This window comes from Buchnera aphidicola (Aphis craccivora) (genome assembly GCF_005082145.1).
Lineage (GTDB): Bacteria > Pseudomonadota > Gammaproteobacteria > Enterobacterales > Enterobacteriaceae > Buchnera > Buchnera aphidicola_U.
In genome coordinates this window covers 576,715-632,742 of record NZ_CP034897.1, presented here as the reverse complement: position 1 = coordinate 632,742, position 56,028 = coordinate 576,715, and the positions used below count along the sequence as shown (strand labels likewise).

General features: G+C 23.2%; 52 protein-coding genes, 7 tRNA genes and 1 pseudogene. 33 read left to right on the top strand and 27 right to left on the bottom strand.

Going from position 1 to position 56,028, the window contains the following annotated elements; genetic code table 11:
• Window positions 1-266: 266 nt before the first annotated feature.
• Window positions 267-863, top strand: a complete 597-nt coding sequence (locus D9V60_RS03085) for a YfgM family protein (RefSeq protein WP_158360885.1) — start codon at window positions 267-269, stop codon at window positions 861-863.
• A gap of 32 nt (window positions 864-895) precedes the next feature.
• Window positions 896-2,260: a ribosome biogenesis GTPase Der gene (gene der, locus D9V60_RS03080; RefSeq protein WP_158360861.1), complete on the top strand. Its 1,365-nt coding sequence runs from the start codon at window positions 896-898 to the stop codon at window positions 2,258-2,260.
• A 10-nt stretch (window positions 2,261-2,270) separates the two neighbouring features.
• Here der and fdx read toward each other — a convergent pair whose 3' ends face one another.
• The 5 genes from fdx to D9V60_RS03055 all read right to left on the bottom strand — a co-directional run bounded on the left by fdx (window position 2,271) and on the right by D9V60_RS03055 (window position 6,700).
• Complete coding sequence (gene fdx / locus D9V60_RS03075; protein ID WP_158360860.1) at window positions 2,271-2,606, bottom strand: ISC system 2Fe-2S type ferredoxin; 336 nt, start codon at window positions 2,604-2,606, stop codon at window positions 2,271-2,273.
• The gene (hscA, locus tag D9V60_RS03070; RefSeq protein ID WP_158360859.1) at window positions 2,606-4,435 is read right to left on the bottom strand and encodes a Fe-S protein assembly chaperone HscA; all 1,830 of its coding nucleotides are present in this window, start codon (window positions 4,433-4,435) and stop codon (window positions 2,606-2,608) included. The genes fdx and hscA overlap by 1 nt, the downstream gene beginning before the upstream one ends.
• A gap of 40 nt (window positions 4,436-4,475) precedes the next feature.
• On the bottom strand, window positions 4,476-4,973 hold the full coding sequence (hscB, locus tag D9V60_RS03065) for a Fe-S protein assembly co-chaperone HscB (protein WP_158360858.1): 498 nt from the start codon (window positions 4,971-4,973) through the stop codon (window positions 4,476-4,478).
• 92 nt (window positions 4,974-5,065) lie between these two features.
• Entirely contained in the window at window positions 5,066-5,452 is a 387-nt protein-coding gene (gene iscU, locus D9V60_RS03060) for a Fe-S cluster assembly scaffold IscU (protein ID WP_158360857.1), read from the bottom strand.
• A 33-nt stretch (window positions 5,453-5,485) separates the two neighbouring features.
• A complete protein-coding gene (locus D9V60_RS03055; protein ID WP_158360856.1) occupies window positions 5,486-6,700 on the bottom strand; it encodes an IscS subfamily cysteine desulfurase in 1,215 nt (404 codons plus the stop codon).
• 167 nt (window positions 6,701-6,867) lie between these two features.
• Between D9V60_RS03055 and D9V60_RS03050 the strand changes: the two genes are divergently transcribed.
• From D9V60_RS03050 to D9V60_RS03010, 9 genes are all read left to right on the top strand, one after another.
• Window positions 6,868-6,943 (top strand) — tRNA-Trp (locus D9V60_RS03050).
• 181 nt (window positions 6,944-7,124) lie between these two features.
• A complete protein-coding gene (gene ilvD / locus D9V60_RS03045) occupies window positions 7,125-8,978 on the top strand; it encodes a dihydroxy-acid dehydratase (protein ID WP_158360855.1) in 1,854 nt (617 codons plus the stop codon).
• Window positions 8,979-9,021: 43 nt separating this feature from the next.
• Complete coding sequence (ilvC, locus tag D9V60_RS03040) at window positions 9,022-10,497, top strand: ketol-acid reductoisomerase (RefSeq protein ID WP_158360854.1); 1,476 nt, start codon at window positions 9,022-9,024, stop codon at window positions 10,495-10,497.
• 65 nt (window positions 10,498-10,562) lie between these two features.
• Window positions 10,563-12,575: a UvrD-helicase domain-containing protein gene (locus D9V60_RS03035; RefSeq protein WP_158360853.1), complete on the top strand. Its 2,013-nt coding sequence runs from the start codon at window positions 10,563-10,565 to the stop codon at window positions 12,573-12,575.
• Window positions 12,576-12,714: 139 nt separating this feature from the next.
• Window positions 12,715-13,041, top strand: coding sequence for a thioredoxin TrxA (gene trxA, locus D9V60_RS03030; protein WP_158360852.1), 327 nt, complete (start codon window positions 12,715-12,717; stop codon window positions 13,039-13,041).
• A 119-nt stretch (window positions 13,042-13,160) separates the two neighbouring features.
• Window positions 13,161-14,420: a transcription termination factor Rho gene (rho, locus tag D9V60_RS03025; protein ID WP_053940503.1), complete on the top strand. Its 1,260-nt coding sequence runs from the start codon at window positions 13,161-13,163 to the stop codon at window positions 14,418-14,420.
• Between the two features lie 122 nt (window positions 14,421-14,542).
• Window positions 14,543-14,616 (top strand) — tRNA-Arg (locus D9V60_RS03020).
• 29 nt (window positions 14,617-14,645) lie between these two features.
• A tRNA-His gene (locus D9V60_RS03015) sits at window positions 14,646-14,721 on the top strand.
• Between the two features lie 11 nt (window positions 14,722-14,732).
• A tRNA-Pro gene (locus tag D9V60_RS03010) sits at window positions 14,733-14,806 on the top strand.
• 7 nt (window positions 14,807-14,813) lie between these two features.
• Here D9V60_RS03010 and D9V60_RS03005 read toward each other — a convergent pair.
• From D9V60_RS03005 to cyaY, 4 genes are all read right to left on the bottom strand, one after another.
• Complete coding sequence (locus tag D9V60_RS03005; RefSeq protein ID WP_158360884.1) at window positions 14,814-15,257, bottom strand: uroporphyrinogen-III synthase; 444 nt, start codon at window positions 15,255-15,257, stop codon at window positions 14,814-14,816.
• Complete coding sequence (locus D9V60_RS03000; protein ID WP_158360851.1) at window positions 15,215-15,562, bottom strand: uroporphyrinogen-III synthase; 348 nt, start codon at window positions 15,560-15,562, stop codon at window positions 15,215-15,217. Before D9V60_RS03000 ends, D9V60_RS03005 begins: the two co-directional genes overlap by 43 nt.
• A gap of 11 nt (window positions 15,563-15,573) precedes the next feature.
• Complete coding sequence (gene hemC, locus D9V60_RS02995) at window positions 15,574-16,503, bottom strand: hydroxymethylbilane synthase (protein WP_158360850.1); 930 nt, start codon at window positions 16,501-16,503, stop codon at window positions 15,574-15,576.
• A 93-nt stretch (window positions 16,504-16,596) separates the two neighbouring features.
• A complete protein-coding gene (gene cyaY / locus D9V60_RS02990; protein WP_158360849.1) occupies window positions 16,597-16,944 on the bottom strand; it encodes an iron donor protein CyaY in 348 nt (115 codons plus the stop codon).
• A 110-nt stretch (window positions 16,945-17,054) separates the two neighbouring features.
• Between cyaY and dapF the strand changes: the two genes are divergently transcribed.
• The 3 genes from dapF (at window position 17,055) to D9V60_RS02975 (ending at window position 20,704) form a co-directional block, all read left to right on the top strand.
• Window positions 17,055-17,909 carry a diaminopimelate epimerase gene (gene dapF, locus D9V60_RS02985; RefSeq protein WP_158360848.1) on the top strand — a complete coding sequence of 285 codons (855 nt, stop codon included), beginning with the start codon at window positions 17,055-17,057 and terminating at the stop codon, window positions 17,907-17,909.
• Between the two features lie 29 nt (window positions 17,910-17,938).
• Window positions 17,939-19,144, top strand: a complete 1,206-nt coding sequence (locus D9V60_RS02980; protein ID WP_158360847.1) for an MFS transporter — start codon at window positions 17,939-17,941, stop codon at window positions 19,142-19,144.
• A gap of 102 nt (window positions 19,145-19,246) precedes the next feature.
• Window positions 19,247-20,704 carry an inorganic phosphate transporter gene (locus D9V60_RS02975; RefSeq protein ID WP_158360846.1) on the top strand — a complete coding sequence of 486 codons (1,458 nt, stop codon included), beginning with the start codon at window positions 19,247-19,249 and terminating at the stop codon, window positions 20,702-20,704.
• 54 nt (window positions 20,705-20,758) lie between these two features.
• Here D9V60_RS02975 and D9V60_RS02970 read toward each other — a convergent pair whose 3' ends face one another.
• Entirely contained in the window at window positions 20,759-21,508 is a 750-nt protein-coding gene (locus tag D9V60_RS02970; RefSeq protein ID WP_158360845.1) for a class I SAM-dependent methyltransferase, read from the bottom strand.
• 226 nt (window positions 21,509-21,734) lie between these two features.
• Between D9V60_RS02970 and D9V60_RS02965 the strand changes: the two genes are divergently transcribed.
• Together D9V60_RS02965 and D9V60_RS02960 are read left to right on the top strand one after the other, a co-directional pair.
• Window positions 21,735-22,151 (top strand): hypothetical protein, encoded by a 417-nt coding sequence (locus tag D9V60_RS02965; RefSeq protein WP_158360844.1) that lies wholly within the window; start codon window positions 21,735-21,737, stop codon window positions 22,149-22,151.
• A 128-nt stretch (window positions 22,152-22,279) separates the two neighbouring features.
• Complete coding sequence (locus tag D9V60_RS02960) at window positions 22,280-23,260, top strand: hypothetical protein (RefSeq protein ID WP_158360843.1); 981 nt, start codon at window positions 22,280-22,282, stop codon at window positions 23,258-23,260.
• Between the two features lie 89 nt (window positions 23,261-23,349).
• Here D9V60_RS02960 and coaD read toward each other — a convergent pair whose 3' ends face one another.
• The 5 genes from coaD to hslV form a co-directional block, all read right to left on the bottom strand.
• Window positions 23,350-23,850 carry a pantetheine-phosphate adenylyltransferase gene (gene coaD / locus D9V60_RS02955; RefSeq protein ID WP_158360842.1) on the bottom strand — a complete coding sequence of 167 codons (501 nt, stop codon included), beginning with the start codon at window positions 23,848-23,850 and terminating at the stop codon, window positions 23,350-23,352.
• 976 nt (window positions 23,851-24,826) lie between these two features.
• The gene (locus tag D9V60_RS02950) at window positions 24,827-25,582 is read right to left on the bottom strand and encodes an FAD-binding oxidoreductase (protein ID WP_158360841.1); all 756 of its coding nucleotides are present in this window, start codon (window positions 25,580-25,582) and stop codon (window positions 24,827-24,829) included.
• 112 nt (window positions 25,583-25,694) lie between these two features.
• Window positions 25,695-26,171 (bottom strand): Hsp20 family protein, encoded by a 477-nt coding sequence (locus D9V60_RS02945; RefSeq protein ID WP_158360840.1) that lies wholly within the window; start codon window positions 26,169-26,171, stop codon window positions 25,695-25,697.
• A gap of 181 nt (window positions 26,172-26,352) precedes the next feature.
• Window positions 26,353-27,684, bottom strand: coding sequence for an HslU--HslV peptidase ATPase subunit (gene hslU, locus D9V60_RS02940; protein ID WP_158360839.1), 1,332 nt, complete (start codon window positions 27,682-27,684; stop codon window positions 26,353-26,355).
• A gap of 11 nt (window positions 27,685-27,695) precedes the next feature.
• The gene (gene hslV / locus D9V60_RS02935) at window positions 27,696-28,226 is read right to left on the bottom strand and encodes an ATP-dependent protease subunit HslV (protein ID WP_158360838.1); all 531 of its coding nucleotides are present in this window, start codon (window positions 28,224-28,226) and stop codon (window positions 27,696-27,698) included.
• 475 nt (window positions 28,227-28,701) lie between these two features.
• On the opposite strand from hslV, the gene rpmE reads away from it, so the two are divergent.
• Window positions 28,702-28,908 carry a 50S ribosomal protein L31 gene (rpmE, locus tag D9V60_RS02930; protein WP_158360837.1) on the top strand — a complete coding sequence of 69 codons (207 nt, stop codon included), beginning with the start codon at window positions 28,702-28,704 and terminating at the stop codon, window positions 28,906-28,908.
• Window positions 28,909-29,045: 137 nt separating this feature from the next.
• On the opposite strand, the gene D9V60_RS02925 is transcribed toward rpmE, so the two are convergent.
• The 3 genes from D9V60_RS02925 to orn all read right to left on the bottom strand — a co-directional run bounded on the left by D9V60_RS02925 (window position 29,046) and on the right by orn (window position 30,723).
• Window positions 29,046-29,765 carry an N-acetylmuramoyl-L-alanine amidase gene (locus D9V60_RS02925; RefSeq protein ID WP_258013347.1) on the bottom strand — a complete coding sequence of 240 codons (720 nt, stop codon included), beginning with the start codon at window positions 29,763-29,765 and terminating at the stop codon, window positions 29,046-29,048.
• Between the two features lie 222 nt (window positions 29,766-29,987).
• Window positions 29,988-30,063 (bottom strand) — tRNA-Gly (locus D9V60_RS02920).
• Window positions 30,064-30,180: 117 nt separating this feature from the next.
• Complete coding sequence (orn, locus tag D9V60_RS02915; RefSeq protein ID WP_158360835.1) at window positions 30,181-30,723, bottom strand: oligoribonuclease; 543 nt, start codon at window positions 30,721-30,723, stop codon at window positions 30,181-30,183.
• Window positions 30,724-30,892: 169 nt separating this feature from the next.
• Between orn and pgi the strand changes: the two genes are divergently transcribed.
• The 13 genes from pgi to dut all read left to right on the top strand — a co-directional run bounded on the left by pgi (window position 30,893) and on the right by dut (window position 46,956).
• Window positions 30,893-32,551: a glucose-6-phosphate isomerase gene (gene pgi, locus D9V60_RS02910; protein WP_158360834.1), complete on the top strand. Its 1,659-nt coding sequence runs from the start codon at window positions 30,893-30,895 to the stop codon at window positions 32,549-32,551.
• Between the two features lie 134 nt (window positions 32,552-32,685).
• The gene (locus tag D9V60_RS02905; RefSeq protein ID WP_158360883.1) at window positions 32,686-34,572 is read left to right on the top strand and encodes a PTS mannitol transporter subunit IICBA; all 1,887 of its coding nucleotides are present in this window, start codon (window positions 32,686-32,688) and stop codon (window positions 34,570-34,572) included.
• A 21-nt stretch (window positions 34,573-34,593) separates the two neighbouring features.
• Window positions 34,594-35,775: a mannitol-1-phosphate 5-dehydrogenase gene (locus D9V60_RS02900; RefSeq protein WP_158360833.1), complete on the top strand. Its 1,182-nt coding sequence runs from the start codon at window positions 34,594-34,596 to the stop codon at window positions 35,773-35,775.
• 1,673 nt (window positions 35,776-37,448) lie between these two features.
• Window positions 37,449-38,360 (top strand): tRNA (adenosine(37)-N6)-dimethylallyltransferase MiaA, encoded by a 912-nt coding sequence (gene miaA, locus D9V60_RS02895; protein ID WP_258013346.1) that lies wholly within the window; start codon window positions 37,449-37,451, stop codon window positions 38,358-38,360.
• A 198-nt stretch (window positions 38,361-38,558) separates the two neighbouring features.
• Window positions 38,559-39,788: an FtsH protease activity modulator HflK gene (hflK, locus tag D9V60_RS02890; RefSeq protein WP_158360831.1), complete on the top strand. Its 1,230-nt coding sequence runs from the start codon at window positions 38,559-38,561 to the stop codon at window positions 39,786-39,788.
• A gap of 4 nt (window positions 39,789-39,792) precedes the next feature.
• On the top strand, window positions 39,793-40,722 hold the full coding sequence (gene hflC, locus D9V60_RS02885; protein ID WP_158360830.1) for a protease modulator HflC: 930 nt from the start codon (window positions 39,793-39,795) through the stop codon (window positions 40,720-40,722).
• Window positions 40,723-40,742: 20 nt separating this feature from the next.
• Window positions 40,743-42,035 carry an adenylosuccinate synthase gene (locus D9V60_RS02880; RefSeq protein ID WP_158360829.1) on the top strand — a complete coding sequence of 431 codons (1,293 nt, stop codon included), beginning with the start codon at window positions 40,743-40,745 and terminating at the stop codon, window positions 42,033-42,035.
• 77 nt (window positions 42,036-42,112) lie between these two features.
• Window positions 42,113-44,314 (top strand): ribonuclease R, encoded by a 2,202-nt coding sequence (rnr, locus tag D9V60_RS02875; RefSeq protein WP_158360828.1) that lies wholly within the window; start codon window positions 42,113-42,115, stop codon window positions 44,312-44,314.
• Between the two features lie 194 nt (window positions 44,315-44,508).
• Window positions 44,509-44,850 carry a 30S ribosomal protein S6 gene (gene rpsF, locus D9V60_RS02870; protein ID WP_158360827.1) on the top strand — a complete coding sequence of 114 codons (342 nt, stop codon included), beginning with the start codon at window positions 44,509-44,511 and terminating at the stop codon, window positions 44,848-44,850.
• Between the two features lie 103 nt (window positions 44,851-44,953).
• Complete coding sequence (gene rpsR / locus D9V60_RS02865; RefSeq protein ID WP_158360826.1) at window positions 44,954-45,181, top strand: 30S ribosomal protein S18; 228 nt, start codon at window positions 44,954-44,956, stop codon at window positions 45,179-45,181.
• Window positions 45,182-45,229: 48 nt separating this feature from the next.
• The gene (rplI, locus tag D9V60_RS02860; protein WP_158360825.1) at window positions 45,230-45,682 is read left to right on the top strand and encodes a 50S ribosomal protein L9; all 453 of its coding nucleotides are present in this window, start codon (window positions 45,230-45,232) and stop codon (window positions 45,680-45,682) included.
• Between the two features lie 21 nt (window positions 45,683-45,703).
• Window positions 45,704-46,456 carry a 3'(2'),5'-bisphosphate nucleotidase CysQ gene (gene cysQ / locus D9V60_RS02855; protein ID WP_158360824.1) on the top strand — a complete coding sequence of 251 codons (753 nt, stop codon included), beginning with the start codon at window positions 45,704-45,706 and terminating at the stop codon, window positions 46,454-46,456.
• 35 nt (window positions 46,457-46,491) lie between these two features.
• Window positions 46,492-46,956 (top strand): dUTP diphosphatase, encoded by a 465-nt coding sequence (gene dut, locus D9V60_RS02850; protein WP_158360823.1) that lies wholly within the window; start codon window positions 46,492-46,494, stop codon window positions 46,954-46,956.
• 11 nt (window positions 46,957-46,967) lie between these two features.
• Here the strand turns inward: dut and pyrE are convergent.
• Both pyrE and D9V60_RS02840 read right to left on the bottom strand, forming a co-directional pair.
• Window positions 46,968-47,611: pseudogene (gene pyrE, locus D9V60_RS02845) on the bottom strand (orotate phosphoribosyltransferase).
• Between the two features lie 90 nt (window positions 47,612-47,701).
• Window positions 47,702-47,774, bottom strand: a tRNA-Ile gene (locus D9V60_RS02840).
• A gap of 135 nt (window positions 47,775-47,909) precedes the next feature.
• Here D9V60_RS02840 and D9V60_RS02835 point away from each other — a divergent pair.
• Window positions 47,910-47,982: transfer RNA gene (locus tag D9V60_RS02835), tRNA-Asn, on the top strand.
• A gap of 329 nt (window positions 47,983-48,311) precedes the next feature.
• The gene (gene sbcB / locus D9V60_RS02830; protein ID WP_158360822.1) at window positions 48,312-49,772 is read left to right on the top strand and encodes an exodeoxyribonuclease I; all 1,461 of its coding nucleotides are present in this window, start codon (window positions 48,312-48,314) and stop codon (window positions 49,770-49,772) included.
• On the opposite strand, the gene murI is transcribed toward sbcB, so the two are convergent.
• The 3 genes from murI to mutY form a co-directional block, all read right to left on the bottom strand.
• Entirely contained in the window at window positions 49,759-50,541 is a 783-nt protein-coding gene (gene murI / locus D9V60_RS02825) for a glutamate racemase (RefSeq protein ID WP_158360821.1), read from the bottom strand. The two genes, sbcB and murI, sit on opposite strands and share 14 nt — an antisense overlap.
• Window positions 50,542-50,602: 61 nt before the next feature.
• A complete protein-coding gene (locus D9V60_RS02820) occupies window positions 50,603-50,842 on the bottom strand; it encodes an oxidative damage protection protein (RefSeq protein WP_158360820.1) in 240 nt (79 codons plus the stop codon).
• 29 nt (window positions 50,843-50,871) lie between these two features.
• Window positions 50,872-51,912, bottom strand: coding sequence for an A/G-specific adenine glycosylase (gene mutY, locus D9V60_RS02815; RefSeq protein ID WP_158360819.1), 1,041 nt, complete (start codon window positions 51,910-51,912; stop codon window positions 50,872-50,874).
• A 117-nt stretch (window positions 51,913-52,029) separates the two neighbouring features.
• Between mutY and trmB the strand changes: the two genes are divergently transcribed.
• Entirely contained in the window at window positions 52,030-52,746 is a 717-nt protein-coding gene (gene trmB, locus D9V60_RS02810; protein WP_158360818.1) for a tRNA (guanosine(46)-N7)-methyltransferase TrmB, read from the top strand.
• Between the two features lie 7 nt (window positions 52,747-52,753).
• On the opposite strand, the gene hemW is transcribed toward trmB, so the two are convergent.
• From hemW to gshB, 4 genes are read right to left on the bottom strand one after another with little or no spacing between them, the layout of a single operon-like run.
• Window positions 52,754-53,884: a radical SAM family heme chaperone HemW gene (gene hemW, locus D9V60_RS02805; RefSeq protein ID WP_158360817.1), complete on the bottom strand. Its 1,131-nt coding sequence runs from the start codon at window positions 53,882-53,884 to the stop codon at window positions 52,754-52,756.
• Window positions 53,885-53,928: 44 nt separating this feature from the next.
• Entirely contained in the window at window positions 53,929-54,606 is a 678-nt protein-coding gene (locus tag D9V60_RS02800) for a YggS family pyridoxal phosphate-dependent enzyme (protein ID WP_158360816.1), read from the bottom strand.
• 26 nt (window positions 54,607-54,632) lie between these two features.
• Entirely contained in the window at window positions 54,633-55,043 is a 411-nt protein-coding gene (gene ruvX / locus D9V60_RS02795; protein ID WP_158360815.1) for a Holliday junction resolvase RuvX, read from the bottom strand.
• A 14-nt stretch (window positions 55,044-55,057) separates the two neighbouring features.
• The gene (gene gshB / locus D9V60_RS02790; RefSeq protein WP_158360814.1) at window positions 55,058-56,017 is read right to left on the bottom strand and encodes a glutathione synthase; all 960 of its coding nucleotides are present in this window, start codon (window positions 56,015-56,017) and stop codon (window positions 55,058-55,060) included.
• Window positions 56,018-56,028 lie beyond the last annotated feature (11 nt).

Below are 56,028 nucleotides of genomic sequence, written 5' to 3'. Positions count from 1 at the left end.
TCTGTGGATAAGTCATGTGCAGCATTGATAATAAAAGAACTTCTTATATTAATTAACTGTGTACAATCAGTGTTTTTTATAAGAATAACTTTTTAAAAAGTTGTTTATTTTAATAAAAATAGAAAAAAAAATATTTTTTCAAGAATTAGTATTGCATTCATTATAAAAATTTTTTAAAAAATATCTTTTTAATCATAAAAAGATTAATATTATAAATATTTATTTAAAAAAATTTATATTTAATAAAGGGATAAAAAATGTATTTAATGCAAAACAATCAAGTTAAAAAACAAAGTATTTCTAGAAAAAAAGTTTTTTTAATTACTTTTTTTTTCATTATGATTTTTTTTATATTGTTTTTGATCATCAAACCAAAAAACAAGATAAAAAAATTTGAAAAAGCTAAATATGAAGAAATAATAAGAGAGATAAATGCAAAAAAGAATGGGAATTTTTTAAATATAGAAAAATTTATAATAGAAAATGAAAATATTTATGGCACTTTAGCATCTTTATCGTTAGCTAAACAATATGTTTTAAAAAACAATTTGGAAAAAGCATTTATACAATTAGAAACTAGTTTAAAATATACAAAAGAAGAAAATTTAAAAAACATTTTAAGAATAAGAATGGCAAAAATAAGAATACAACAAAATAAATACAAAGATGCAATGCAAATTATTCAGGAAATTAAAGATGATTCTTGGAGAAACATAGCAGAAAACATAAAAGGAGATATTTTTATAAAAACTGGAAATATAAAGTTAGCTATTCAAGCTTGGGAAAAAAGTAAATATTTTGAAGAATCTAAAACATCTAAAGAAATAATTAACATGAAAATAAACGAAGTTCAAACAAAATAAAAAATTTATTTATAAAAAGAGTTAACATAAACATGCTACCTATCATCGTATTAATTGGTCGTACTAATGTAGGAAAATCTACTTTATTTAATATTTTAACTAAAAAAAGAAATGCATTAGTTTCTAGTTTATCAGGGCTTACTAGAGATAGAAATTATGAATTTTGTTATTTAGAAAAAAATAAAAAATTTATTTTAACAGATACTGCTGGCTTTGATTTCGAATCAAAGATCATAAAAACACAAGCTCATAAACAAACATTAATAGCTATGAAGGAAGCTGATTTAATTTTATTTGTAGTTAATGCTCGCGAAGGAATACTTCCAGGAGAATATGAAATATTAAAAAAAATAAGAAAATACCAAAAAGAATCATTTCTTATTATAAATAAAATAGATGGAATAAAAGAGGTTGAAAAAATACATGAATTTTATTCTTTAGGATTTAAAAAAAATATAAAAATTTCTGCAAGTCATAACCAAGGAATTAATCATTTTATTAACAAATATTTAACTCCTTGGATAGAATTTGAATTTAAAAAGATAAAACCAAAAAAAACAATAGAAAAAAAAGAAAAAATAGAAAATTTACCAATAAAAATTGCGTTCATAGGTAAACCTAATGTTGGAAAATCAACATTAATTAATTCACTTATAATGCAAAATAGAATTATCACTTCCAATATACCAGGTACAACATTAGATACTATATCTGTACCTATTAAATATCATAATAAGAATTATATTTTAATAGATACTGCTGGAGCGTCAAAAAAGAAAAGAAAAAAAAATAAAATAGAACAAATATCTATAATTAAAACTTTTAAAACTATTGAAAAGACAGATATAACATTATTAATTATAGATGCAAAAAATGAGCAAAACAAAATTTGTAATCAAAACTTATTATTAATCAATATGATTGAAAAATTTGGAAAACCATTAATCATTATAATTAATAAATGGGATTTATTAAATTTTTCAGAACAAAAAAAATTTAAAGAATTAATAAATTATAAATTAAAAAACGCTTTTTTTTCAAAAATACATTTTATATCAGCACTTACAAAACAAGGAATTTTTGAAATATTTCAATTAGTTAAAAATATTTATCATCAATTTACTAACAAAAAGATAAATACTTCAAAACTCATGCAAATTATGAAAAATGCAATAAAAAAGCATCAGCCCCCAATGATAAATGGACGTCGAATAAAATTAAAATATATACATTTAGGAAGTACGAATCCATTTAAAATTATTATACATGGGAATCAAACAAGATACTTATCATTAGCTTACAAAAAATATTTAAAAAATTTTTTTCATGAAGCCCTAAAAATAAATGGGATACCAATGAAAATGAAATTTAAGGAAACAAAAAACCCATATGTTTAAGTTGAATAAATTAATTATCAGAAACATGATTAGCATTATATAATGGAATTTCTACCTCTATATCGACATCTCCAATAATTGCTTGGCAACTTAGTCGACTGGTGGATTCAAGACCCCATGCTTTATCTAAAACATCTTCTTCTTTTTCAGTCCATCCTGAAAGAGAAAGAAAACCTTTTCGTATGATACAGTGACAAGTGCTACAAGCACATGATTTTTCACACGCATGTTCTAACTTAATGTTGTTAAATAATGCAACATTTAAGATAGTCTCACCTTTTTTGCATTCACAAATAGCACCTTTTGGTAATATAAATTTATGAGGTAGAAAAAAAATTTTAGGCATTATTTAGTCTCATCTGTTTTATTATTTAAAGAGTAATTAATTGCATTTTTTAAACGCAATGAAAAAAAATTCTTAGTCACTTTATCCAGTTTTTTTAGATTTAATTTCATAGAATAAAAATCATCTTGATCAATTGATTTTTCTAATGCCATTGCATGTAATTTTATTTTTTTTAGTTCTTCTATACTAATTAAATGTTTATCTTGTTTTAAAGCATTTGTTAATAAATCTAAAATGTTTTTAGATTCAATTTTTTTTTCTTCTTTAACTCTTAAATAATAATCATTTTTAACATGATTACAATGATCTTTAATAATTTCAGAAGAATTTGTATACTCTAATAATGAATTATCAATTTTAATTGTTTTTTTTCTATCACTATTTTTTTCAAATGCTGTTATGCTAATTAAACCATCAGTATCAATTTGAAACGTAACTAAAATTCTAACTGTACCTGCTTTTCCAGAAGAAATATTTTTTAAGACAAAACGAGAAAGCGAAATACAATGCTTTACAAGCTCTCTTTCTCCTTGAACTACATGAATAACAATACCTGTTTGATTGTCTTTTGAAGTTGTAAATTCTTTTGTTTTTGAAATAGGTATATGACTATTACGAAAAATAATTTTTTCTACAAAACCACCCATAACCTCAATTCCTAACGAAAGAGGAACAACATCTAATAATATTGTTCGTTTTTTACTATGAGAGTCACATGAAAGCATCTTACATTGTAAAGCCGCGCCCATAGCTACTACTTGATCTGGATTAATTGAAATTAATGGATTAATTGTAAAAAATTTTTTAACTTCATGATATACTAATGGAACTCTTGTAGAACCACCTACCATAACAATTTCTTTAATATCCTTTATATTTAAATCTATTTCTTTAAACATTTTTAAACAAATTGACAAAGTTTTTTTAACTAAATGATTAATAATTATATTAAATTCATTACGAGTGATTAATCCCTGCCAATCTAAAATATTAACTTCTGCTGATTGATAATTAGTCAATTTTATTTTTGTTTGTTTTGCTGTTTTTAATAACAAAGCATGAAAAGAATCATCATATTTATGATGTAATAAATTTGCTTTCTTATAGATATAATTTGCTAATAAAACATCAAAATCATCACCACCTAAATTAGAATCACCACTTGTAGCTAATACCTCAAATAATCCTTTGTTTAATTTTAGTATAGAAACATCAAAAGTACCACCTCCAAGATCGTATACAACAATAATGCCTTGTTTATTTTTTTCTAAACCATACGCCATAGCAGCAGATGTCGGTTCATTTAATAACCTCACCAAGTTAATTCCTGATTTAATAGCAGCTTTTTTTATTAAAGAACGTTGAATATTATTAAAATATGCGGGTACAGTTATAACTGTTGTATCCATTTCATTTTTATATAAAAAACAAGCTCTTTTTTTTAAATATTTTAATATTTGACTAATAACATCAGTAGAAGAAATTTTTCCTAACTTAGTATAAAACAAAATATCGTTATTTTGATTTTGTTCTATAAAATATGGTAAAATTGGAAACTCTTTTTTAATAAAACTAATAGACCGACCAATTAAACGTTTTACTGAAACAATTGTATTAGCTGGATCACAAAGTATTTTTTTTTCAGCTTCCCAACCAACTGTAAAACCATCTTTTTTATAATGTACAATAGAAGGTAATAAATAACGTTTTTCATTATCAGATAATAATATAGGACGATTTTTTTCTATAGTAGATACAAGAGAATATGTAGTCCCAAAATCAATTCCTAAAATTAATTTTTTATTAAATTTTTCTTTTAAAAAAATCATATAAAAACATCCTAATTTATTTAATTTAAGTAAAAAATTGTTATGTTTTTAAGTTTTTTTTTATTTTTGTTAAAAACAATAATTGAGATATTGCATTAATAATTTTATTCCAATTCTTATTATAAAATTCAGAATTAATTATATTTTCACAATCTTTAATTTCGTTTTCTATTTTTTTTAAAAAATTATTAAAATGAATTATATCTAAACTTTTTTTTGTTTTTAAAATTTCTAATTCTTCATGTAAAAAAAAATATTTTTTTAAAAAATATTGATTTTCAGATGATAATTTTTCTTGGTTTACTTTAATGTTATTTAATGAAAGTAAATAAATTGATCTATTTAATGAACTTTTTAAAGTTTTATATCCTTTATTAATTTGAATAGATTTTTCTAAGACCCATTTTCTTTTAGATTCGGAATTATTCATAAATAAATCAGGATGAAATTTTAATTGCAATTTATAAAAATTTTTATCTAATAATTCTTTATTTATTTGAAATTTTATTGGTAACGCAAATAACGTAAAATAATTCATAAAGTATCCAAATTATAATGATTTTAAAATACTAAATTAAAAATTAATGTTGAAAAGAAAGTCTTTTCAACATTAAATTATAAAAAAGAATATTATTCTCTATTTTTTTTATTTTTATAATCTGAAATAGCTGCTTTAATAGCATCTTCTGCTAAAATTGAGCAATGAATTTTAACTGGAGGCAACTCTAATTCTTCTACTATGCTGGTATTTTTAATAGATTCTGCTTCCTTTATCGATTTTCCTTTTATCCATTCTGTCACAAGTGAGCTAGATGCAATAGCAGAACCACATCCATATGTTTTAAAACAAGCATCTTCAATAATTCCTTTTTTATTAACTTTAATTTGTAATTTCATTACATCACCACAAGCAGGTGCTCCTACTAAACCACTCCCAACATTAATATCTTCATTAGAAAAAGAACCGACATTACGAGGATTTTCATAATGATCCATAACTTTTTTACTATATGCCATTTTAACTACCTTTCTATGTTAAATTTTATTGCTTTAACTATGATCCCATTCTATACTATTTAAATCAACTCCTGATTTAAACATTTCCCATAATGGTGAAAGTTCTCGGAGTTTAGAAATCGATTTATGAATTAATTGTATTGTATGTTGAATTTCTTCTTTTGTTGTAAATCTACCAATAGAGAAACGAATAGAACTATGTGCTAATTCATCTTTTATTCCTAAAGCTCTTAGTACATAAGAAGGTTCTAAACTAGATGAAGTACAAGCTGAACCTGAAGAAATAGCTAAATCTTTAAGTGACATAATTAACGATTCACCTTCAACATAATTAAAACTAACATTTAAAATATGAGGCGCTCCTTGTTTTAAATCACTATTTAAATATACTTCTTCAATATTTTTGATTCCATTCCATAAATCATTTCTTAAATTATTTAAGTGAATAAAATCATCTTTAATTTTTTTTCTTGCTAATTCAAAAGCTTCCCCCATACCAACAATTTGATGAACTGGTAAAGTTCCAGCTCTCATGCCTCTTTCATGTCCACCTCCATGTAGAGATGCTAATAAACGCACGCGAGGTTTTCGACGAACATACAATGCACCAATACCTTTTGGTCCATATAATTTATGTGCTGAAAAAGACATTAAATCTATAAATGAACTTTTTATATTAACATCAATTTTACCTATACTTTGTGTTGCATCTACATGAAAAAAAATATCACGAGATTTGCAAATTTCAGAAATACTATTAATATCTTGTATAATCCCAGTTTCATTGTTTACATGCATTATAGAAACAAGTATAGTATTTTTTCTTATGTGTTTTTTAAAATCATTTAAATCAATAACTCCATTGTTTTTAGGAGTTAAGTAGGTGACAGAAAAACCTTCTCCTTCTAAATATCTACAAGCATCTAAGACTGATTTATGTTCCGTCTTACTTGTAATAATATGATTTCCTTTTTTTTTATGAAATAAGGCAATACCTTTGATAGCTAAATTATTTGCTTCGGTTGCTCCAGAAGTAAATATAATTTCACGTGAATCAGCTCCAATTAAATCAGATATTTGATTGCGAGCGATATCAACTATTTCTTCTGCTTCCCAACCAAATTTATGCGACCGAGAAGCTGGATTTCCAAACATTCCGTCTATTGTTAAATAATTCATCATTTTCTTAGCAACTTGAAAATCTACTGGAGTAGTAGCTGCGTAATCTAAATAAATTGGAGTTTTCATAAAATTACTTACCTTGCTTATTTTTAATAAAACTAACATTCTATCATTTTCAAAAAAATTTAGATCTAAAAATTAATATACTTTTATAATTAGATTTTTATAAAATCCAAACTAGACTTTTTTAATAATTAAGAATATAATTAATTTTTAAAGATTTAAATATCATTAGGGGTGTAGTTCAATTGGTAGAGCATCGGTCTCCAAAACCGAAAGTTGTAGGTTCAAATCCTTCCACCCCTGCCAAAATTTCACTCGTCATATTTATAAAATAATTTTTAAAATCAATCGATTATATAAAATTATCATTCCTAATAAAAAAATAAAAAATTTAAAAAATCTATATAATAAAAATAAAACATTTATATAGTTTATAAATTTTAAAATTATTTCAAATAAAAATAATATTCTCACGAGGTTATGCAAAATGCCTAAATATCGTTCTTTTACAACGACACAAGGAAGAAACATGTCTGGAGCCAGATCTTTGTGGCGTGCAACAGGAATGAATGATGAAGATTTTAAAAAACCAATTATTGCAATAGTTAATTCATTTTCTCAATTTGTGCCAGGTCATATTCATTTACAAGAAGTAGCTAAAATCATTTCTAAAGAAATTTGGAACTCTGGAGGTGTACCTAAAGAATTTAATACAATTGCAATTGATGATGGAATAGCAATGGGTCATTCAGGAATGTTATATTCTTTACCTTCTCGTGAATTAATCGCAGACTCTATAGAATATGTGATTAATGCACACTGTGTAGATGCAATGATATGTGTGTCTAATTGTGATAAAATTACACCTGCAATGTTTATGGCTGCAATGCGTCTAAATATACCTTCAATTTTTGTTTCAGGAGGGCCGATGGAAGCAGGAAAAATAAAAATTAAAAAAATAACAGAAAAAATTGATTTAGTTGATGCAATTATTCATTCAGGAAATCCTAATAATTCAGATGATTTTATAAAAAAAATCGAATTATCATCATGCCCTACATGTGGATCTTGCTCTGGTATGTTTACTGCTAATTCTATGAATTGTTTAATGGAAGCAATAGGTTTAGCTTTACCTGGAAATGGTACATTATTAGCTACTCATGTTGATCGAAAAAAATTATTTAGACAATCTGCTAAAATAATAGTAAAAATTACAAAAAATTATTATGAAAATAATAACGAGCAGTTTTTACCTAGGAATATTGCAAATAAAAAATCTTTTGAAAATGCCATGATGTTAGATATTGCGATGGGTGGATCAACAAATACTATATTGCATTTATTAGCCGCTTCAAATGAAGGAAATATTGATTTTAAAATGTCTAATATTGATAATCTTTCAAAAAAGACTCCACATATTTGCAAAGTTGCTCCAAGCACTAAGTTATATCATGTAGAAGATGTACACCGAGCAGGTGGTGTTATGGGTATATTAGGGGAATTAAATCGTTGTAACTTACTCAATAATAAAACTAAAAATATATTAGGATTAACTTTAAAAGAAACATTAAATAACTATGATATTTTATCTACGAAAAAAAGCAGTATAATAAAAATGTTTCATGCAGGTCCTGGAGGTGTACGAACAGTTAAACCATTTTCGCAAAATTTTAGATGGAATAAATTAGATACGAATCGTATTACAGGATGTATTCGGTCTTGTCAAAATGCTTATAGTAAAGAAGGTGGTTTATCTGTTTTATATGGTAATTTAGCAAAAAATGGTTGTATAATAAAAACTGCTAGTATAAGTCAAGAAAATTATATTTTTTCTGGAACAGCAAAAGTATTTGAAAGTCAAGAAGACGCAGTTAAATCAATATTAAATGGGGAAATTATTGCTGGAGATGTTGTAGTTATTCGATATGAAGGTCCAAAAGGCGGTCCAGGAATGCAAGAAATGTTATATCCAACAACATATTTAAAATCTATGAATTTAGATAAAAAATGTGCATTAATCACTGATGGCCGGTTTTCTGGAGGTACATCAGGATTATCCATAGGACATATTTCACCAGAAGCAGCAAATAAAGGAATAATAGCATTAGTTGAAAATGGAGATAATATTCAAATTGATATTTATCAAAAAAAAATTCATTTAAATATTACTGAAAAAGAACTAAATAATCGAATAATAAAAGAAAAATTAAAAGGTGATAAAGCATATAAACCATTAAATCGAAAAAGAAAAATTTCCTTAGCATTGCAATTTTACGCTTCTTGTGCAACTAGTGCAGATACTGGTGCTATAAGAGATAAAAACAAATTATTTAATCTTTAAAGTATTTAATAATAAATTAATTTTTATACTTGGAAAAACTAAAATGAACTATTTTAATAAATTATCTTTTCGTCAAAAAATCAAAGAAATCAATAAATGTCGTTTTATGAAAAAAAAAGAGTTTAAAAATGAAAATAATATTTTAAAAAATAAAAAAATTGTTATTATAGGTTGTGGATCTCAAGGTTTAAATCAAGGTTTAAATATGAGAGATTCAGGACTAAACGTAGCCTTTGCACTTAAAAATGATAGTATTTTAAAAAAAAATAAATCTTGGTTAAATGCTGTAAATAATAATTTCCAAGTAAATAATTATGAAAATTTAATTCCATTTGCTGATTTAATTATTAATTTGACACCTGATAAACAGCATACAAATGTAATTCAAGAAATTCAAAAATTAATGAAACCTAATTCATGGTTAGGTTATTCACATGGTTTTCATATTGTAGAATGCGGTGAAAAAATAAGAAAAGATATTACAGTTGTCATGGTAGCACCAAAATGCCCTGGAACAGAAGTGCGTGAAGAATTTAAGAGAGGATTCGGAGTTCCAACGTTAATTGCTGTTCATCCAGATAATGATCCTCAAAAAATTGGATTAGATGTTGCTAAAGCATGGGCTTTTTCAACAGGTGGTCACCGTGCTGGAGTGCTAGAGTCATCATTTGTAGCTGAAGTAAAATCAGACTTAATGGGTGAACAAACAATTTTATGTGGAGTATTACAAACAGCATCATTAATATGTTATGAAAAATTAATTAAAAACCAAATCGAACCTAGCTATGCAGGGAAATTAATACAATATGGATGGGAAACAATCACTGAATCATTAAAACATGGAGGTATTACGCTAATGATGGACAGACTTTCTAATCAATCTAAAATAAGAGCTTTTAAATTATCTCAGAAAATAAAAATAATATTAAAACCATTGTTTCAAAAACATATGGATAATATTATTTCAGGTGAATTTTCTAGTGAAATGATAAAAGATTGGAATAATAATGATTCAAAATTATTAAATTGGCGTAATAATATAAAAGAAAAAGCTTTTGAAAAAGCCCCTTTTTGCTCAAAAAAAATATGTGAACAAGAATATTATGATCATGGAACATTAATGGTTGCAATATTAAAAGCAGGAATTGAGTTAGCTTTTGAAACAATGTTACAATCAGGTATTAAAAGTGAATCAGCTTATTATGAATCTTTACATGAGCTACCATTAATAGCCAATACAATTGCACGAAAAAAATTATACGAAATGAATGTGGTTATTTCAGATACAGCTGAATATGGTAGTTATCTTTTTACTGAATCAGCTTATCCTATATTAAAAAATTTTGTAATGACCCTTGATAAATCTGATTTGGGATCATCATCGTCTAATACATTTATAGATAATATCGAGTTATATAAAATTAACGAAAATATACGAAATCATCCTATTGAAATTATTGGATCTAAATTAAGAAATTATATGAAAGAAATGAAAGCAATTTCAGTAGCTGTTCAATAATAAATAATTTATCATTTTTTAAAAAACCTTTATTTAACTAATTTAATTATCATCTTATTATATATATGTCTCTTAATTATGTTCAAAAACATGCTGTAGAACTTATTAATGGTCCCTGTTTGATATTAGCAGGGGCTGGTTCTGGAAAAACAAAAGTAATTATTAATAAAATTATTTATTTAATTAAAAATTGTCAATATCAACCTAATAATATTATTGCTTTAACTTTTACTAATAAAGCAGCTTATGAAATAAAAACGCGTCTTTTAGAACATTTAAATATATTTGAAATACAGCGAATCATTATTTCAACGTTTCATTCGTTTGGATTACAAATTATTAAAAAAGAAATCAATTTCTTAGGATTAAATTCTAATTTTTCTTTATTTGATGAAAAAGATCAAATATCATTATTAAAAAAAATAACTAATAAAAAAATTAAAAATGATACAAAATTATTAAAAAATTTAATTTTTACGATTTCCTATTGGAAAAATAAATTTTATACACCTTTAGATGTTGAATTATTATCAAAATCCAGTCAAGAAAAAGATTTTGCATATTATTATAAAAAATACACTATTCATTTACGTGAATCAAATATATTAGATTTTGATGATTTAATTTGTATACCAATATTATTATTTAAAAAAAATAAAATTATAAAACATCGTTGGCAAGAAAAAATAACTTATTTACTAGTAGATGAATACCAAGATACTAGTAACAGTCAATATGAATTAATTAAAATGTTAACAAATAAACGCTCTAATTTCACTTTAGTTGGAGATGATGATCAATCAATATATTCATGGAGAGGCGCTACAACTCAAAATATTTTTTTATTGAAAAAAGATTTTCCTACTTTAAAAATTATAAAAATGGAACAAAATTATCGTTCTTATGGAAGAATATTAAAAGTTGCAAATAAACTAATTTCATATAATCCAAATTATTTTCAAAAAAAATTATTTTCTAAATTAAAATATGGAAATAAAATAAATATTATAATTGCTAAAAATGAAGAAATTGAAGCAGAAAAAATAGCGCAAAAAATAATTTGTCAATGTTCTCAAAATAAATTAGAATATAGAGATTATGCTATACTATATCGGGGCAATTATCAATCTCAAATTCTTGAGAAAATATTCTTAAAACGAAATATTCCTTATAATATTTCTAATAATTCATCATTTTTTTCTCGTCCTGAAATCAAAGACTTATTAAGTTATCTTAGATTAATTATTAACCATAATGATAATTATGCTTTTTCAAAAGTGTTAAACACTCCATGTCGTCGAATAGGAATAACTACACTTAATAAAATAGAAGAATTTGCTATTAAAAAAAAAATAAGTTTTTTTCAAGTAATCGATGATCCAGAAATAAAAAATTTTTTACGAATATCAACAGTAAATAAAATAAAAAAATTTATTTCTTGGATAAAAAAAGTTACTTTATTATCTATTTCGCAACCTTCTAATATTTTAGATATTATTATTCATGACACTGCATATGAATCATGGTTATCAAAAAATTTAAAAGAATCTGACAAAATTAAAAATAGTACAAATAATATTTATATGTTATCTAATTGGATAAAAAGTTTAATTAAAGGAAATAATTTTGAAAAACCTATGAGTCTATTAGAAATTATTACAAAAATGACGCTTCGTGATATAATTAATAATGAAAAACCTAAAGATTCTAATCAAGTACAACTAATGACACTACATTCATCTAAGGGATTAGAATTTTCTTCTGTTTTTATTATCGGAATGAGTGAAGGTATTTTACCTAATATAAGAAGTATTAATGAAAATAACATAGAAGAAGAACGAAGATTAGCTTATGTAGGAATAACTCGAGCGAAAAAACAATTGTTTTTAACATATTGTGAAACAAGAATGCAATATGGTCAAAAATTGTATACAGTACCTAGCAGATTTTTATTTGAGTTACCTGAAGAAGACTTACATTGGGATCAAGATGTTATTTTAACTAATTCTACAAAAAATATAAAATATAATATCAAAAAGATAAATGACTTAAAACAAAAAATTAAAATAAAAAAATAATTTTTTTAAAATAGTAAAATATAAAAATTCTGTAATTTTAGTTTGAATCAATTTTTAAAAATGATAATATTGTAAACAATATTTTTAAAAAAATTAAATTTTTTTTAACTTTAATTTTCTTTATAGAGTAAATAATAAAATGAATAATATTATTGAATTAACTGATCAAAATTTTGAAGAGAAAGTCTTAAAAACAACAGGTTTTATATTAGTTGATTTTTGGGCAGATTGGTGTAATCCATGTAAAATGTTAGCACCTATTTTAGAAGAAATAGCAAACGAATATATTAATAAAATACAAATTGGAAAATTAAATATTGAAAAAAACCCAAAAACAGCACCAATGTATTCTATTCGAGGAATTCCTGCATTGTTGTTATTTCATAAAAGCCAAGTTCTTGCAACTAAAATTGGAGCAATTTCCAAATTGCAACTCCAAAATTTTTTAGATGAGAATATTAAATAAATTTACTAATTTTTAATTTAATAATTAAATTTTTTAAAAAATTTATTAATAAAAAAATAAATACTATGTCAAAATTATCATTTCAAGATTTACCCCGATTTTACTAAGAACCCACCATTATGAATCTTACCGCACTTAAAAATATGCCAGTTTCCGAATTAATTATTCTTGGTGAAAAAATGGGGTTGGAAAATTTAGCGCGTATGCGTAAACAAGATATTATTTTTGCCATTTTAAAACAACACGCAAAAAGTGGAGAAGATATATTTGGAGATGGAGTTTTAGAAATATTACAAGATGGATTTGGATTTCTTCGTTCTTCTGATAGCTCTTATTTAGCTGGTCCTGATGATATATATGTTTCACCTAGTCAAATTCGCAGATTTAATTTAAGAACTGGTGATACTATTTCAGGAAAAATAAGACCACCTAAAGAAGGAGAAAGATATTTTGCTTTATTAAAAGTTAATGAAGTTAATTATGATAAACCTGAAAATGCAAGAAGTAAAATTTTGTTTGAAAATTTAACACCTTTACATGCTAATTCTCGACTAAGAATGGAAAGAGGAAACGGTTCAACAGAAGACCTAACTGCAAGAGTATTAGATTTAGCTTCACCTATAGGAAGAGGTCAAAGAGGTTTAATTGTAGCACCCCCAAAAGCAGGGAAAACAATATTACTACAAAACATAGCACAAAGTATAGCTTATAATCATCCAGATTGTGTTTTAATGGTTTTGTTAATTGATGAGCGACCAGAAGAAGTTACGGAAATGCAACGATTAGTTAAAGGTGAAGTTGTTGCTTCTACTTTTGATGAACCTGCATCAAGACATGTACAAGTAGCAGAAATGGTTATTGAAAAAGCTAAAAGATTAGTTGAGCACAAAAAAGATGTCATTATATTACTTGATTCCATTACTCGTTTAGCACGTGCTTATAATACTGTTGTGCCAGCTTCAGGAAAAGTATTAACAGGAGGAGTTGATGCCAATGCATTACATAGACCAAAACGATTTTTTGGTGCTGCTCGAAATGTTGAAGAAGGTGGTAGTTTAACAATAATTGCAACTGCATTAGTTGATACAGGGTCAAAAATGGATGAAGTAATTTACGAAGAATTTAAGGGTACAGGTAATATGGAGTTGCCGTTATCTAGAAAAATAGCAGAAAAACGTGTTTTTCCAGCTATTGATTATAATAGATCTGGAACTAGAAAAGAAGAATTATTAACCTTGCCAGATGAGCTTCAAAAAATGTGGATACTAAGAAAAATTATTCATCCTATGAGTGAAATAGACGCAATGGAGTTCTTATTAAATAAATTGTCTATGACTAAAACTAATGACGAATTTTTTGATATGATGAAACGTTCTTAGAATATTAATATTAATAATACTAATATAATTTAAAAAATAATTTTTTAATCTTAAAATTTTTTATAAAAAAAGCTGGACAATAACAATGATTAATCATAAAATTTAATCCATATCTTATAAATGCGCTCGTAGCTCATTTGGATAGAGCACTATCTTCCGGAGATAGAGGTACCAGGTTCAAATCCTGTCGAGCGCACTTATTAAGATAAAAATCATTTTATTTTGGTGGCTATAGCTCAGTTGGTAGAGTGCTGGATTGTGATTCCAGTGGTCATGGGTTCAAGTCCCATTAGCCACCCCAAACACTTAAAACGGCGAATAGCGCAGCTTGGTAGCGCAACTGGTTTGGGACCAGTAGGTCAGAGGTTCAAATCCTCTTTCGCCGAATAAAATTTAATTATATTTTTTAACAATTTTTAGTAAATTTTTATTATCAGCATAATTAGATATAATAATATCCTTCCATCCTATTTTTTTAGCTATTTGACTTAATCGTTTCCCTACGACAAATATTTTACATTTAAATAACCATTCATTTTTGTTTAAAATATCAATTGTTTCATTTAATCTATTTAAAATTTCACCACTAGTTACTATTAACGTATTTATTCCATAAGAACGCCATTTTTTTATTTCTGAATGATTATTTATGTTTTTAAAAATTTTTTTATAACATTCTATAATAGATATATTAAAATTATTTTTTCTTAAGTTTTTTTCTACTAATTTCCTGCCATTTTCTCCTTTTAATAAAATTATTTTAGATTTACTAATATCTTTTTTATGTAAAAGCTTTAATAAAGCTTCACTATTTTCTTCATTTTCTGGAAATAAAATTTTTTTTTAACATATTTTTTAAGAAATATTGCTGTACCTTTACCAATTGTGTAATAATCTGGAATAATAGGCCAATGCAAATTATTTTGATTTAGATATAAATTTGTATAATAAACAGATTTTTTAGAAAAAATAAGAATTATATCTGATATATATAATTTATAAATTTTTTTTGATAAACTAATTGAACTTGTACTAGGTAAAAAATCAAACAAAGAAAAATGCCAAGATAAAATTCCTATATCATTTAGTATATTTACTAATTTTTCGCCTTCAGGAGAAGGTCGCATCACTAATATTTTCATTTTTAATTCAATTATTTAGTATAAATATCATCAAGAATTTTTCGAGCGCCATTATCAAGCAATTCATTGGCTAAAGAGTATGCCATTTCTTCTGCAGTATCATACCATCCTGTTCTTTCTCCTTTTAATATAACTGCTCCATCAGGCGAACCAACCAAACCTCTAAGCCAAATTTTATTTTTTTTAAGAACTGCATAACTTCCAATTGGAATTTGGCATCCTGCTTCTAAATTTTTGCAAAATGCACGTTCTGTACTTATTTCAATAAAAGTATTAATATGATTTAAACGTGATAAAAAAAATAATATTTTTTTATCGTGTAACCTGGATTGTATTCCAATAGCGCCCTGTCCACACGAAGGAAGTGATAATTCAGCAGGTATAATTTGAGTAATCCGATGTTTTAGACTTAACCTATTCAATCCCTCGGCTGCCAAAATTATTGCATCATATTTACCCTGATCTAACTTAGCTATTCTTGTTTCTATATTTCCTCTTAAAGGAGAAACAATTAAATCTGGTCGATAAGTTATTAATTGACACTGTCTTCTTAAACTTGATGTTCCAACTACTGCTCCCTTAGGTAATTGATTGATAGATTTATAATGATTAGAAATTAATGAGTCCAATGGATTCCCTCTTTTACATATACTAACTAAACATAACTCTTTAGTAATATGCACAGGAAGATCTTTCATTGAATGTATTGCAATATCCGCTCTATTTTCAAGTAGAGCAAATTCTAATTCTTTTATAAAAAGTCCTTTTCCTCCAATTTTAGAAAGTGATTTATTTAAAATATTATCTCCATGTGTAACTATAGGTACTAATTGTATATTTAGATCAGGATATAAAGATAATATTTTTTTTTCAACATATTTAGTTTGTTTTAAAGCTAAAGGACTTTTTCTAGTAGCAATTCTTAATATTTTTTTTTTCATATTACTATTCATATTTAGTATAAAATATTTTTTCAAAAATCATTATAAAATCATAATAAAATATGTAATTATTGATGATATATTTAAAAATTTTTAAATATTATCAAACTTTAAACTTGTATTAGATTGCATAGAAAAAGATTTTTGGAATATTTCCCAAAAACTTTTATTACTACGATTGCAAACCCATTTATTTACATGATAGTTAAAATGATATGCATTTAATTTTGTAGCCAACCAAATTTGCTGTAAGAATTCTTGTTTGTTAATTATAATCACGCTTTTGTTTGAAAAAGTAATAGTGATCATATAATCTTGTATTTCATAATCAAAATCAATTTTATCAATATATAAATTTAAATTATCTTCAATTTTAAGAAATAATTCATTTACTAGTTTATAAAAATTATTTTTTTGGTTAGAAATTATTTTATTTTTCATGAATATTTCCTAAAATTTATTTAATTAATTTTTACAAATAAATAAAATCTGTATAATTTTATTTAACTTAAAAACTTTTATATAAAATTACAAACTATTTGGGATTTTAAATGCACTTAAACATTAACAACAGAAAAAAAATTAATTTTTCTAAAATGCATGGTTTAGGTAATGATTTTATGGTTATTGAATCAATTACACAAGATTTTGTTGTATCTTCATTAAAAATAAAAGAATTATCAAATCGAAATACAGGAATAGGATTCGATCAATTATTACTTATCGAAAAATCATATAATTCTAAATTTGATTTTCATTATCGTATTTTTAATTCAAATGGAAATGAAGTCGAACAATGTGGAAACGGCGCTAGATGTGTTGGATTATTTTTAATATTAAAAGGTTTAACTAATAAAAAGAGAATAAATCTTAGCACTAATAAAAAAAATATAATTATTAATTTTATTTCTAAAGACATAATTGAAATAAATATGAACGAACCTATCTTTAAATTAAACTCAATAATAAATTCTGAAAAATTAAAAAATCATAATTTTTCAGTAAAAATTATTAATAACAACTTATTATGTAGTTTAGTTTCAATTGGTAACCCTCACTGTGTTATTCAAGTGCAATCTATAAAATATGCACCTGTAAAAGCTATTAGTGAAATAATAGAAAAAAAATTTATTTTTCCTAATGGGATAAATGTAGGTTTTATGCAAATTTTAAAAAAAGATCATATTAAATTAAGAGTTCATGAACGCAATGAAGGAGAAACAAAAGCTTGCGGAAGCGGTGCATGTGCTGCAGTTGCAGTAGGTGTTGCAAAGAATCTTCTTTCTAATAATGTAAAAGTTGAGTTATTAGGTGGAAATTTGTTCATTGAATGGAAAGGTTTTGGAAATTCTTTATATATGACAGGACCAGCAAAACATATTTATGAAGGTTATATATACATATAAAATATTAATTATAGGAGTTTTTAAGAGTTTTGAAAAATCAAAGTATTACTGAAAAAAAAACATATATTAAGAAGAATACAAAAGAATTTAATCAAATTATTTTATCTCTTTTTTTAGGAGGATTTTCTAGTTTTTCTATTTTATATTGCGTGCAATCAATTTTACCAATATTTTCAAAACAATTTTTTTTAACTGCAACTGAAAGTAGTTTATCTTTATCTGCCACAACTGCAACTATGGCTGTAGGAACATTGTTTACGGGAATTTTATCAGATGTCATTGGTCGAAAATTAATTATGTCTACATCTTTATTAATTGCATCAATTTTAACAATTTTGTGTTCTATTGTAGAGCATTGGAAAATTATAATTTTTCTTCGTGCTTTGATAGGATTATCTTTAAGTGGAGTTGTTGCAATTGGAATGACATATATAGTGGAAGAAATTCATTTTCATTCACTATCATTTTGTATTGGATTATATATTAGTGGAAATACTGTAGGCGGATGTTTTGGAAGAATCCTTAGTAGTATTGTAGCAGAATATTTTTCATGGAATACTGCATTATTTATCACTGGTTGTTTTTCTTTAATATCATCTTTTTTATTTATATATCTTTTACCCCCTTCAAAAAATTTTTATCCAATTCCAATTAATTATAAAAAATTTTTAAATAATTTTTATTCACATTTAAAAAACCCAATACTATTTATTCTTTATATGATAGGTTTTTTATTAATGGGAAGCTTTGTTACTATCTTTAACTATATTGGATATCGATTAATATTAAAACCATTTTTATTTAGTTCCTCAAGCATAGGATTATTGTCTATTATATATTTAACTGGAGTTTATAGTTCTCCTAAAGCTGGAATTTTAACGAGCAAATATAATAAAGGAAACATATTAATAATATCATTATTATTAATGATTTTAGGTTTAATTATTACCCAGTTTAACCACATTATCATGATTATTTTAGGATTGATAATTTTTTCAGGAGGATTTTTTGCATCTCATTCAATTGCCAGTAGCTGGGTTAGTTCATATGCAAAGTTTTCAAAAGTACAAGCTACTTCTTTATATTTATTTTTTTATTATTCAGGTTCTAGTGTATTTGGAACATTTGGTGGGTTTTTTTGGTTGTATTCGAAATGGTTTGGAATTTCAATTTTTATGACAATTGTTTTGATTTATGGAATATTTTTGTCTGTAAAATTAAAACAACTTAATTAAATAAAATATTTTTTAAAAAAAATTATTATATTTTACTTTCCTAAAAGGTAGTTTCTCAAGGATAATAAACTTAGTTCAATTCATCAAAATGGCTAAAATATTATGCTATATTTATTTTCTTATTCTGACTTGAATCATAGTTTATTTATTTTTTTAGCTTTATTTTTTGTTTTATTTTATGAAGCTATTAATGGTTTTCATGATACAGCAAACGCTGTTTCTACTTTAATTTATACTAGAGCTATGTCTGCAAATATTGCGGTTTTAATATCTGGTATATTTAATTTTTTAGGTGTTTTACTTGGGGGTTTAACAGTAGCATATGCTATTGTTCATTTATTACCTAACGATTTACTATTAAATAGTAATTCTCAACATGCACTTGCGATGGTTTTTTCTATTTTACTTGCTGCTATTTTATGGAATTTATCTACTTGGTATTTTTCTTTACCTGCATCTAGTTCACATTCTCTTATCGGCGCAATTATTGGGATTGGTTTAACTAATGCAATTACCACAGGTTCTTCTTTAGTAAATGCATTAAATATACCTAAAATTTTAAACGTTTTTATATCGTTAATTTTATCTCCTATTATAGGATTAATAATTTCTGGAATTTTAATGTTTTTGTTGCGGTATATTACAAATAAATATAAAAAATTCAATCAAATTCATATGAACCCGTTAGAACGTGAAAAAAATAAAGGAAAAAAAAGCCCTCCACTTTCAATTAGAATAGCATTGATTTTATCGTCTATAGGAGTTAGTTACGCACACGGAGCAAATGATGGACAAAAAGGAATTGGACTTATCATGCTTGTTTTAATTAGTATTGTTCCAGCTAACTTTTTAGTAAATCTAAATGCTTCTAAAAAGGAAATTATTTATACAAAAAAATCAATTAATTATTTACAAAAATATTATTCAGATAATTTTTTAAAAAACATTAAAAAAAACGATAATAATAAAAAATTATACTTCAATTATTCTAATATAATGAAGAATGCAAAAAAAACTCAAATTTTATTACATAATGTATATAATTATAAAACATTAAATATAAAGCAACGATTCCAATTACGTCATTTTTTACTTTGTATTTCTGAAAATATTGATCAAATAACTAATTTTAATATTAATAAAAATGAAAAAATTATTTTATATAAAATTAAAAAAGAAATACTTAAAACTGTAGAATATGCACCAATTGGTATGATACTAATGATTGCATTTGCTTTATCTATAGGTACAATGTTTGGTTGGAAACGTATTGTTGTAACTATTGGTGAAAAAATAGGAAAAAGAAGAATGACATATGCACAGGCTATGTCCGCTCAAACAACTGCTGCTTTTTCTATTGGAATAGCTAGTTATACAGGAATACCTGTTTCTACAACACATATTTTATCTTCATCAGTAGCAGGTTCAATGTTAGCTGATGGAGATCGAATTCAAAACAGTACTGTAAAACATATTATTATTGCATGGATATTAACTTTACCTATTTCTATTTTACTTTCTAGTTTCTTATATTGGATAGCATTATTTTTAATACAATAAATAAAATCTCAATTATAATTTTAAATAGGAGTACATTTTTATTAAGTTGTACTCCTATTTTGATTTAAAAGGTAAATATATATCAAAACGATTTTTTTTATTACTTATTGAAAACTCTAATTTTTCTTTAGATAAAGATTTAGCATAAAAAGGTCTTTTGACAATAATTCTTTTTTTTGCTATTTTTCTAGAAATATTTAGTAGATTCTCATCATCATTATTATTTTCTATGATATTTCGTAAAAGTTGCATATTTTTTTTAGGCAATGCTTTTTTTTTATTTATTGGATACATTGGATCTAAATAAATAATATCTGGTTGTAAAATTGGCATTTGAAACATTTTAAAACTATCATAAAACATTAAATGTAATCTTTTTTGTAACCAATTTCCAATTTTTTCGCTTTTATATGCCCGTTGTAAACCATCTTTTAATAAAGCAGCAATTATTGGATGTCGCTCAATCATAATAACATGACAACCCCAAAAAGAAATTAAAAATGCATCTCTTCCGAATCCTGCTGTTGCGTCTATAACAGAAGGGAAATAATTATTTTTAATTCCTAATGCTTTATAAAGTGCTTCATTTTTTTTTTTAAATTTCAAACATCTATAATTATTTTGTTTAGATAAAAAATCGACTTTAATAATTTTTTCATGAGGTTTTAAACGATTATATAATGATAATGTATTTTTATCTATTATCAAAGCCATAGAAGCGTTTTCATCATGATTGATATTGTGTTCATTAATTATTTTTTGTATTCTTGTATTTTTACTTTTTATAATTAAATATATATTCATAATATTTTTATTTTTTATTATTAATAATTGACTTTTCTAAAAATAGATTTAGAATATACTAAATAACAATTTTTTATTTTTTATATGTATATTAAAAATAAAAAATATTAAATTAAAATAAATTTATTTTTTGTTAATTTTTAAAAAATGTTTTTAAAGATTAATAAAAATATTTTTACTTAAACAAGTTTATAGTTTAAATAGTTTTAAAAAAGGAAAAAAAATTATGTCATCTAATATTAATCTAGTTGATAAATTAAATCCAATGTATTTAGAACACAATAATAAATCAGAAATTAAAATAGATCCTAAAGAGATTGAACGTATTCGTAAAGAAATAATTGAAAATATCGAAAACAAAAATAAAAATAAAGATAACAAAAACGGTAGTAAAGTTACAATTTCTTACTCTGAAACTGAAAAAAACTTAATTAAGTTAGAAGAATTATATAATAAATATTTGTCACAACTAGAGGCTGTAGAAAAAAAAGTAATAGAACAAAAAAAACAAAACAATGAAATTAATACTAATAAAATTAATGAATTAGATACTGAAAATTCTTTGAAAAAAAAACTGCTTCTGAATCCCCTTCTCAAACCTCTTATGAAACCGATTTTAAATCAATTATTCAATCTATTTTAGACTTTTTCCCAAATACTTTTTATGCTTTATTAGAATTAGTTAAAGAAACAATTAAAAAATTAAATTTAAAAGATATAAGCGAATATATAATTAATCAATTAAAAGAAAAAATATCTGCAGCTTATAATATGATTAAAAATGCCGCTATAGATTTATTTAATGGTACTACCTTTAAAAAAATTTTTGATGCAGGTTATGAGTTTATTGTTGGATCTTCAAAAGATGAATCTACAAGAAAAGTAGATGAAAAAATTGATAGTTTAGTTGAATACGTTAAAAAACTGAAAAAAACAATTGAGTCTTCGAAATTATTTATACATGCTTTAATAGAGAAAATAAGAGACCAAGGAAGATTAAGAGTAATCAACAAATTAAATCACAATCCTAAACATCCTGAATATGAAAGTTCTTTCCCTGATTTAAATGTTGAAATTCCAAAAGAAGAAAATTTTAAAATACGATATCCAAGTGATTTAGATGAAAATTTCGATATAGAAGTTCAAGAGCAAAATTTAATAGAAAACCAAGTATTTAAAGAAAAAATAAACACAAACATTGAAAAAAATCATTTTAATCATCTTAAAAATAACAAAAATACTTGGACAGTTTTTGATGAATCTCCATCACTTTCAAAAGCAAAAAGCAAAGTAACTTATAAAGATATGTATGAAAAATTGGAGATTCCTGAGCATTTCGATAAATATTTTATGATAGATTTTGATTCCGCAGTTTTTTTAATTGATGGACATTTAATATCTTCTACAACCAAAGAAGGTATGATGGAAGGTTTTAAAAAATTAATTACTAATGATATAGAACAAAAGTTTATTTCTCAATATGCAAATCCAGCATTATTAAAACAAGCATACTTAAAATTAATGGCTGAACATCCAGAATTAAATAAATCTAGAATTGTACGTGCAAAAAATTATTATGAGATTACTCATTTAGAAGATGGTACTATCAGAATAATTGCTACTAATTTATCCGAATTTTATTCTATAGATGCAAATGATGTAACACATCACCATTCTTACGGGGTAAAAAGTAGTGTAATTTTTTCATATACAAAAGCACCAATAATAAAACATTCATATGTAATTAATTAATCTTTTGAAGAAACATTTTTTAAAAAAAATAATAGGGTTATATACCCTATTATTTTTTATAAATTTTTAAAATTTATATTAATAAAATACTACTTATTTGAAATTTTTTTAATTTTTTTTAATAAAGCAAAATGTATTTCTTTTGGAAGATATGGTTCTACATTACCTTTATATTTAGCAATTTCTTTTACAAAAGATGATGATATAAATGAAACTTCCTTAGATGAAAGTAAAAATATACTATCTAATTCAGGATATATTTGTTTATTTATAGCAGCTAGTTTTATTTCATAATCAAAATCAAATATTGTTCGTACTCCTCTAATTAAGATATTAGTATTTTCCTTTTTTGCTAAATTTGCTAAAAGATCATTAAAACCAATTATTTTTTTTATGTTATCAAGATGCAATGTAGCTAATCTAGTTAATTTAATACGTTCTTTTAAACTAAAAATAGTTTTTTTATTTAAATTATTAGAAGAAACAGCAATAATTATATTATCAAAAATTTTTATTGCACGAGTTATAATATCTAAATGCCCATATGTAATTGGATCAAATGTACCTGGATATATTGCTGTTTTTTTCATTTTTTTCATTTTTTTATAGATAATTTTTATTTTAACTGTAATAATATTAAAATATTAAATTTTATTTTTATATAAATTTTTAAAAGGAAGTTATATGTAAAAAGTTAGCAACTAAGCGATTTATATTAAAGATTTAATTAAAAAAGCAAATATTATCAATAATATTCGTTTATTTTTTAGAAAAAATTTTACAAACAGAAACTCTATCATTATCTAAATCAACAGTAATAGATATAAATTTAACACTATTTGAACTAATTATTTTTTCTCCAGAAAACACTTAAATATACTGAAATTATAGTTGATAACTAATCCAGAATAACATAATGAAATGTTTACTAGCAGATAAAACTATCTAATATATTAAATATTTTGTAGTTTGAAAAATGAAGAATGTATAAAAATATTATAATTCAGAAGTTAGGATTTTCTAATCATTCCAAATTTCATGCTCTACAAATAAATTCATTGATAAAATAAATTTTTTTTCAAAGAATATTAAAATTTGAAAAAATCAGATAAAATTTCTTATTAAAAAGTATTTTTATAAAATACTTAAATATAGATCTTTGTTTTATTCATGTTACTGAATTATATGAAATTTTAAAAAAATTTAATTTAGATATGCAACATGATTTGAAAAAAATTTAAATACGTTATATAGAAATATTATTTACTTTATTGATAAAAATTCTTTAAGAAAATCTATATTTGTATATGATTTCTTATCTAACAAGCTTATCTTGTTTTTTTAAATAATTAAAATAATTCTATTACACAAAAAACTTAAAATATTTTTAAAGGAATTAATTTGAGAAATGGATTTTATAAGTTAATAGATTATTTAGAGAATAAAAAATATTTAATGAGTGATAAATAAGAAAAATATGCAATAAATTTACTTATATAAAATAGATGGTAATTTTTAAACAGTATAAATTATGGTTGATTTTTATCTAATTATTATTAGTTAAATTTACCAATAATTTTCCATGGTAATATGTCCATGTTTTTTTCTTAAATGTTTAGTCATATTTTTCAATTCATTCAGTAATAAATATGTTTCTTTTACCATTGAAGGATTTCCACATAACATGATATGTGAGTTTTTTCGGTTAATTTCTAATCCAATTTTATTTTCTATGATTTTATTTTTCAATAAAAAAGGAATTCTTCCTGGTAAAGAATTATTATCTTTTTCTCGACTTACTATAGTTTGAATTTTCAATTTTCCATTATATTTTAAACATAGTTGTTTCATTAAAGGAAGATAAGTTAACTCGTTTTTATATCGAACAGCATGTATTAAAACAATATTTTTAAATCTTTCAATATCTTTACCACCTTCTTGTAATATAGAGCAATAAGGAGCAATTGCAGTTCCAGTTGCAAACATCCATAATATTTCACAGTCAGGTATTTCTTGAAGAATAAAAAATCCATATGATTTTTTTTTAATAAATAAATTATCTCCACTTTTTAAATTATATAAAAGATTACTTAACTTACCATTTGGAATACGAACAATATAAATTTCTAAATTTTGACTACTTGGAGCATTAACAAATGAGTATGCTCTCTGAATTTTTTTTGTGTTATCATTTTCACATATAGCTAATTTTGTGAATTGTCCCGCTTGAAACACTGATATAGGTGCTTTTAAAAAAATACTAAATAAATTTGTAGTCCATTTTTTTATTTTTAAAACTTTAGCATTAATCCAAGGATTCATTCTATATTCCTATACATTATTTAAAAATTATTTTAAATAATCATTGTACTTATTTAGATTTAAGTACAATGATTATTAAAATTTTCTTGTGTTTTTAAACATTACTTATATTTTATTTATTGCTAATTTGTGCATTATTAGGGATATTAATAGATATTTTTTTAGGTTTTTCTTCATCTGGAATATTGCATTCAAAATTTAATTCTAGTAAACCTAAAGATAAATTGGCTTTATTTACTTGTATCTTATGATCAAAATTAAAACTTAAAGAAAAATTACTAAATATAATATCTTTATGTAAATATTTATTTATTTTTGCATTATCTTGATTGTGTTTTTCTTTTTTTCCTTGAATTATAAGTTGATTATTATGTACAGATATATCTAATTCTTTTTCTTCATACCCAGGAACACTTAATATTAATTTATATTTTTTTTCGTTAATCTGAATCAAATTATATAATGGTGTGTCTGATAGCGGTTTTTCTCCTGTTAAAGTACTAAACATTTTATCAATTTGATTAAATCTATCTGAAAAAACACTATTATGATTAATACTTGGTAAAAAAGAAAGTGAACGATAAGACATAAAAAACTCCTTTTTATTTATAAAATATATTTTAATTATTTAATTTAAATAGTATTTTTAAGATTTAAAAAAGTTTCTTAACTGATATATGATCTTTTTTTTTTTTTTCAATAGTAATTTATAAAATAAAATATTCATCCATCTTATATAATTTTTTAATGGATAAATATTTTAATTATTTTTATAAAATAAAGCGACTAAGATCTTCATTAGATATTAATTGATCTAAATGTTTGCTAACATATTTCGCATCTATTTCAATTGTATTTCCACTATTATTGCTAGCATTAAATGAAATATCTTCCATTAACTTTTCTAATATTGTATGTAATCTACGAGCCCCTATATTTTCCATGGATTCATTTACCTTCCATGCTGCTTCTGCAATATTTCTAATTCCTTCTTTTGTAAAATTTATATATACTTTTTCTGTTTCCATTAACGCTTTATATTGAGTTGTAATTGATGCAGTAGGTTCAGTGAGTATTTTTTCAAAATCATCTATTGTTAATGCTTTTAATTCTACTTTAATTGGAAGTCGACCTTGTAATTCGGGTATTAAATCAGAAGGTGTAGATGTTTGAAATGCACCAGATGTAATAAATAAAATATGATCTGTTTTCACCATTCCATATTTAGTAGATACAGTGCAACCTTCTATTAATGGAAGGAGATCTCTTTGAACACCTTCTCTTGAAACATCTGGTCCGGATACATCACTTCTTCTACATATTTTATCTATTTCATCAATAAACACTATTCCATTTTGTTCGACTGCATCTATAGCTTCTTTTTTAATATCTTCTGGATTTACTAATTTTGCAGCTTCTTCTTCTTTGAGTAATAAAATTGCATCTTTAATTTTTAATCTTCTTGTGTTTTTTTTATGACCACTTAAATTTTGAAATAAAGATTGTAATTGATTAGTTAACTCTTCCATACCAGGAGGCGCCATAATTTCAACACCCATAGTAGTAGCTAGTAAGTTAATTTCAATTTCTTTATCATCAAGAACACCTTCTCTTAATTTTTTACGAAATATCTGTAAAGTATTTAAAAGACTTTCATTTTTTTCGTTTTCTGTCCAATTATTTTTAGGTCTTGGAACTAAAATATCTAATATTCTTTCTTCAACTATTTCTTCTACCCTAGATTTATTTTTTTCAATATTTTTAATTCGAACCATTTTTATAGCAGCATCAGTTAAATCCCTAATGATTGAATCTACTTCTTTTCCTACATATCCTACTTCAGTAAATTTAGTTGCTTCTACTTTAATAAATGGAGAATTAGCTAATTTAGCCAATCTTCTAGCAATTTCTGTTTTTCCGACTCCAGTAGGACCAATCATTAAAATATTTTTGGGTGTAATTTCTTGTCTTAATTCATTATTTAATTGCATTCTACGCCAACGATTTCTTAATGCAATAGATACCGCTTTTTTTGCTTTTTCTTGACCAACAATAAATTTATCAAGTTCAGCAACAATTTGAGGGGGAGTCATTTCAGACATATAAATAATCCTTACTTTTCTGAAAGTAGTTCTTTTATAGTAAAAATATGATTTGTATATATACAAATATTTGCGGCAATATTAAGTGATTTTTCTACTATTTTTTTGGCATTAAGATTAGTATTTTCGATTAACGCACGAGCAGCTGATTGAGCATAAGATCCTCCTGATCCAATTGCAATTAAATCATCTTCAGGTTGTATTACATCTCCGTTTCCAGTAATGATTAGTGAGGTTTCTTTATCAGCAACTGCTAATAAAGCTTCTAATTTTCTGAGCATTTTATCAGATCTCCAATCTTTTGCTAATTCGATAGCTGATCGTTGTAATTGACCTTGATATATAGATAATTTTTTTTCAAACATATCGAATAAAGTAAAGGCGTCTGCAGTTCCTCCTGCAAAACCAGCAATTACTTTTTCATGATAAAGAGTTCTAATTTTTTTGACATTACTTTTCATAATAGTATTGCCTAAAGTTGCTTGTCCATCACCTCCGATTACTACTTTATTTTTTAATCTTACACTTAGTATTGTGGTCACAAGAAAAACCTCTTAAAAATAACGTTTTTATTTAGAAATATATAAAGTTTTATATATAAATTACATGTTATTATTAATTAATAATTAATTTGTTTAAATAAATATTTTTTTAAAAGTATTTATTTTATAAATTTTCTAATTTTTTAATATATTTCCATCTTTCCTTTGGTTTAGCAGGTAATGTATTTTCATCTTCTTTGTTTTGAATAAATATTTTTTTTTGTGTATTATTTGTTTTTTTTAGAAATATATTGAAAAAAATTAAAGAAATAATTATTACTAATAAGATAATAAATAAATTATATTTATTAAATTTAATTTTTTTTTTTTTTTTTAAAATACATTGAATTAATTTTATTTTGATTGTTATACATATTTTTTATTTTTGTTTTTATTTTTTAAAAAAATTAATAATTAATATACTAATAATTGTATAATATAATGAATATTTTTAATAAATTTAGGAAAATTTTCTATGCAAAAAAAAATACATCCTTATTATTCTCAGATAACAGCTACTTGTTCATGTGGAAATATAATTGAAATTTTTTCAACTGTTAATCATAATCTAAATCTAGATATATGTGCAAAATGTCATCCATTTTATACTGGAAAACAAAGAATTATTGATACTGGAGGACGTGTTGAAAGATTTAAAAAACGTTTTAAAATGACTAAATAATGAGAAACTATATAAAATTGTTTTTTTATTTATGATTTAAAAAAATAATTTTTTTATTTTAAGCATCTTAAATAATATTTTGATGCTTAAAAAATATTCTGTAAAGAAATTATTTAAATTATTTTGTTCAATATTTTTTAAAAAACAGATGTAGATTTATTTTGAAAATAATTTTTTAATGAAGCGTAAATAGTATTAGCTATTTTTTTTTGATAAGCAATTGTTTTTAATTTTTTTTCTTCTTCAAAGTTTGTAATAAATCCAGTTTCAATTAAAATAGACGGTGTGTTTATAGAGCTTAATATTCCTAAGCTAGCATAATTTGGTTTAATTTTATTTACTTTGATAATTTTTTTAAATTCTTGGAATATACAACTTGATAATTTAATTTCCATAGCTTGAAAATTATTAAATTGTAAATCAAGAATTGTTTTTTTTAAATATATGTCATTTTTATTATTTTTAAATATATCTTCTATATTTTTATAAAAATAAATTTTTTCTTTTTTATTTTTTATAAAATTATTAATTTCACGGTGCATTCGATTGTTTGAAACAATCCAAATTGATATTCCTGATACGTATGATTTTTGTGAAGAATCTACATGAATAGATAGTAATAAATTTACATTTTGATATTTTAAAAAATTTTTTCTTTTTTTTAAAGATAAATAAGAATCATTGTTACGTGTTAAAACAGCATTAAATAGTTTATCTTTATCTAATAATTTTTTTAATTGAATAGCAATTTTTAAAGTTATTTCTTTTTCTTTTAGTCCTCTATGCCCAATTGATCCTGGATCTTGTCCACCATGTCCTGGATCTATTAATATAGTAATTTTTTTTGTTCTTTTAATTATTTTGTTTTTATTAGTATGAGAAAAAACTATTTTTTTTTTGATAATTATTTATTTTTTTAACGAATATTATTTTATTAATGTTGTTGTTTTTAATATTTTTTTCAAATTTCACCTGAAAACTCATTAATAAAAAAGCTAATATGATCCATTTGTAAGAATGACAAAAAATCATAAATTTTCCTTGATCTTTTAGCAAATATTCATTGTAAAATTATAGTTTGGAGCGGGAAACGAGATTCGAACTCGCGACCCCAACCTTGGCAAGGTTGTGCTCTACCGACTGAGCTATTCCCGCGAAATTTAAAGTACTTTTAAATATTCTATATATTTTATCTAGAGAAAGCTGATTAATCAAGCTTTACTTTTAAAAAACCTATTTTATATTAATTTTTTATAAAATTTTTTAGTTTAATTAAATATTAAAAAAAATTTTTTTGTAAAAATTTAATTCCATTATTGATTCTTGTATATCATCTAAAGCAGTATGTTTTTTTTTTTTTTTGAATGTTTTTATCTTAGGATGCCAACGTGATACTAATTCTTTAATAGTACTAACATCAATACAACGATAATGAAAATAATTCTCTAAATTAGGCATATATTGATTTAAAAATTTTCGATCTTGATATATGCTGTTTCCACATATAGGAGATGATTTTAAAGGAACCCACTGTTTTAAAAAAAGTATAGTTTTAGATTCTGCTTTAAATTCATTGTAAGTACTTTGTTTAACTCTTTCAATTAGTCCAGTTTTCATATGAGTTTTTTGATTCCATTCGTTCATTAGTAATATGTGTTTTTCTTTTTGATTAATAGCAATCACTGGTCCTTTTGAAATTATATTTAGTTGTGCATCTGTAATTAAAGTAGCAATTTCAATAATTCGATGGATTTTAGGATTTAGTCCTGTCATTTCTAAATCTATCCAAATCAAATTTTTATTATTAAATTTCATAAGGTTTTATTTTATATAAATTATGTTTTATTATATAACATTTTTGTATTTTTAAAAAATCAAAATTTTTTAAAAATCTCTTAAAATTTATTACGAATAGATATTGGACACTTAAAACATTATAGTATAATAATTTAAATATATATAAATTATTTAAGAGATCGTTCAAATGAAACACATTAATCTTGTACAAACTAGATCTTGGAGCATTTTAAAAAATCATTTTAAAATGATAAAAAATGTGCATTTAAGAGATCTTTTTTTATTAGATGCTAATCGATTTGAAAAATTTTCTATTTGTTTTGAAAATGAAATGTTAGTTGATTTTTCAAAAAATCGTATTACTGAAAATACTTTAAAATATTTATTAGATTTAGCTGAAGAAATGAATGTTAAAAAAGCAATTAAATCAATGTTTTCTGGAGAAAAAATAAATGAAACAGAAAATCGATCTGTTTTACATATTGCTTTGCGTAATAGACGAAATTCTCCAATTTTTGTAGATAATTGCAATGTTATGCTTGAAGTTAATCATGTACTGAAGAAAATGAAAGATTTTTCAGAATTAGTAATTACTGGAAAATGGAAAGGCTACACTGGAAAATCTATTTCAGATGTTGTCAATATAGGAATTGGAGGTTCTGATTTAGGACCGTATATGGTTACAGAAGCATTGCGTCCATATAAGAATCATTTAAACATACATTATGTTTCAAATATTGATGGTACTCACCTTACCGAAGTTTTAAAAAAAATTTATCCTGAAACAACGATTTTTTTAATAGCTTCTAAAACGTTTACTACGGAAGAAACAATCATTAACGCAAATAGCGCAAAAACATGGTTTTTAAAATATTCAAAAGATAAATCTAGTTTAGATAAACATTTTTTTGCTTTATCTGCTAATATAAACAATGCATTAGATTTTGGTATTAATATTAAAAATATTTTTCAATTTTGGAATTGGGTTGGTGGTCGTTTTTCATTGTGGTCTTCTGTAGGATTATCTATTATTTTATCTATTGGATTTAATAATTTTGAAAAGTTTTTAAATGGAGCTCATGCTATGGACAACCATTTTTATACTTCAGAATATAAAAAAAATATACCAATAATATTAGCACTTATTAGTATTTGGTATACTAATTTTTTTGGTTCTGAAACAGAAGCAATATTTCCATATGATCAATATATGCATCGATTTTCAGCTTATTTTCAACAATCTAATATGGAATCTAATGGTAAATCAATAGATAAAAAAGGTCAAAAAATATCTTATCAAACTGGACCTATTATTTGGGGGGAACCAGGAACGAATGGTCAACATGCTTTTTTTCAGTTAATGCATCAAGGTACTAAACTAATCCCAAGTGATTTTATTGTTCCTATCATTTCACATAATCATATAGATAATCATCATATTAAACTAATATGTAACTTTTTAGCTCAAACTAAAGCATTAGCTTTTGGAACTTCAGAAAAATCTTTTTTAAAAGAAAAAACTATTTTTAAAAAAAATACAAAACATTTAAATAAAATAGATAAAAATTTTTTATTTAAGCAATGCATAGGAAATCAACCTACAAATTCCATTTTAATACGAAAAATTACACCTTATAATTTAGGTGTGTTAATTGCTTTATATGAGCATAAAATTTTTGTACAGGGTCATTTATTAAATATTTTTAGTTTTGATCAATGGGGTGTAGAATTGGGAAAAAATTTAGCTAAAAATATTTATAAAAATTTTTACAATATAGAAAATAATAAATATTTTGACTCTTCTACTAAAGGTTTAATAAATTTTTATAAATCTTTTTACAAATAATATTAATTTAATTGTTTTAGTTATGATTAGTTTTAAGTAGTTATTTTATGTTTTATATTAAATTTTAAATAAAACTTATTATTTAATTAGTTATTACTTGACTAAATGTTTTTTCTAGATTATGAGCAATGAATATGTTTAAATCAATTAAATTTAAAATACAAAATTTTGGTCAATTTTTAAGTAATATAATGATGCCTAATATAAGCATTTTTATTGCATGGGGTATCATGAGTGCTTTATTTATGCCTTTAGGTTGGAAGCCAAATAAAGTTTTAGCAGAATTAATTTCACCTATGATATTTTATTTATTACCCATTCTTATTGGGTATACAGGAGGTCGGTTAGTTGGAGGAGAAAGAGGGGGTATAATTGGAAGTATTACTACAATTGGTATGATTACAAGTACTAAAATACCTATGTTATTAGGGGGTATGGTATCTGGAGTATTAGGTGGATGGATTATTAAAAATTTTGATATTTTAGTGAAAGATAAAATAAAAAATGGTTTTGAAATGTTAGTTAATAATTTTTCTATTGCAATAATTGGAATATTTTTAACAATTATTTCATTTTTTATTATAGGACCTTTTATTGAATGGACTTCAAGTTCTATAGGGTGTTTATTAAAAACAATTATACATTATAATTTATTGCCTTTTATAGCTATAATAATTGAACCTGCTAAAATATTTTTTTTAAACAACACAATTAACCATGGGATTTTTTCTCCGTTAGGTCTTCAAGATATATTGGAAAATAAAAATTCTATATTTTTTTTAATAGAATCTAATCCAGGGCCAGGTTTAGGTGTATTACTTGCATGTTTTTTTTTCGGAAAAGGAGATTATTATAAATCAGCTGGAGGAGCTGCGATTATCGAGTTTTTAGGTGGAGTTCATGAGGTTTATTTTCCTTATGTTCTAATGAATCCAAAATTTTTATTATCTCTTATTTTAGGAAGTATGACCAATATTTTTATACTTATTTTTTTTCAAGGTGGTTTAATTGGAGCAGTTTCACCAGGATCTATTTTATCTATTTTAGCAATGACAAAAAAAAATTTTTATTATATTAATATTTTTTCTATTTTTTCTTCTTTTTTCGTTTCTTTTTTAAGTGCTATTATATTATTAAAATTAATTGATCATAAAAATAAAAAGTTTGTTGAGTCATCTGAAAAGATAATTGATGATAATTTATTAAATTATAAAAATGATAAATCAGATTATTTTTTTAAAGATATTAATACTATTGTAGTTGCTTGCGATGCTGGAATGGGATCAAGTGCAATAGGAGCAAGTATTCTTCGTGAAAAAATAAGAAAAAAAAATTTAATAGATATATCTATACATAATGTTTCTATTCATTGTATACCTAAAAACGCTGACATTGTAATAACACATAAAAATTTAACTTCTCGTGCTAAACAGCATGCTCCTAATGCTAAACATATATCTTTAGTTAGTTTTCTTGATAACATGTTTTATGATGCTTTAGTAAATAAATTAATTAAAAATAAAAATTTTTATAATAAAATATATACAACTAAAAAAAATGATTTTAATAAAAAAAATAAATCAGAAAAATTATTTCAATTGAGTCAAAAAAATATTATTCTTAATCAATTTGCTAATAATAAAGAAGAAGCCATTAAAATAGTCGGAAAACATTTAGTAGAACAAGGTTATGTTAAAAATGATTATATTGATGCAATGTTAGAGAGAGAAAAAATTACATCTACATGGTTAGGAGAGCATATCGCATTACCGCATGGTACTATAGAAGCAAAAGATAATATTTTAAAAACTGGAATAATTTTTTGTCAATTTCCCAACGGTGTACGTTTCGGAGATAACATTGATGATATAGCGTATCTTGTAATTGGGATTGCAGCTAAAAATAATGAACATGTTATGGTAGTTAGCAAGATTACAAATGCATTAGATAATCCAGATATTATTACTAAATTATCTAAAACAAAAAATATAAAAGAAGTTTTATTACATTTTAATGTTTAAAAATTTAATTAGGATTTTAGTATGAAAGTTTTACATTTTGGCGCTGGAAACATTGGTCGTGGTTTTATTGGGAAAACAATGTTACAGTCTGGTTTTGATCTTACTTTTACTGATATAAATCAAAATTTAATAGATGCATTAAATTACTATAAAAAATATAAAGTGAAGTTAGTAGGATATAATTATGAAAAAATTATTGATATAAATAATTTTCAAGCGGTTAATTTAAATAATCCTGAAATCTTAAACATAATATCTAATGTTAGTTTAATCACAACTGCAATTGGAGCAATTTCTCTTAATAAAATTGCGCTTATCTTAGCAAAAGGAATTATATTAAAAATTAAATTGAAATCTAAAACTCCATTAAATATTATTGCTTGTGAAAATAAAATTCAAGCTAGCTCTTATTTAAGAGATATTATTTTTAAAATCATTCCTATTAAATATCATGAATATCTAAATGAAAATATTGGTTTTGTTAACTGTAGTATTGATACTATTATACCATCAATATCTTCTTCTTTTGAAAAAAATACTCTATCTTTAATTGCAGAAAATTTTAAAGAATGGATTGTTGATAAAAAACAATTTAAAGGAACTATCCCTAAAATCATTGATATGACAATTAGCAATAATTTAAAATCTTTTATAGATAGAAAAATTTTAACATTAAATACAGGTCATGCTATAACAGCATATTTAGGTTGGATAAAAAACTATATAAATATATATGAAAGCATTAAAGATCAGGATATAAAAAATATTGTAAAAAATGCAATGCAAGAAAGCGGATTAACATTAATTAAAAAGTATAATTTTAATCAACAAAATCATTTTTCTTATATTGATAAAATTTTAACTCGTTTTCAAAACCCTTTTTTATTAGATAAAATTGAACGTATTGCTCGAAATCCACTGCAAAAACTAGCTAAAAATGAACGTTTAATAAAACCTTTATTATTAGCAAAAAAATATAATTTATCATATTTTAATTTAATAAAAGGTATTGCAGCAGCATTGTATTATAGAAATAAAAATGATTTAGAATCAATGAAAATTGATAATTTAATAAAAACATTAGGGATAAAAAAAACATTAAGTCAGATTTCTCATTTACAATTAGATAGCCAAGAAATAAATTTAATTATTTCCGAATATACGTCTATTAATGAAATTTTTTCTAAAAAATTATATAATTAATTTAAATATAATTTAACTATAAATAAATAAAAAATAATTGTTCATTTTTTACTAATTAGTATATCTAATAAAATTTCATTTAGAGAAAAAATTGAAAGATAAATTTCTGTAATTAAAGAAGTTTTATGAAAAGCATTGATGTAAAATCTGAAAATATTGAGATTAATATTGAAGAAAATGATTTTAAATCCATGGTTATTAAAGATAACTTCTATAAAATCAATAAAAAATGAATTATTACTTGCAATTTTCCCTCATAAAAATTTCTATTTTTCCCAATTTAACTATTATTAATACATTTAGATTTCGAATGAAGTATTATCAAGTATTAAAACGGTTTTAAGAGTTATATTGATTTCTTGTTATCAATATAATGATATGAAATATTATAGTAGAAAATTAATTTTATAATACTAATTTATCTTAAATTTTTAAATATCAAAAAATCATATTTTTTAAAAGTTTACAACATGACAACAAAAATAGCTTTACTTATTTTAATTTATATATCTTATTCGAAAAATAAAAATTTAATTATAAATTATAATAACACAAAAAGTTTTAATGATATAATACTTCAGTTAAATTAAGTATTTGATAATTTTGATGTTTCCTATTTAATAACAGTTAAAAAGTGATTATTAAGTTGTTTCAGTGGATTATATATCCTTCGCATTTTTTAAAATTTTTTAAAAATATTGAATATTGTTATATTAATAATCAATTTATTTTATAATATCGTAATAAATAATGCTATTTTTCAATGCTTATTATGAGATAATAGGTGTTAAAATTAATTATTTATTTATTTTATATATTTATATACCTTCTAGTAAAATAAATATTAATATTTACTCTATTGAAAATCAATTTATACTTAATAAATCTAATAAAATTTATATTTTTATATAAAATTTGGTTATAAATATTTCAAAAAATCAAATTCAGTCGTTTTCGTATAATTTTTTTAGAAAAAAGCTATATTTTATTAAATATTTTTATATTTTTTATTGTTAATAAATTAAAAAATATTTTTAGAAAAATAAAAAAATTATTTTAAAACTTTACTAATATTTATTCAAAAGAAAAAGAAAAAGATAAATCTTTTTATTCTTTGAGATTATTAATGATTATTAAAAATATTATGAATTAATTTATTATCTCAACGATTTTATATTTATTTTTGTATTTTTTGAAAAAAATACTGAACAAAATGAATAACAATATTATATTTAAATAACATATACTTAAATTTTATTATTTAACTTTCAATTTATTATTAGCTTTATGCAGTATAAAATTTTGTTTTATAAATCAATTAATACGTTTTAAATTTAGATTTTCTTTTATTTTATTTAAAAATATATTATTTTAAAAAACACCTTATATTCTATAAAAGAATATTGATTAATTAATATCAAATTTTTTCATTTACTTTTGTAATGATAAGATTAATATTAAAAAATTTTAAAATGATTTGATAGTCATATATTGATGTAAAAAATCTTAGAGTTATTCAGATAAGGTTCTATTATTAAAATAGAATATTTTTGTTTATTGATATTCAAATGACATCTTTCAAAATTATTATATAAAATAAATATTGATTAAATATTATGTACATTAAAAATATAAAAATTTTTCAATTTAAAAAACCAATTATTTTTTTTTTAATAGGCCCTACTGGTTGCGGTAAAAGCAGTATTGCTATATATCTTAGAAAATATTTACCAGTAGAAATAATTAGTGTAGATTCTGCTTTAATTTATCGTGATATGAACATTGGAACAGATAAACCAAGTTATTTAGATTTAAAAATGCATCCACATCGTTTATTAAATATTAAAGATCCTAGTGAAGTTTATTCAGCAGCTGAATTTAGAACAGACGCGTATAAAGAGATTATAAATATTTTAAAATTAGGAAAAATACCGTTATTAGTTGGAGGTACAATGTTTTATTATCATGTATTATTATATGGTTTATCTAATTTACCTCCTTCAAATGTTGAAATTAGAAAATATTTACTAGATAAAGCAAAATTTAATAAATATTTTTTGCATGATAAATTAAATTTAATAGATCCTATATCCGCTAATAATATTCATAAAAATGATTTTCAACGATTATTAAGAGCATTAGAAGTATTTTATATTTCTGGAAAAACGTTAACATCTTTAAAAAATGATTCATTTAATAAATTACCGTTTAATATAGTTCAATTCGCTATTTTACCTAAGAGTAAAGCATGGTTATATGAAAAAATTGAATTACGTCTAAAAAGAATGTTAATGTTAGGTTTTCAAAAAGAAGTAGAAAATTTATTTTTTAGAGGTGATTTAAATAAACAATTACCATCTATACGATGTATAGGGTATAGACAGATGTGGGAATATCTTGAATATCAAATTAATTATGAAGAAATGATTTCAAGAATTATTTTTGCAACAAGAAAATTAGCTAAGCATCAATTAACATGGTTAAAAAAATGGAAAAATATTCATTTTTTAATCAGTTCTACTCCAGATATTGTTTTTCAAGAAATATCAGGTATTCTTAAAAAAAAATATAAATTTGATATTTAATGTTAAAAATATATAAAATATTATATTTTTTTAGAATATGAAATTTATTTTTTTTGTATTATCAAAGAATTTTATGTTAATTAATTTTTAGAAAATTCTAAAAAAATACAGTTTTCATATCTTTAAATATAAGATATATTATTTTGAATTTGTTAAAAGTATATGATATAGCATTAAAACTAATTAATGAGGCATAAAATGGCCTGGAATAAACCAAATAATAATGAACCAGAACTAGATCCCTGGGGAAAGAAAAATGGTTCAGAAAAAGATTATTCTGAAAAAAAAGAACAAAAAAGAAGTAATGAAAAAAAAAATTTAATAAATTTTAAAAAATATTTACAAAATATTAATAATATAATTAATACAGCTAATTCTTCAAATTCATTAAATAAAAAAATTAATCCTTTTCTAATTTTAATTTTTATAGCTTTTATAGTCTGGTGTGCTAGTGGTTTTTATACTATTAAAGAAGCTGAACGAGGAGTAGTCACTCATTTTGGAAAATTTAGTCATTTAGTTGAACCTGGATTAAATTGGAGACCAGTTTTTATTAATAATGTACAAGCTGTTAATGTTGAAACAGTTCGTGAACTAGCAACTTCAGGTGTAATGTTAACTTCTGATGAAAATGTAGTACGTGTAGAAATGAATGTACAATATAAAATTACTAATCCCTCTAGTTATCTTTTTTCTGTTGCATATCCAGATGATAGTTTAAGACAAGCAACCGATAGTGCTCTACGTGGAGTTATTGGACGCTCTACTATGGATCGCATTTTAACTGAGGGACGTACTTTAGTAAGACATGACACTCAAAAAGAAATCGAAGAAACAATTAAACCATATAATATGGGTATCACTATATTAGATGTTAATTTCCAAACAGCTAGACCTCCTGAAGAAGTAAAAGCCGCTTTTGATGATGCAATTGCTGCTCGTGAAAATCGAGAACAATATGTACGTGAAGCTGAAGCATATGCAAATGAAGTTCAACCTAAAGCCAAGGGAAAAGCTCAACGTATTTTAGAGGAAGCTAGAGCATATTCTTCTCGTATAATTTTAGAGGCTCAAGGAGAAGTTATAAGATTTTTAAAAATCTTACCAGAATATAAAAAAGCAAAAGAAATTACCCTTAAAAGAATTTATATAGAATCTATGGAAAGATTATTAAGTCGTACTAAAAAAATTTTTATTGATAAAAATAGCAATTCAACATTGTTTTTATCTTTAAATAGTTTTATCAATGATATAAAAAAAAATAATAAATTATTTTTAAATTCAACTAAATCAATAAAAAATAAATCTAATTTTTCAAAAAAAGATCGAGAGATTAATTATGTATCTTCATTATCTCCTAATAATTTTTTCAAACAACGACGTATAAATTCAATACGAAATGATATTAAAAATATAGAGAGAGAATGAATATATGAATAAACTATTAATTTGTTTTTCAAGTATTTTACTTTTTTTGCTTTCTTCTTCATTATTTATTGTTAAAGAAGGAGAACGTGGAATTGTATTACAATTTGGAAAAGTTTTAAGAAATAAAGATCAAAAAACATTAGTTTATGATCCTGGATTGCATTTTAAAATTCCATTTTTAGAAAGTGTAAAAATGTTAGATGCTCGTATTCATACCATGGATAATCAAGCTGACCGTTTTGTTACAAAAGAAAAGAAAGATCTTATTGTAGATTCTTATATAAAATGGCGTATTAGTGATTTTAGTCGTTATTATTTAGCTACTGGAAACGGAGATATTTTTCAAGCTGAAGTTTTATTAAAAAGAAAATTTAGTGATCGATTACGTTCTGAAATAGGATGTTTAAACGTAAAAGAAATTGTAACTGATTCTAGAGGTAGATTGACAACAGATGTACTTCAGTCTTTAAATAAAGGAACGGTAAATTTAACAAATTCATCTAAAATGAATGTTAATAGCATGAATGCTTTAGGTATTGAGGTTGTAGATGTTCGTATTAAACAAATTAATTTGCCTACTGAAGTTTCTGAAGCTATATATAATAGAATGAGAGCAGAACGAGAAGCTGTTGCTAGAAGTCAACGTTCTCAAGGGCAAGAAAAAGCAGAAAAATTACGAGCAATGGCTGACTATAAAGTTTCAATGATATTAGCAAAAGCAAAGAAAGAAGCCTTAATATTAAAAGGTCAAGGAGAAGCTAAAGTTGCAAAATTATTTTCAGATAATTTGAAAAAAGATTCTTCTTTTTATTTATTTGTTCGAAGTTTACATGCTTATGAAAATAGTTTTAAAAATAATAATAATCTTATTTTAATTAGTTCTGATAATAAATTTTTTCAATATATGAACCAAATTATTTCAAATCAAAAATAAAAAATAGGTATTTTAAAGAAATGAAACAAAATATTGTAATATTAGGTACTCAATGGGGTGATGAAGGTAAAGGAAAAATAGTTGATTATTTATCTAAATATAGTTCTTATGTAGTTAGATTTCATGGAGGACACAATGCTGGTCATACATTAGTAGTTGATCAAAAAAAAATTGTTCTTCATTTAATCCCATCAGGTTTATTACATCCAAATGTTATTGGTATAATTTCAAATGGAGTTGTAGTTTCTATTTCTGAGTTAGTTAAAGAAATAGAAATGTTAAAAAAAAATAATTTTTTTATTCACCAACGTCTTTTTATTTCCGATTCTGCTTCTTTGATTTTACCATTTCATATTGCTATGGATATAGCACGTGAAAAAACATTAGGAATTAATGCTATTGGCACAACAGGACGAGGTATTGGGCCAGCTTATGAAGATAAAATTGCTCGACGTTCTTTACGTGTTGGGGATTTAAAGAATGAAAAAAAATTATCTTTAAAATTAGAAAAAATAGTTAATTATTATAATGCTCAATTAGTTTCTATTTATAAAGATAAATCATTTGATTATAAAGTGATTTTAAAAGATTTATTAAAATTTAAAAATATAATCAATGATATGATAACAGATACTAACATAATATTATATGAAGCAATTAAAAATAAAAAAATGATTATTTTTGAAGGAGCACAAGGTAGTCTTCTAGATATTGATCATGGCACATATCCTTATGTTACTTCTTCTAATAGTACTGTAGGTGGAGTTATTACTGGAACAGGAGTTGGCCCAAAAAGTTTAGACTATATTTTAGGAGTAACAAAAGCTTATTCTACACGAGTAGGTAATGGTCCTTTTCCTACTGAGCTTTTTGATGAAACAGATAGTTATCTTTCTAAAGAAGGTAATGAATTTGGATCTACTACAGGTCGAAAAAGACGTACGGGATGGTTAGATGGTGTAGCTTTACGTTATTCAGTGCAATTGAACTCTTTATCTGCATTATGTATAACAAAGTTAGATGTTTTAGATAATTTAAAAGAAATAAAAATTTGTATAGCTTATCAAAATATAAATACATTAGAATTTCATACTAGTTTATCTTGTAATAATTTAGAAAATATGAAACCAGTATATGAAGTATATCCAGGTTGGATGAAAAAAACTTCAGGTATCAAAAAAATAGAAGATTTACCCAAAGCTGCAAAGAATTACATAAAATGTATTGAAAAAATTGCAGGAATTCCAGTTGATATGATTTCTACAGGTCCAGATCGTAATGATACTATTTTAGTAAGAAATCTTTTTTTATAATTCTATGTTTAAAAATAAATTTTAATATGAAAATATTTAAAATATTTTAATTAAACTATGTAACTGGAGAAGTAAATATGGTAGTAGATACCTACCAAAAACATAATCATAAAAAATATACAAATCCTATTCCTAGTAGAGAATGTATTTTGTCTTTTTTAAGAACAGATAAAGATTTAATAAATTTAAAAAAAATAGAAAAAAAATTTAGCATTGACAACCAAGAATCGAAAAAAGCATTACGTCGTAGATTAAGAGCAATGGAACGAGATAAGCAAATTATATATACATATAATTGTTGTTACGTTGTTTTAGAAAATATTAATATAGTTATAGGAAAAGTAATAGGTCATAGAGATGGATATGGTTTTCTTAGAAGTGAAACATTAAAAGAAGATCTTTGGCTTTCTGCTGAGCAAATGAAATTATGTATTCATGGTGATATTATTTTAGCACATGTTATAAAATCTGAAAAAAAAGGAAGAAGCTTAGCAAAAGTATTAAAAATATTAAAACCAAATAATGTTTTAATTGTAGGTCGTTATTACATTGAAAAAAAGATAAAATTTGTTGTTCCAAATGATAATAGATTTAATTTTAAAATATTTGTTTTTTCATCAACTTTAACAAAAAAACTTTCTATAGGATCTGTTGTTGTTGTTAAATTAAATAAAAAATTTTTAAATAAAAAAAATAAAATTGAGGGAATTATAGTAGAAGTTCTTGGCGGAAAAGAAATGCAAACTACTCTTGCTACAGATATTGCTATACGAACTCATTCTATTCCCTATATATGGTCTAAAGAAGTTAAAAATCAATTATATCAAATAAATGATAAATTCGATCAAAAAGAATTTAAAAATCGTGTAGATTTAAGACATCTTCCATTTTTTACTATTGACGAAAAAGATGCTTGTGATTTTGATGATGCTATTTTTTGTAAAAAAAAAAATAGTGGAGAAGAAGGTTGGAATTTATGGGTTGCTATTTCAGATGTTAGTTATTATGTTAAACCTGGAACCCCTATAGATCAAGAGGCTTTAAAAAGAGGAAATTCTGTATATTTCCCTTCATTAGTTGTTCCTATGTTGCCAGAAAAGATATCTACAGATTTATGTTCTTTAAACCCTTATTCGGAACGTTTATGCTTGATATGTGAAATGAGTTTGTCAGAAGAAGGGGAATTAATTAAATATAAACATTATGAAGCGGTAATATCTTCTCAAGGACGTTTTACATATGACGAAATATTTAAAATTTGGAATGGTGATATTAAACTTTGTTTAAAATATAATAAATTATTGAAACAAATTAAAAATTTGTTTTTTTTACAAAAAACATTAAAAAAACATGATGTTTCTAAAAAAGGTGTGTATTTTGATAATATTGAAACTAAATTTGTTTTAGATTCTAATTTTAAAATTAAAAAAATTTATCAACATATTAGAAACGATGCACATAAATTTATTGAATCATGTATGATATTAGCTAATATAGCTTCAGCTAAATTTATAAAAAAATATCAATATCCAATTTTATTTCGAAATCATGATCGTCCTGATCAAGATAGTATTATAAATTGCCGAATTATTTTAAATGAGTTGGGATTATCATTGTCTGGCGGTGAAGTGCCAGAATCTATTCATTATTCTGATTTATTAAAAAGTATTAAAAATCGTTCAGATTACGAGATGATTCAAACTATCTTATTAAGATCTATGAAACAAGCGGTATATTCTCCAGAAAACCGAGGGCATTTTGGTTTATCTTTATCTAGTTATGTACATTTTACTTCTCCAATTAGAAGGTATCCTGATCTTATTTTACATAGAGCAATTAAAAAAGTATTATCTAAAATAGATAAAAATAAAAAAAATTTAAAAAAAAATAACTTTTTTAAGTCTAATTTATATGATATGAATATAAAAAAAATTGGTATACATTGTTCTATGACTGAAAGACGTGCAGACGAAGCTAATAGAGATGTTATGGATTGGTTGAAGTGTGATTTTATGGAAAAAAAAATTGGAAATATATTTACTGGAGTGGTTTCAAATGTTACTTCTTTTGGTTTTTTCGTTCGTTTAAATAAATATTTGATTGATGGATTAGTTCGTTTAGAAAATTTAAGTGATGATTATTATTATTTTGATTCCATTGGACTAAAATTTATTGGAAAATCGACTAAAAATACTTTTCGTCTTGGTGATACTTTAAAAGTAAAAGTAGTTTCTGTTAATTTACACCAAAAAAAAATAGAATTATCTTTATGTCTTTAATAAATTTAATTTTTAAAAATTTTATTTTTTATATTTTTTATCAGATCAAATTTAATTGATTTTTTCATTAAATTAAAATACCATGTATTTAAAATAGCTATCATTTTATATAATAGTTCCTTATTTCCTTGAAATAGCTATTATTTTTATAATTTTATAATCTAGGAAATTAAAAAACCCAAAAGGAGCGTTTTGTGCGTCATTACGAAATAGTTTTTATAGTGCATCCTGACTATAGCGATAAAATTAGTACAATAATTGAAAAATATAAAAAAATAGTTCTTGATAATTCAGGAATTATACATCGTTTAGAAGATTGGGGCAGAAGACAATTATCATATCCTATTAATAAATTGAATAAAGCACATTATGTTCTTATGAATATAGAAACTTATCCTAAAGTTATTAATTTATTGGAAACAGATTTTCGTTTTAATATTGCTATTATTAGAAATATGATTATATCAGTTAAAAAAGCAATTAATGAAGCATCTCCTATAATTAAGCTAAAAGAAGAAAAAAAAGAAAAAAAATAATTATTAATTAATTTATTTTTATTTAAATACTTTTTATAAAAATTTTTAAAAATATATATAAATTTAAAAATTATTTTGTTTTTAATTTTAAAGGATGTTTTATATGGCCCGTTATTTTCGTCGTCGAAAGTTTTGTCGTTTTACAGCAGAAGGTATTCAAGAAATAGATTATAAAGATATTTCTATGTTAAAAAATTATATTACAGAAAATGGTAAAATTGTTCCAAGTCGTATTACTGGAACAAGAGCTAAATATCAACGTCAATTATCAAGAGCTATTAAAAAAGCAAGATATCTTGCTTTGATTCCTTATACCGACCAACATCGTTAATATAAAATTAATGATTATATTTTTAAATTTAAAAGAGAATAATAAATAATGGAAGTAATTCTTTTATTAAAAGTTAAAAACCTAGGTGATTCTGGAAAAATCGTGAAAGTTAAATCAGGTTATGCTAGAAATTATTTAATTCCTCAAGGAAAAGCTATTTTAGCTGATAAAAAAAATATTCAATCTTTTGAAGATCAAAAAATTAAATTAAAAGAAAAAAATATTAATGAGTTACTACTTGCTAAATCTCGTGCTGATAAAATAAAGCAAATCAAATCTATCACAATTCCTTCAAAAGTTGGAAAAGAAAATAAAATATTTGGTTCTGTAGGTGTAAGAGATATTGTTAAAGAAATATTTCAATTAGGTATAAAAATTAATAAAAAAGAAATAAAATTACCAAATGGAGTATTGCGTCATGTAGGAGAGCATCAAGTAATTTTTCAACCGCATAGCGAAGTATATGAACATTTGATAGTTAATATAATTGCTAAAAAATAATTTATTTTAAAATGGTGTTAGATGTTTAAAGAGATTTGTAAAATCACTCGTAATGCCGGGGCTGCTATTATGAAAGTTTATAATTCTAGTGGTGCATTACTAGATATTTCTTATAAACTTGATAAAAGTCCTGTAACTAATGCAGATAAAATTGCTAATAAAATTATTAAAAGTGGATTAACTACTATTTCGCCAAATATTCCAATTTTATCTGAAGAAGATTTTGATGATATTAAATATAATAAAAATTGGAATACTTATTGGTTAATTGATCCGCTAGATGGAACAAAAGAATTTTTAAAAAAAAATGGTGAATTTACAGTTAATATTAGTTTAATTGAATATGGAATACCTATATTAGGTGTTGTATATGCTCCTTTTTTTAATACTTTATATTACGCTTATAAAAAACAAGCTTATAAAATAAATTCAGAAGGATATAAAGAAAGCATCTCTGTAATGCGATCTAATATACCAAAATTTATTATTAGTCGTTCGCATCCAAATAAAAAACTACATGATTTTTTGAAGAAAACCGAAAAGTATACAATAAAAAAATTAGGTTCATCTTTAAAGTTTTGTTATGTAGCAGAAGGAAAAGCGCAGGTTTACGCAAGATTTGGAAAAACATATATCTGGGATACTGCAGCAGGACATGCTATTGTTGCAGCTGCAGGGGGAAAAGTAATTTCATATAATGAAAGAAAAAGCTTAAATTATTCCTTGATTTCTAGAGTATCGTTAATTAATCCAGATTTTTTAGTTTTATCGTAATTTTAAAATATATTTTAATAACACGTTAATAAAATATGAATACAAATCAAATTCAAATTAAATTTTTAAATACTAAAGAAGTTAAAAGTAACGATAGTTTTTTACCTGAATATGCTACTTCTGGATCTTCTGCACTAGATCTTAAAGCATGTATAAGTAAAAAAATAATTTTACCTGCAAAAGAAGTTGTTTTAGTTCCAACTGGAATTTCAATATATATTGAAAACCCTTATATTACTGCTTTAATTTTACCCCGATCTGGATTAGGTCATAAAGATGGTATTGTTTTAGGGAATTTAGTAGGTTTAATTGATTCAGATTATCAAGGTGAATTAATGATTTCACTATGGAACAGGAGTGTAAAAGATTTTTTTATTTATCCTAATAATAGAATTGCACAAATAGTATTTGTTCCAATTATTCGCCCAAAATTTTCTATAGTCAAAAAATTTAAGAAAACTGCTCGTTTTAAAAGCGGATTTGGTCATTCTGGAATATAAATATAAGATTTTTAAAAAGTTCCATGTTCTGCATGATATTCTATTAATTTAGAAGCATATTTTTTTAATTTTTCTTTTTTTGAAAGATAAATAATCAAATCGTTTATTGTAATAATAGAGTTGATTTTATGAGTTTTTTGTTTTTTTAGATAATTAACCTTGTGTAAGTTACTCTCTCTTTTTTCTTTTCGATCAAGCAAAACAAAAATTGAAGATATTTTAGAATTTTCTTTTTCAATTATTTTAATTGAATGGTTTATTGACATTCCTGAAGTTATTACATCATCTAAAATAATAATTTTTTTATTTTTTATATTTCCACCTATCAGTTCTCCTTTTTCTCCATATTTTTTTTCTTCTTTTCTATTAAAAGAATATGGAATATCTAAATTATATTGATTTTTTAACGCTATAGAAGTAGAAACTACAATAGGAATACCTTTATAAGCAGGTCCAAATAATACATCAAATTTAATATTTAAATCCATTATTGCGCGTGCGTAAAACAATCCAATTTTAGCAGTATCTTTACCTGTTGATAATAATCCTGAATTAAAAAAATAAGGACTAGTTCGTCCTGATTTTAGTATAAATGTTCCAAAATTTAAGACTTTTTTTTTAAAAGAAACTCAATAAATTCTTTTTTCCATTCCATCAATTTGAATCCTAATTAATGATGAAAAATTTAGTTAATGTTATTTTTTAATATTTAAAAATATTTTATATTTTAGTTTATTAGTTTTTATGGCCCTTGCTGGATTTGAACCAGCGACCAAGCGATTATGAGTCGCCTGCTCTAACCACTGAGCTAAAGGGCCTTAATATTTTTATACCTTTTACTATAAATGAATTTCTTATAATAATCTAGACTTCTTTTAAAAAATTTATAGTTAATTTTTAATTTTATATATATATTTGACAGATATGTAAATTTTTGATATAAATATTGATATTCCTCTGTAGTTCAGTTGGTAGAACGGCGGACTGTTAATCCGTATGTCACTGGTTCGAGCCCAGTCAGGGGAGAAAAATTTAATGTAAATTTATAATATTTTAATTTATATTATAATTATCAATTTTACCTGTATATTCATTTTATCGTAAAATTATTTTTTAATTTCCTCTCAATTTATATCTGATATAATATATTTTTTTAAATTATTAATAAAATTCTTATTTTGATTGTTTTTTAATATCAGGTATTTCTTTTATTTTTCTTTTAAATTTATTTATAAATTTTATATGTATAAATATTTTTATATAAATAGTATTTAGAATATTTATAACAATTTCTTTTAATTTATTAAAAGAAATTCTTTTATAAATTTAGTTATTTAAATTATTAAGATTATGTAATGAACAAACATAAAAAAATTCTTTATCAAAAAAATTTATTTACTTTATTATTTTATGATTATGAAACTTTTGGAACACATACATCATTAGACAAACCTGCTCAATTTGCATCTATTAGAACAGATGAAAATTTAACAATTATTGAAGAACCAAAATGTTTTTATTGCTTTCCATCTGATGATTATTTGCCAGAACCTTATTCTATTTTAACAACTAAAATTACTCCACAGTATACATTTAAACATGGAACTAATGAATATGAATTTTCCAGGAAAATATATAATATTTTAATTAAACCTAATACTTGTATAGTAGGTTATAATAATATTGCTTTTGATGATGAAATTACAAGAAATATATTTTATCGTAATTTTTTAGATCCATATGAATGGAGTTGGAAGAATAATAATTCTCGTTGGGATTTATTAAATATTATGAGAGTATGTTATCTTTTAAGACCTCATGGTATTAAATGGCCTAAAAATAATCTTGGTTTTCCTATTTTTAAACTATCTGAGTTAACTCAAGAAAATAATATATTACATTATAATGCGCATGATGCAATTTCTGATGTTTATGCTACTATTGAGCTCGCAAAACTTATAAGAAAAAAACAACCAAAATTATTTAACTTTTTTTTTAAATATCGAAAAAAAAATGAATTATATAAATTAATTAATATAAATAGTTTTCAACCTATTCTTTATATTTCTAGTTATTTTACTGTTATACGTAATAATATGAGTTTTATATTACCTCTATTCTGGGATGAAAATAATAGCAATCTATTAATTGCAATAGATTTGTTTAAAGATATTAAAAAATTAATTGAATTTTTTAAAAAAAATCATTATCAAAATGTAAATAGTAAAAATTTATTTGATTTAGGAATAGTATTGATATATTTTAACCGTTGTCCTATATTAGTTCCTATTCAATTTATCCGAACAGAAGACGCTGAAAGATTAAAATTAAAAGATTTTTACATAGATGAGAAAATAAATTTAATTAAATTAAATTATTTTATAATAAATCATATAAAATTTTTCCTTTCTAAAATAAATATCTTTCAAGAAATTTCAAATGTAGATTTAAAAATTTATCATGGTTTTTTTAACTTACAAGATAAACAATTAATAAAAAAAATTAGTAATACCAATCCGATACATTTAAAAAATATTACATTAGGTTTTAAAGATATACGTTTAAAAGAACTTTTTTTTCGATATAAAGCTCGAAATTTTATATTCATATTAAATACTAATGAAAAAAAAATTTGGTTTGATCATTGTTTTAAAGTTTTTAATCGATTAGTTTTGAAGGAATATGTAAATAAGATTGAAAATCTTTTAGAAAAATTTTCTTATGATATAGAAAAAGTAAATTTGTTAAATAAACTATTAAAATATATTTTTGAAAAATATAAAACTTTGTTTTATCAAAAAATTAATCTAAATTAATTTTTTCAATACGGTTAAATTTATATTTTTTTAATACCCATAATAAATTATTAAGTTCTTTATTATATTGTGAATATAAAAAAATATTTTCTTTTATATTTTGTTTTGTTTTATTTTTTATAAAATATTGTTTAACTATTTCAGTTACACTTTCATGAGTATCTAAAAAATTAATTGGTTTATAAAAAATATTTTGAATTTCATTTTTTAAAAATAAAAAATGAGTACAACCAAGATAAATCGTATCAGGTTGTACTGAAAGTGTAATCCAAGAATTAAAAATTTTTTTTAACTCTAAATTAGAAATTGATAATTTTCGAATTTTTTTTTCAGCAATTTTTGCGAGTTTATTTGTTGCTATTATTTTTATATTTTTACGATGAATATGTTTGTATATAATTTTTTTAATATATATACTTTGTATTGTTGCTTTAGTTGCAATAAAACCAATCTTATTGTTTTTTGTTATTTTAATTGCTTTATCTAACGAAGGTAAAACTCCAATAATAGGAATATTAAAAGTTTTTTTTAATATAGATAAAGATATTGTACTTGCGGTATTACAAGCAACAACAACTAATTTGATTGGATAGATTGTTTTAATTGTATTAATTATTTTAATACTTCTTTCTATAATAAAAGATTCTTTTTTTTCTCCATAAGGAAACCCTTCATTATCTAATAAATATATATAATTTATATTAGGAAGATTTTTTTTAATATTTTCTAATATAGAAATCCCTCCTATACCAGAATCGAATATGAGCACTTTTTTAATAAATCAACATGTTTAACTTAATGTAAATTTTATTTAAAATATATTTTTATTTTTAGGTAATATTTTTAAATAAAAATAATTGCATATATTTTTTTATTTTCTTTTGATCTATTGCATTCATCATATTTAATTTTTCTTCATTTATCAATTTAGTTTGTTGAATAATCCATTGTCTCCAGGCTTTTTTAGATATTTTATAGTATATTTTTTTTCCTAGCTCTCCTGGATATGGTGGAAATTCATGACCTTCAGATTCTTTTTGTAAAAATACACAAAAAATTTTACGAGACATTGATTTTAATTTTTCCTTTTATTGAAAAATTATATTAATAATTTTAAAATTTTTTCTACTAATTTAGGTAAGCCAATTTTTTGAGGTTTATTTAAATTATACCAAATTCCTTGTTTTTTAGTATTAAAACAATTATGTTTAAAAAATAATTTTATTAGTATTGGGTTAGCATACATTGTAAAATGACTAAATTCATGACAAAAAGAATTCATTTCTTTGATATTTTTAACATTAATTTGATTTTTTTTCATCCATTGTATAGCATCATTTTTTTTTTCAAAGCTTGGAAAATAAAATAAATTATTCCAAATGTTTTTTATAGTATTTTTTTGCATCCAAATTGTATTTTGAAAATAAATTATAACAAACCAGTATTTTTTTTTTATTTTTTTTATAGTATTCTTTTGAAAAGAATATTTTTTCCATTCTTTTTCTTTATAAGCAATACATTTTGTGTTTAATGGACAAATGTTGCACTTAGGTATTTTAGAAGTGCAAATTAATGCGCCGATATCAATTATTCCTTGATTGAAAGCGCCAGTATTATGAATAGGAGTTATATTTTCTATTAAATTCCATAATTTTTTTTCAGTTTTAGTATTTTTTAAACATTCAGAAATCCCATAATATCGGATTAATATTCTTTTTACATTTCCGTCTAAAATAGAAAAAAAATAATTTAATGTAAAAGATAAAATAGCTCCTGCAGTAGATTTTCCTATACCTGGTAATTTTACTAAATCTAAAATATTTTTTGGAAATTTTCCATTAAATTTATTTTTTATAATTTTAGCTGTTTCATAAATATTTTTAGCTCTCTTATAATATCCTAGACCGCTCCACAAATATAAAATTTCATTTAAAGTACCATTATTTAAAGAATTTAAATTTGGAAATTTTGATATAAATTTTTTAAAATATGGAATAACAGTTTTTACTTGGGTTTGTTGTAACATTATTTCAGATATCCAAACTCTATATAATGTTTTATCTCTTTGCCAAGGAAGGTTTTTTCTTCCGTTTAAATGATACCAGTTCAGAACTAATTGTGAAAAAATATGAAGTGTCATTTTAATAGAACTATTTATCAGTTAAAAAAGTAATATAGCTGTATTTTTTTTTAAAAAAAGTTAAGATATAAATATATGATTTTATCAAATATTTTATAATTAATAATTTACTGAAATATGAAAAATAACATTATAACACCTAAATATAAAAATGGGATATTTTTAAGACAAAACCAAAGTTTTGTATGTCGAAAAGGCCGAATAACTAAATCTCAATTGCAATCGATTAAAGAGTATTGGTCTTTATTTGGAATTAATTATCAATTAACACCTATAAATTTTAGATCAGTTTTTAAATATAATTATCCAATTATTTTAGATATTGGTTTTGGATCAGGCGAATCTTTAGTACAAACAGCAATTCATTCTGATCATTATAATTTTTTAGGCATTGAAGTATATCAATCAGGAATAGGTTCTTGTTTACGTTTTGCTTATGTTTCTAATTTAGAAAATTTAAAAATTATACATTATAATGCAATTGAAGTAATTGAAAATATGATTTCTAATCATACATTATCAAAAATACAGATTTTTTTTCCTGATCCTTGGCCTAAAAAACGTCACCATAAAAGAAGAATGATACAATATATTTTTTTAAAAAAAATTTTAAAAAAATTAATTTTTGGTGGTATTTTACATATCAAAACTGATTCAAAAGAATATGCTTCTTATATATTAAATACAATAAAAAAAATTGATAATTATTTAAATTTATCTGACACAAATAATTTTATCAAAGACTCTATTCCTAACATAAAAACAAGGTTTGAAAAAAAAGCATATTTTTTGGGAAATCAAATCTTTAATTTAGTATTTCAGTCTAAATTTTAAATATTTTTTAATTTAAAAAAATTTTTAATAATGAATTAAGAAATATTTTTCCTTTTTTTGTTGTTTCCCAATAATCTTTATTTTCTATTAAATATTTTTTTTTTAATGCTTGTTTAATATTATTTTCTATATTTGAGATACTAATATTAGTGCGTTCTTGGAAATGTTTTTTATAAATAGGTTTATATAACCTAAAAGCATTCATAAAATATTCAAAAGGTTTATCTTTATCTAAAATAAGTTGCTTAGCATTTAAATACTTACCATTTATAAAGTCATTGATATTTTTATTTTTAACAGTTCTAATAATATCTCCATTTACTTTAGTGATTTTACCATGAGCACCACATCCTATTCCGATATAATCTCCAAAATTCCAATAATTAAGATTGTGTTTGCATTTATATTTTGATTTCACATATGAAGATATTTCATATTTTATATAACCTGATTTTTTTAAAAATTTTTCACCTTGATTGAACATTTCAAATATAATATTTTCATGTGGTAAGTGTAAATCTTTTTTGTAGAATGAAGTATTAGGTTCTATGGTTAATTGATACCATGATATATGTGTTGGATTGAATTTAACAGCATTTTTTAAATCTGATAAAACATTATTTAATGATTGAGTTGGCAATCCATACATAATATCGATATTAAAATTATTATTGATTTTTTTTATTTCTTTTATTGCTGTAATAACTTCTTTTTTATTATATGTACGTTCTATTTTTTTTAGTAAATTTGAATTAAATGTTTGAACACCTAAAGAAAATCGATTAACTCCTGATTTTTTATAATTTCTAAAATTTTTGTATTCTATTAATTTTGGATTAGATTCTATAGTAATTTCTGAGAACTTAGAAAGCTCTGTTCTTTTTTTTATTCCTGTTATTAAATTTTTAATAGATATATTATGAAGTAAACTAGGTGTTCCTCCACCAATAAAAATATTATTTATTTTTCTTTTATATATTAATTTTAAATCTTTTTCTAAATCTTTTAGCAAACTTTTAATATATTCTGTTTCTGGAATTATTTCTTTGCTAACATATGAATAAAAATCACAATATCCACATTTTTTGATACACCAAGGAATATGGATATATAAACTAATTGGAGGTAATTTTAGCATAATATTTTATTTTTTAAACAAAGTAATATATTTCTTTGAAAATATCAAGAATTAAAAATATCTTTTCCAATTCTAATCATATTACTGTTATACATGAGAGCTGTTTTAACATCAAAACTAGTTCCCAATGATAGTGTATCAACTGATTTATATTCATTTTTTAAAATATTAAATATATTTCTGATATTTTCATAATCACAATATTTTATGATTTCTTTTTCTTTTTTAGGCATTGCCATAATTCCTCGAAAATTAAGATTAGGCATTTTAGAAACAATATTTGCTAGTTTTTTATAATTTTTTATATAAATACCATTTTTATTTTCTTCTTGAGAAATATTGATTTGTATTAAAACATTCATTGGAATTTTTTTGTTTGTTCTATATTTATTTAATAAAATTGCAATTTTTTCTCGATCGATAGTTTGACACCAATCAAAATATTGAGCAACTAATTTAGTTTTTTTTGATTGCAACTTTCCTATAAAATGCCAAATAATTTTGTTATTTTTTTTTAGTTTTTTAATTTTATGAATACTTTCTTGAATGTAATTTTCTCCAAATTCATATATTCCAGATGATAAAACTATTTGGATTTTTTCAACTGATTGATTTTTACTGGCGGCGATAATTTTAATTTTCTTTAATAAAGAATTATTGTTTTCCAATGAATATTGAATTTTTTTTTTAAGAATTTTTATATTATTTTCGATATTTTTCATATTTTAAAATTAGATATAATTAATTATTATAAAGATTGATTAAACCAACTTTCTAAGATAACAACAGCTGCAGTAGAATGAATTTGATCTTTTTTAAATGCTTTAAAACCGTATTGATTAAATATTAAAGATCTAGCTTCTTTTGTGCTTAAACGTTCATCGTGTAATTCAACAGAAGCATTAAATTTATTTTTTAATAAATTAGCAAATATTTCTGCTTTTTTTGTTATGTTTTGTCGTGTTCCATCCATGTTTAGAGGTAGTCCTACAATAATACAACTGGGTTTCCACATTTTTAATAAATATTTTATATCGTTCCAATTTGGACGTCCATTATGTGCGGCTAATTTATTTAACGCTTTTCCTTTTTTAATAATTTTTTCGCCTACAGCTACTCCAATATTTTTAATTCCAAAATCAAATGCAATCACCATTATTTTTTATTCTCTATTTAATATATTTGATTTTCAATGTAATCCATTAACATACCAGTAATAGAAATATTTATATTTAGCTCAATTTCACAAATACATGTTGGACTAGTAACATTTATTTCTGTTAATTTATCACCTATAATATCTAATCCAACAAAAATTAGTCCTTTTTCTTTTAAAATAGGGGATAAATAATTTGCTATTTCCCAATCTTTTTCATCAAGTTTTTTTATTTGAGCTTTACCCCCAGCTGCTATATTTGCTCTTGTTTCATCTTTTTTCGGAATTCTTGCTACACACCAAGGAATTACTTTTCCATTAATGATTAGTATTCTTTTATCTCCATATTTTACCGATGGTAAATAAGATTGAATCATACAGTATTTTTTTTCATAATTAGTCATAATTTCTGAAATTACTAAAAAATTTGTATCATTTTCTTTAATACGAAAAACATTTGTACCTCCCATGTTATCTAAAGGTTTAATAATTACATCTTTATATTTTTTCCAAAAATTATACATTTGAGATATATTGCGAGTAACTAATGTATCTGGTGTAAATTTATCAAATAATGATGCAAATATTTTTTCATTACAATCTCTTAAACTTTTTGGTTTATTAATAATTAATACACCGTTTTTTTCTGCACGTTCAAGAATATAAGTTGCATATATAAATTCCATATTAAATGGTGGATCTTTGCGCATTAATATAACATCTAATTCATTTAATGAAATATTTTGTTCTTGAATAAAATTAAAATGATTTTTTATTTTTTTTTGTATTTTTATAAAACGTGTTCTTGCATATGCTTGATTTTTTTTTAAATATAAATCATTCATTTCTATATAATGAATTTGATGATTTCTTTTTTGAGCTTCAAGCAAAATAGCAAAACTAGAGTCTTTTTCAATTTTAATTAATTGAATTGGATCCATTACTATTCCAATTTTTAGGGTCTTTTTTTTATTCATATATTTTAAGT

Excerpts from the sequence above, each read along its gene's own strand:
- D9V60_RS02945 (WP_158360840.1), bottom strand. The coding sequence starts at position 26,171 with ATGTCTTATCGTTCACTTTCTTTTTTACCAAGTATTAATCATAATAGT.
- D9V60_RS02975 (WP_158360846.1), top strand. The coding sequence starts at position 19,247 with ATGCTATATTTATTTTCTTATTCTGACTTGAATCATAGTTTATTTATT.
- rpsR (WP_158360826.1), top strand. The coding sequence starts at position 44,954 with ATGGCCCGTTATTTTCGTCGTCGAAAGTTTTGTCGTTTTACAGCAGAA.
- cyaY (WP_158360849.1), bottom strand. The coding sequence starts at position 16,944 with ATGAAAAATAAAATAATTTCTAACCAAAAAAATAATTTTTATAAACTA.
- trxA (WP_158360852.1), top strand. The coding sequence starts at position 12,715 with ATGAATAATATTATTGAATTAACTGATCAAAATTTTGAAGAGAAAGTC.
- coaD (WP_158360842.1), bottom strand. The coding sequence starts at position 23,850 with ATGAAAAAAACAGCAATATATCCAGGTACATTTGATCCAATTACATAT.
- fdx (WP_158360860.1), bottom strand. The coding sequence starts at position 2,606 with ATGCCTAAAATTTTTTTTCTACCTCATAAATTTATATTACCAAAAGGT.
- hflK (WP_158360831.1), top strand. The coding sequence starts at position 38,559 with ATGGCCTGGAATAAACCAAATAATAATGAACCAGAACTAGATCCCTGG.
- hslU (WP_158360839.1), bottom strand. The coding sequence starts at position 27,684 with ATGTCTGAAATGACTCCCCCTCAAATTGTTGCTGAACTTGATAAATTT.
- cysQ (WP_158360824.1), top strand. The coding sequence starts at position 45,704 with ATGTTTAAAGAGATTTGTAAAATCACTCGTAATGCCGGGGCTGCTATT.
- D9V60_RS03000 (WP_158360851.1), bottom strand. The coding sequence starts at position 15,562 with ATGAAAATATTAGTGATGCGACCTTCTCCTGAAGGCGAAAAATTAGTA.
- ilvD (WP_158360855.1), top strand. The coding sequence starts at position 7,125 with ATGCCTAAATATCGTTCTTTTACAACGACACAAGGAAGAAACATGTCT.
- dapF (WP_158360848.1), top strand. The coding sequence starts at position 17,055 with ATGCACTTAAACATTAACAACAGAAAAAAAATTAATTTTTCTAAAATG.
- D9V60_RS02900 (WP_158360833.1), top strand. The coding sequence starts at position 34,594 with ATGAAAGTTTTACATTTTGGCGCTGGAAACATTGGTCGTGGTTTTATT.
- rpmE (WP_158360837.1), top strand. The coding sequence starts at position 28,702 with ATGCAAAAAAAAATACATCCTTATTATTCTCAGATAACAGCTACTTGT.
- dut (WP_158360823.1), top strand. The coding sequence starts at position 46,492 with ATGAATACAAATCAAATTCAAATTAAATTTTTAAATACTAAAGAAGTT.
- rplI (WP_158360825.1), top strand. The coding sequence starts at position 45,230 with ATGGAAGTAATTCTTTTATTAAAAGTTAAAAACCTAGGTGATTCTGGA.
- hscB (WP_158360858.1), bottom strand. The coding sequence starts at position 4,973 with ATGAATTATTTTACGTTATTTGCGTTACCAATAAAATTTCAAATAAAT.
- D9V60_RS03035 (WP_158360853.1), top strand. The coding sequence starts at position 10,563 with ATGTCTCTTAATTATGTTCAAAAACATGCTGTAGAACTTATTAATGGT.
- rnr (WP_158360828.1), top strand. The coding sequence starts at position 42,113 with ATGGTAGTAGATACCTACCAAAAACATAATCATAAAAAATATACAAAT.
- D9V60_RS02965 (WP_158360844.1), top strand. The coding sequence starts at position 21,735 with ATGTCATCTAATATTAATCTAGTTGATAAATTAAATCCAATGTATTTA.
- sbcB (WP_158360822.1), top strand. The coding sequence starts at position 48,312 with ATGAACAAACATAAAAAAATTCTTTATCAAAAAAATTTATTTACTTTA.
- ilvC (WP_158360854.1), top strand. The coding sequence starts at position 9,022 with ATGAACTATTTTAATAAATTATCTTTTCGTCAAAAAATCAAAGAAATC.
- D9V60_RS02960 (WP_158360843.1), top strand. The coding sequence starts at position 22,280 with ATGATTAAAAATGCCGCTATAGATTTATTTAATGGTACTACCTTTAAA.
- rho (WP_053940503.1), top strand. The coding sequence starts at position 13,161 with ATGAATCTTACCGCACTTAAAAATATGCCAGTTTCCGAATTAATTATT.
- D9V60_RS02880 (WP_158360829.1), top strand. The coding sequence starts at position 40,743 with ATGAAACAAAATATTGTAATATTAGGTACTCAATGGGGTGATGAAGGT.
- D9V60_RS02970 (WP_158360845.1), bottom strand. The coding sequence starts at position 21,508 with ATGAATATATATTTAATTATAAAAAGTAAAAATACAAGAATACAAAAA.
- hemW (WP_158360817.1), bottom strand. The coding sequence starts at position 53,884 with ATGCTAAAATTACCTCCAATTAGTTTATATATCCATATTCCTTGGTGT.
- D9V60_RS03055 (WP_158360856.1), bottom strand. The coding sequence starts at position 6,700 with ATGAAAACTCCAATTTATTTAGATTACGCAGCTACTACTCCAGTAGAT.
- mutY (WP_158360819.1), bottom strand. The coding sequence starts at position 51,912 with ATGACACTTCATATTTTTTCACAATTAGTTCTGAACTGGTATCATTTA.
- gshB (WP_158360814.1), bottom strand. The coding sequence starts at position 56,017 with ATGAATAAAAAAAAGACCCTAAAAATTGGAATAGTAATGGATCCAATT.
- hflC (WP_158360830.1), top strand. The coding sequence starts at position 39,793 with ATGAATAAACTATTAATTTGTTTTTCAAGTATTTTACTTTTTTTGCTT.
- der (WP_158360861.1), top strand. The coding sequence starts at position 896 with ATGCTACCTATCATCGTATTAATTGGTCGTACTAATGTAGGAAAATCT.
- hscA (WP_158360859.1), bottom strand. The coding sequence starts at position 4,435 with ATGATTTTTTTAAAAGAAAAATTTAATAAAAAATTAATTTTAGGAATT.
- D9V60_RS02820 (WP_158360820.1), bottom strand. The coding sequence starts at position 50,842 with ATGTCTCGTAAAATTTTTTGTGTATTTTTACAAAAAGAATCTGAAGGT.
- hemC (WP_158360850.1), bottom strand. The coding sequence starts at position 16,503 with ATGAAAAAAAAAATATTAAGAATTGCTACTAGAAAAAGTCCTTTAGCT.
- pgi (WP_158360834.1), top strand. The coding sequence starts at position 30,893 with ATGAAACACATTAATCTTGTACAAACTAGATCTTGGAGCATTTTAAAA.
- trmB (WP_158360818.1), top strand. The coding sequence starts at position 52,030 with ATGAAAAATAACATTATAACACCTAAATATAAAAATGGGATATTTTTA.
- D9V60_RS02905 (WP_158360883.1), top strand. The coding sequence starts at position 32,686 with ATGTTTAAATCAATTAAATTTAAAATACAAAATTTTGGTCAATTTTTA.
- D9V60_RS02800 (WP_158360816.1), bottom strand. The coding sequence starts at position 54,606 with ATGAAAAATATCGAAAATAATATAAAAATTCTTAAAAAAAAAATTCAA.
- D9V60_RS02950 (WP_158360841.1), bottom strand. The coding sequence starts at position 25,582 with ATGAATCCTTGGATTAATGCTAAAGTTTTAAAAATAAAAAAATGGACT.
- orn (WP_158360835.1), bottom strand. The coding sequence starts at position 30,723 with ATGAAATTTAATAATAAAAATTTGATTTGGATAGATTTAGAAATGACA.
- iscU (WP_158360857.1), bottom strand. The coding sequence starts at position 5,452 with ATGGCATATAGTAAAAAAGTTATGGATCATTATGAAAATCCTCGTAAT.
- D9V60_RS03085 (WP_158360885.1), top strand. The coding sequence starts at position 267 with ATGCAAAACAATCAAGTTAAAAAACAAAGTATTTCTAGAAAAAAAGTT.